This window comes from Streptomyces luteogriseus (genome assembly GCF_014205055.1).
GTDB classification, from domain to species: Bacteria; Actinomycetota; Actinomycetes; order Streptomycetales; family Streptomycetaceae; genus Streptomyces; species Streptomyces luteogriseus.
Genome location: NZ_JACHMS010000001.1, coordinates 7,679,647 through 7,735,829, shown reverse-complemented (window position 1 = coordinate 7,735,829; position 56,183 = coordinate 7,679,647). Strand labels below are relative to the sequence as shown.

The window sequence follows — 56,183 nt, the reverse complement described above, 5'->3', positions numbered from 1 at the left end:
TCGGTGTAGGTGCGCAGTTCCTTGACCGCGACCTCACGGCCGAGAACCTCGTCGACGGCCTTCCAGACGACGCCCATGCCGCCGCGTCCCAGCGCCGCCGTGACGCGGTAGCGGCCCGCCACCAGCCGCCCGGCCCCGTCCGTCTGCCCGTTCTCCCCCGTCGACACCGCTGCCCCGTTCCTGTGAGCCCGCCGGATGCGCCGACGGACGACTCCGCCGGTCGTGGCGTACAGACTAAGGGGCGGCGGTGACCGCGAGAGCCGCCGGCGACGGCTGTGACAGGGCCGGTACGTGCCGGCGGATCCGGCGCACGGAAGCCGTCAGGCGGAAACCGTCAGGTCCCCGCGCCGGGGTGCGGCGAAGCTCTCCAGGTCCGCCCGGGTCAGGCCGGACAGGCGGGCGACCTCCCCGATGTCCAGGGCACCGCAGTCCAGGCCGCGCAGCAGGTAGCCGCTGAGGGCCTTGGCGGTGGCGGGCTCGTCCATGACGTCGCCGCCGGTGCGGTGGGCGTAGCGGGACAGACGGGCGGCGGCCTGCTCGAAGCCCTCGCGGTAGAAGGCGAAGACGGCCGCGTAGCGGGTGGGGATGTGGCCGGGGTGCATGTCCCAGCCCTGGTAGTAGGCGCGGGCCAGGGCGCGGCGGGTGAGGCCGTAGTGCAGGCGCCAGGCGTCGTGGACCCTCGCGGTCGGGCCGACCGGCAGGACGTTCGTCGAGCCGTCCGAGACGCGTACGCCCGTACCGGCCGCAGCGACCTGCATGACGGCCTTGGCGTGGTCCGCCGCGGGGTGGTCACTGGCCTGGTGGGCGGCGGAGACGCCGAGGCAGGCGCTGTAGTCGAAGGTGCCGTAGTGCAGTCCGGTGGCGCGGCCCTCGGCGGCCTGGATCATACGGGCGACGGTGGCGGTGCCGTCGGCGGCGAGAATGGACTGGCTGGTCTCGATCTGGATCTCGAAGCCGATCCGGCCGGGCTCGAGCCCGTGCGCCTTCTCAAAGGCGTCCAGCAACCGTGCCGTGGCGGTGACCTGTTCGGCGTAGGTCACCTTCGGCAGGGTGAGGACCAGCCCGTCGGGCAGGCCGCCGGCCTCCATCAGGCCGGTGAGGAAGATGTCGAGGGTGCGGATGCCCCGGGCACGTACGGGCGCTTCCATGCACTTCATGCGGATGCCCATGTAGGGGGCGGCGGTGCGCTCCTCGTAGGCCTCGGCGATGATCCGGGCGGCGCGGGCGGCTGCCTCGTCCTCCTCGGTGTCGGGACGGTTGCCGTAGCCGTCCTCGAAGTCGACGCGCAGGTCCTCGATCGGCTCGCGCTCCAGCTTGGCGCGCACGCGCGCGTGGACGGGCTCGGCGAGTTCCTCGGAGAGGCCGAGGACGGCGGCGAAGGACGCGGCGTCCGGGGCGTGCTCGTCAAGGGCGGCGAGGGCCCGGTCGCCCCAGGAGCGGACGGTGTCGGCGGCGAAGACGTCGCCGGGGACGTAGACGGTGTGGACGGGCTGGCGGGTGCCGGGGTCCCCGGGGTAGCGGCGCTCCAGCTCCGCGTCGACCGGCGCGAGGGAGGCGCTGATCTCCTCGCTGACGGCGCCCGCGAGGCTCGTCGCCACCTTCTCCTGCTGGCCCTGACCCATTCCGAGACCCTCCTATTTTCCGCTGTACGGAATCAACAATCCGTAGAGCGAAGTTATCGGCCGACCTTCGGCCTGGTCAACACCGTCGTGAAGTGGGGTTCCCCATCCTTCACCCTCGGTCACCGCCAACCCGCCCTCATCTTCCGTATTGAGAAGGCAAGCTTCATCCTGACGTGCAAGGGGAGGGAGACCACGTGCCGAACGAGGTCGGAGTGACGCGCCGCCACGGGCTCAAGGCAGCGGCGGCCGTCGCCGTCGCAGGGCCACTGCTCACCACCGCGGGCCCCACACAGCCCGCTTCCGCCGGCGAGCATCCTGGCGCCCTGGACGTCATGACGTTCAACGTCCGCTTCGGGACCGTCGTCGACAGCACACCGCGCTGGGAGGTGCGCCGACCGGTGATGCGAGAACTGCTGCGCCGCGAGCGACCGCACCTCATCGGCACCCAGGAAGGGCTCTACCGGCAGGTGCGCGCGATCGAGAAGGATCTCGGCGCGCACTACGACTGGATCGGCACGGGCCGCGCGGGCGGCAGCAAGGACGAGTTCATGGCGGTCTTCTACGACACGCGCAGACTCGAGGCGATCGAGTTCGATCACTTCTGGCTGTCAGACACCCCGTACACGATCGCCTCGAACACCTGGGGCGCGGACTGGCTGCGCATGGTGACGTGGGTCCGTTTCGCCGATCTCGCCGCCGGGGGGCGGGAGTTCTACGTCCTCAACACTCACCTGGACAGCGTCAGCCAGTACGCCCGGGAACGCTCGGCGGGACTCATCGGCGAGACGATCGCCGGGTGGGACCGGTCGTCACCGGTCATCGTCACCGGCGACTTCAACGCGGCCGCCCACGACAACCGGGTCCACGACCTGATGCTGGACATCGGACTGGTGGACGCCTGGGACGCGGCGGCCTCGCGGGGTCCGGCGTACGGGACGCACCACGGCTACCGGGCGCCCAGGCCCGACGGGCGGCGCATCGACTGGATCCTCACCACTCCCGGGGTGACCACGCACTGGGCCGGGATGAACACCTTCAGCAAGGACGGGACGTATCCGAGCGACCATCTGCCGGTGCAGGCCTCGATGACCCTGGGATGAGAAGGGCCCCCGTGACCGTTCGCACGGTCACGGGGGCCCTCCACGGCCGGGGCCGATCAGCCCTTGCGGGTCTTGATCTCCTCGGTGAGGGCCGGGACGACGTCGAAGAGGTCGCCGACGACGCCGTAGTCGACGAGGTCGAAGATCGGGGCCTCGGCGTCCTTGTTGACCGCCACGATCGTCTTCGAGGTCTGCATGCCCGCGCGGTGCTGGATCGCGCCGGAGATGCCGTTGGCGATGTACAGCTGCGGCGAGACGGACTTGCCGGTCTGGCCGACCTGGTTGGTGTGCGGGTACCAGCCGGCGTCCACCGCGGCACGCGAGGCACCGACGGCCGCACCGAGCGAGTCGGCGAGGGCCTCGATGATCGCGAAGTTCTCCGCGCCGTTGACGCCACGGCCACCGGAGACCACGATCGCGGCCTCGGTCAGCTCCGGACGGCCCGTCGACTCACGCGGCGTACGGCCGGTGACCTTGGTGCCGGTGGCCTGCGCGGAGAAGGTGACGCTCAGAGCCTCGACCGCGCCGGCGGCCGGGGCGGCCTCGACGGCGGCGCTGTTGGGCTTGACCGTGATGACCGGGGTGCCCTTGGAGACACGGGACTTGGTGGTGAAGGACGCGGCGAACACGGACTGCGTGGCCACCGGGCCCTCGTCGCCGGCCTCGAGGTCGACGGCGTCGGTGATGATGCCGGAGCCCAGACGCAGCGCCAGACGGGCGGCGATCTCCTTGCCCTCGGCGGAGGACGGGACCAGCACGGCGGCCGGGGACACCTCGGCGACCGCGGCCTGGAGGGCGTCGACCTTCGGTACGACCAGGTAGTCGGCGTACTCGGCGGCCTCGTGCGTGAGGACCTTGACCGCGCCGTGCTCGGCGAGGGCGGCGGCGGTGTCGCCGGCGCCGTTGCCCAGCGCGACGGCGACCGGCTCGCCGATGCGGCGGGCGAGGGTCAGCAGCTCCAGGGTGGGCTTGCGGACGGCGCCGTCCACGTGGTCGACGTAGACGAGAACTTCAGCCATGGGACTTCTTCTCTCCTGCTTGCGAAAGATGAGGGGCGGTCAGCGAAGGGGCTCAGATGAACTTCTGGCCCGCGAGGAACTCAGCGAGCTGCTTGCCGCCCTCGCCCTCGTCCTTGACGATCGTGCCCGCGGTGCGGGCGGGGCGCTCGGCCGCGCCGTCGACCGTGGTGTAGGCGCCCTCCAGGCCGACCTCCTCGGCGTCGATGTCGAGGTCGGACAGGTCCCAGGACTCCACCGGCTTCTTCTTGGCCGCCATGATGCCCTTGAAGGACGGGTAACGGGCCTCGCCCGACTGGTCGGTCACGGACACGACCGCCGGGAGGGAGGCCTCCAGGTTCTCGGAGGCGGCGTCGCCGTCGCGGCGGCCCTTGACGGTGCCGTCCTCGACGGAGACCTCGGAGAGCAGGGTGACCTGCGGGACGCCCAGACGCTCGGCGAGCAGCGCGGGCACGACGCCCATGGTGCCGTCGGTGGAGGCCATGCCGGAGATGACCAGGTCGTAACCGGCCTTCTCGACGGCCTTGGCCAGGACCAGGGAGGTGCCGATGGCGTCGGTGCCGTGGATGTCGTCGTCCTCGACGTGGATCGCCTTGTCGGCACCCATGGACAGCGCCTTGCGCAGGGCGTCCTTGGCGTCCTCGGGGCCCACCGTCAGGACGGTGATCTCCACGTCGTCGTCGGAGTTCTCGGAGATCTGCAGCGCCTGCTCGACCGCGTACTCGTCGAGCTCGGAGAGCAGACCGTCCACGTCGTCCCGGTCGACGGTCAGGTCATCGGCGAAGTGCCGGTCGCCAGTGGCGTCGGGCACGTACTTCACAGTGACAACGATCCTCAAGCTCACGCCGGCTCTCCTACTGCATCGTCATTTCCATACTGCCTACTTGCAGGCAGCATAGGCGCCTCTAGCGTCCGATCCCGGTCGGGGCGAACCCACGCCCCGAGCGAAATATTACTCGTCAGTACACCCAGTTCGTTCCCGCTAAGCAAGCGCTTTGAACTGTGACCTTCGCAACGCAGCGTAACCGGAACTCGACGGTCACGCAGCCGGGGGGAGCCCGGTTCAGTCGCGCAGACGCTGGAATCGTCCCTGGTGGTAGAGGAGGGGGCGGCCGGTGCCCGAGGGGTCGCCGTGCACGACCTCGGCGAGCACGATCCGGTGGTCCCCGGCGGGCACGCGGGCGACGACCCGGCCCACCAGCCAGGCCACCACGCCGTCGAGGACCGGAACGCCCTCGGGGCCCTCCCGCCAGAGAGTGGGCGGGCCGAAGCGGTCGGCGCCGCTGCGGGCGAACGTGGCGGCGAGCTCCTGCTGGTGCTCGCCGAGGATGTGGACACCGACGTGGTCCGCCGCCGCGATCGCGGGCCAGCTGGAGGAGCCGGTACCGACGCCGAAGGACAGCAGGGGCGGCTCGGCGGAGACGGACGACAGGGAGGTGGCGGTGAAGCCCACCGGTCCGGCCTCGCCACGAGCGGTGATGACGGCGACTCCCGCCGCGTGCCGCCGGAAGACCGAGCGCAGGAGGTCGGGCGTGGCGAGAAGGTCCGCAGGCATGGGGTCAGGCTGACGATAAATGGTATGCGCAGTCAAGTTCGTTCCGTGATGTGGGAGATGACTCACTGGCGGCGTCACATCCGTCACACCGCCTCCCCCAGTGCGGCGATCACGTCAGCCTTGCGCGGCTGCCCCGCGGCCCGCCGCACCACGCGTCCGTCGGCGTCGAGGACCAGCACGGTCGGTGTCTTGAGGATGTCCAGCCGCCGTACGAGGTCCAGGTGTGCCTCGGCGTCGATCTCGACGTGGATCACGCCCGGCACCACCGCGGCGACCTCGCCGAGGACCCGCCGGGTCGCCCGGCAGGGCGCGCAGAACGCGCTGGAGAACTGCACGAGCGTGGCCCGCTCGCCGAGTTCCGCACCCAAGTCCGCCGCATCGAGCCGCTTGCCGTCGTCGCGCCCGCGCACCCGCACTCTCCCGCTCCGCCGCCGTTGCAGCACTCCGTAGGCGCTCGCCGTCGCGAGCACCACCACGCACACCACCAGTCCGGTCATCACCTGCTGCAAGCGTTCACGAGACCGCAAAGATTCCCGCCCCCTTCTCACGGCCGTGCTGCGGAATGCTTGGTTCCCATGGACATCGATGTGAGGGGGCCGCGTTTCGGCGCGGCCGTCACGGCCACCGTGCTGGCAGTCGTACTGGTCACCGGGAATGCCTGGCTGCTGGCCTGGCAGACGCTGGCGTTCCTGCTCGGCACGGCAGGCGGGGTCGGGCGCTCCCCCTACGGCCTGCTGTTCGCCAGGGCCGTACGGCCGCGGCTCGGACCGCCGACGGAGTTCGAGGCGCCCGAACCGCCGCGTTTCGCCCAGGCGGTGGGGCTGCTCTTCGCCGGGCTCGGGCTCGTCGGCCTCACCCTGGGACCCGGCTGGCTGGGACTCGCGGCGACCGGCGCCGCGCTCGCCGCTGCCTTCCTCAATGCTGCGTTCGGGTACTGCCTGGGCTGCGAGTTGTACCTGCTCGTGCGGCGGATGACGGTGCGTGCGGGGTAATGGGGGCGCAAAAGACCGAGGTGGGAACCGGGTGGGCGACGTGACGAGAATCTCGCCGCCGACGGGCACGAGGACTGGCTACCCGGCCGTTCTTCGGGCACCATCTGCGACAAGCCGTAAACCTACGGCTGCGTAACTTTCCACTGGGAATCCCTTCCCAGGCAGAGCAGGAAGGGTCCGACCCGCCCATGGCAGAGCTCGTCTACCGTCCCGTCGTCGGTTTCGCCCGCACGCTGTTCAAGGTGTGGGACCTCAAGATCGACCTCCAGGGTTCGGAGAACATCCCGCGCTCGGGCGGCGCCGTGCTGGTGAGCAATCACATCAGCTACCTGGACTTCGTCTTCGACGGCCTGGCGGCGCTGCCGCAGAAACGTCTCGTGCGTTTCATGGCGAAGGAGTCCGTCTTCCGGCACCGGATCTCCGGCCCGCTGATGCGCGGCATGAAGCACATCCCGGTGGACCGCAAGCAGGGCGAGGCGGCCTACGCGCACGCCCTGGACTCGCTGCGGTCGGGCGAGATCGTCGGGGTCTTCCCGGAGGCGACGATCTCGCAGTCGTTCACGCTGAAGAGCTTCAAGTCGGGCGCGGCGCGCCTGGCCCAGGAGGCCGGCGTCCCGCTGATCCCGATGGCGGTGTGGGGCACGCAGCGGCTGTGGACCAAGGGTCACCCGCGCAACTTCAAGCGCAGCCACATCCCCATCACGATCCGGGTGGGCGAGGCGATCGAGGCCTCCCGCGACAAGTACGCGGGTGCCATCACGCGCCAGCTGCGGGAGCGCGTCCAGGAGCTCCTGGAGGCCGCCCAGCGCGCCTACCCCGTCCGCCCCAAGGGTCCGGACGACACCTGGTGGATGCCCGCCCATCTTGGCGGCACGGCCCCGACGCCGGAGCAGGTGCGGGCGGCCGAGGCGCACTGACGCCCGCCCGGCCGAGGGCTCAGGCCGAGGACTCCGGAGCGCGGACGGCGATGTCCGCTCCCGGGCTGAACTCCGCCAGCAATCCGGCGAGTTCCGCCGCGGCCGCCGTCACCTCGGCGACCGGCATCGGCGCCAGGCTCTCCAGCAGGAACACGCCCGACGTCGTCTTTTCGGTGAGCCGGGTGCGCGGGCCCTGGCGCCAGTTCCAGCGGCGGCACGTCACGCCCGCGTCGTCGCACCACACCACTTCGCCCGCGTCGGGGTGCTCGACGGTCTCCGCGCCGCCGGCGACGGTCACGAAGTCCTCCCGCCCCGTGGCACGGATCAGGCGCATGCCGCCCTCGATGCGGTCGATGTCCTCACCGCCGACGGGGATCAGATGGGCGACGGAGACGGCGTTGTAGAGGTCGACGAGCAGGTTGATGCGGGGCAGTCCGGCGTCCGAGAGGGCCCTCTTGGCCAGCGCCTCCGCCGAGTTGCGGGTCCGGGACGGCTTCGAGCCGAAGGCCGTGTAGGCCTGGCGCCAGGCGGCCATGTGCGGGTCCTCGTGCGGGGCACGGCCGTCCAGTCGCGCGGCGAGCCGTCGCGCCGCGTCGTCCAGCAGGGCGGAACCGGCCTCGGTGCTCGGCCCGTTGACCAGGCCGTGCGCCTCGATCGCGACGTGGGTGAAGCCGGGTGCGAGGGCGCGTACGTCGTCGGACACGGTCAGCGTGAGCGTCATGGTCGTTGCCTCAGAGTGCGGTGGGGAGCGTCTGCCACAGGTGCGGCCGGTCGCGGGCTGCCGTGAGGGCGTCCAGCACGACCGGATGCGGTGCAGCATACAAGACTGGGTAGTCCAGTTCATTGGACGCCGGGTCGGGCGTGAAGGCGAGCCACTCACCGTTGAGGGAGAACCGGGCATCGACACCCGGCTTGTTGCCCCGGGGGTCCTGCCGGTGCCATGCGCCGTTGAACCGCACGGCGACCAGCCCGTGCACCTCGTCGAACCTCTGGTAGCACAGCGCGGCGGGGATGTCCTCGACCCGCAGCAGCGCGGCCAGCGCGTGGGCCTTGGCGTAGCAGATGCCGGTGCGCTGCTCCAGGACGTCGGAGGCGCGCCAGGTGACGCGGAGATCACCGGAGTCCTGCGAGTGCGGAATGGTGTCGCGAACGAACTCGAAGGCCGCCCGCGCATACTCATACGAGTCGGTCACCCCGTCGGCGAGCCTCGCCGCCGTTTCCCGCACGAGCGGATGGTGATGGTCGATCGCCTCGTCAGCGGCCAAGTAGGCGGAGAGGTCGGGGGTCTGCTGGATCAGCTGCATGACGGCAGAGCGTAAGGAGGGATCACTCCCTCGTCAATTCATTTACGCTCTGCCGCATACTTATGCGTCTAGCGGGCCATCTCTTCCTTCAGGGCCGCCACGAACGCGTCCACGTCCTCCTCGGTCGTGTCGAACGCGCACATCCAGCGGACGTCGCCCGCGGTCTCGTCCCAGAAGTAGAAGCGGAACCGCTTCTGGAGGCGCTCGCTCACATCGTGGGGCAGCCGGGCGAAGACCGCGTTGGCCTGCACGGGGTAGAGGATCTCCACCCCGTGCACGGCCCGCACGCCCTCGGCGAGGCGCTGGGCCATCTCGTTGGCATGGCCGGCGTTGCGCAGCCACAGGTCCCGGGCGAGCAGGGCCTCCAACTGCACCGACACGAAGCGCATCTTGGAGGCGAGCTGCATGGACAGCTTGCGCAGGTGCTTCATGTGGCTGACGGCGTCCTGGTTGAGGACCACGACGGCCTCGCCGAACAGGGCACCGTTCTTCGTGCCGCCCAGGGAGAGGATGTCGACCCCGGCGGCGTTGGTGAGCGTCCGCATCGGGACGTTCAGGGCGGCTGCGGCGTTGGCCAGCCTCGAGCCGTCCAGGTGCACCTTCATACCGTGCGCGTGGGCGTGCTCGCACAGGGCGCGTATCTCGTCCGGCGTGTAGACCGTGCCCAGTTCGGTGGCCTGGGCGATGGAGACGACCTGCGGCATCGCGCGGTGCTCGTCGTCCCAGCCGTACGCCTGCCGGTCGATGAGCTCGGGCGTGAGCTTGCCGTCGGGCGCCGGAACGGTCAGCAGCTTCAGGCCGCCGACGCGTTCCGGGGCGCCGCACTCGTCGACGTTGATGTGCGCGCTCTCCGCGCAGATCACCGCGCCCCAGCGGTCGGTGACCGCCTGGAGCGCGACGACGTTCGCGCCGGTGCCGTTGAAGACCGGGAAGGCCTCGGCCGTGGGCCCGAAATGGCTGCGGATGACCTGCTGGAGGTTCTCCGTGTACGCGTCCTCGCCGTACGCGACCTGGTGCCCGCCGTTGGCCAGGGCCAGGGCGGCGAGGACCTCCGGGTGGGCCCCGGCGTAGTTGTCGCTGGCGAAACCGCGGACCTCGGGGTCGTGATGGCGACGGGCATCGGTCTTCGGCGGATTCACGGCTTCTCGGTGAGCCACAGACGGTTTCCGTTCACTTCTGCGGCGGGCTTCTCCCAGACCTCGGTGATGGCCTCGGCCAGGTCCTTGACGTCGGTGAAGCCCGCGAACTTCGCGTTGGGCCGGTCGGCGCGCATCGCGTCGTGGACCAGCGCCTTCACCACCAGGATCGCAGCAGCCGACGTCGGCCCCTCGGCGCCCCCGGCCTTGCGGAAGTAGTCGGCCATGGCCAGCGTCCACGCCTCGGCCGCCGCCTTGCCGGCCGCGTAGGCGGCGTTGCCCGCGGTGGGCTTGCTGGCGCCCGCGGCGCTGATCAGCACGTACCGGCCACGGTCGCTGCGCTGGAGCCCTTCGTGGAAGGCGAGGGAGGTGTGCTGCACCGTACGGACCAGCAGCATCTCCAGGAAGTCCCAGTCGTCGAGGCTGGTCCGGGTGAAGGTCTCACTGCCGCGCCAGCCGCCGACGAGGTGGACCAGGCCGTCGACGCGGCCGAAGTCCTTCTCGATGCGGGTGGCCCAGTCGCGCGTGGCCTCCAGGTTCAGCAGATCGACCGTGTCACCGGTGACGGTGGCGCCGCCGGTCGCATAGCGCGCCGCGTCCACCGCCTCCACCAGCCGTTCCGGATCGTTGTCCGAGCCGATGACGGTGGCTCCCGCCTCGGCCAGCCTGAGCAGCGCGGCCCGGCCCGCGGGCCCGCCCGCTCCGGCCACCGCGATCACCGCACCGCTGAGCGCCCCGTTCCCCATGATCTTCGCCTCCTGAGCAGTGTTCTCGGTACGCCGATCGCTCACGCCGCGATCCGCTCGGCGCTGTCCGCCGTGATGCCCTTGGTGGAGGCGATCACGTTCTTCAGCTTCTTGGACAGTGCCTCATAGAACATGCTCAGCGGAAACTCGTCCGGAAGCACGTCATCGACGAGTTTGCGCGGCGGCTGCGTCGTGTCCAGGGCGTCCGGGCCCTTGGCCCACTTCGAACCCGGGTGCGGGGAGAGGTAGGTGGAGACCAGCTCGTACCCGGCGAACCAGTGGACGAGCTTCGGGCGGTCGATGCCGTCGCGGTACAGGTCCTCGATCTCGGCGCACAGCTGGTTGGTGACCTGCGGGGCGCGTTCCCAGTCGATGGTGAGCCTGTTGTCGGTCCAGCGGACGACGTCGTGCTTGTGCAGGTAGGCGAAGAGGAGCTGGCCGCCGAGGCCGTCGTAGTTGCGGACGCGCTCGCCGGTAACGGGGAAGCGGAACATGCGGTCGAAGAGGACCGCGACCTGCACGTCACGGGCCTGCGGGACGCCGTCCGCCGCCAGCTTCACGGCCTCCTTGAAGGCGGTGAGGTCGCAGCGCAGCTCCTCCAGGCCGTACATCCAGAACGGCTGGCGCTGCTTGATCATGAACGGGTCGAAGGGCAGGTCGCCGTGGCTGTGGGTGCGGTCGTGGACCATGTCCCACAGGACGAACGCCTCCTCGCAGCGCTTCTGGTCGTGGACCATCGCGGCGACGTCCTCGGGCAGCTCCAGGCTGAGGATGTCGACGGCGGCGTCGGTCACCCGGCGGAAGCGGGCGGCCTCGCGGTCGCAGAAGATGCCGCCCCAGGTGAATCGTTCCGGCGCCTCGCGCACGGCGATGGTCTCGGGGAACAGGACGGCCGAGTTGGTGTCGTAGCCGGCCGTGAAGTCCTCGAACGTGATGCCGCAGAACAGCGGGTTGTCGTAGCGGGTGCGCTCCAGCTCGGCCAGCCAGTCCGGCCAGACCATGCGGAGCACGACCGCCTCGAGGTTGCGGTCCGGGTTGCCGTTCTGCGTGTACATGGGGAAGACGACGAGGTGCTGGAGGCCGTCCGCGCGGTTCGCGGCGGGCTGGAAGGCCAGCAGCGAGTCGAGGAAGTCGGGCACCTGGAAGCCACTGTCGGCCCACCGGGTCAGGTCCTTGACCAGGGCCTCGTGGTAGGCACCGTCGTGCGGGAGCAGCGGGGAGAGCTCCAGGACGGCGTCGGCGACCTGGCGGACCGCGAGCTCGGCGTCGGCGGGGTCGGGCGCGCCCTCGGCGTCGAAGTCGATCGACCCGTCCTTGGACTGCCATGGCCGGATCCGCTCCACGGCATCCTTGAGCACGGGCCATGCCGGGTGCTCCACCACCCTGGCCACGGGAGGAAGACCTTCCTCCGAACCCACCTGCACAAGAATTTCCGTCATGTCCCACCTTCCACGGGAGAATCTCACGTATGCAGACCGTATACACACGAGGTTCCTCCCAGCAAGGGTGAACCCGGGAAATTATCCTGCCCGACCCGCTCCTTCACCGCACTTTTTCCTGCCGGTCACGCTTCTGCCCGGATGCACGGCGACCATGCCCTCACTCTCTGCACAGGGCGGGTCCAGGCGATACGGTCAGGGGGGCCGGTCAGGCCCCCAGTGCCGCCTGTCGACGGAAGAGAGTCGCGTCTTGAACTTCCTCACCATCGGTCACCGCGGAATCATGGGTGTGGAACCCGAGAACACCCTCCGGTCCTTCGTCGCCGCCCAGGAGGCGGGGCTCGACGCCATCGAACTCGATCTGCATCTGAGCAAGGACGGCGCGCTCGTCGTCATGCACGACACGGATGTGGACCGCACGACCGACGGCACCGGGCCGATCGCCGAGAAGACCCTCGCCGAGCTGCGGGCCCTGGACGCGGGCCGGGGCGAGCGGGTCCCGGTTTTCGAGGAGGTCCTGGAGGCCGTGCAGTCGCCGCTCCAGGCGGAGATCAAGGACGCCCAGGCGGCGCGCGCCCTGGCCGAGGTCATGAACGAGCGCGGACTGGCCGGCCGGGTGGAGGTGTCCTCGTTCCACGACGAGGCGATCGCCGAGATCAAGCCACTGGTGCCGGGAGTGCGCACCGCGCTGATCGCCAGCCGCTACGGCACCGACATCGTGGACCGCGCCGTCCAGGCCGGCGCCGAGACCGTCTGCCTGAACATCCGCAGGCTCACCCTGGAGATCGTGGAGCGGGCCCGCAAGGCCGACCTCAAGATCATCGGCTGGGTGGTGAACACACAGGACCAGCTGCGCCTCGTCCGGGCGTTCGGTCTGGACGGCGCGACCACCGACCACCCGGACATCAAGCGCACGGGCCGTTTCACGGCGTAGCGGCTAGCCGAGCTCCTTGACCAGCAGCTCGAACTGGAGGTCGTCGCGCTGCGGGACGCCGAAGCGCTCGTCGCCGTACGGGAACGGGGTCATCCGTCCCGTACGGCGGTAGCCACGCCGCTCGTACCAGGCGATGAGGTCGTCACGCACGGAGATCACGGTCATCTGCATCTCCCGCACCCCCCAGGTCGCGCGGGCCTGCCGCTCCGCCTCCGCGATGATCACCTTGCCGAGGCCCGCGCCCTGGAGCAGGGGGCTGACGGCGAACATCCCGAAGTAGGCGTGGTCGCCCTGGTGCTCCAGCTGACAGCAGGCGACGACCCTGCCGTCCCGCTCCACGGTCATGAGCCGGCTGTCGGGCGACTTGATGACCTCCAGCACCCCCTCCGGGTCGGTGCGCTGCCCTTCGAGGATGTCCGCCTCGGTGGTCCACCCGGCCCGGCTGTCGTCGCCCCGGTACGCCGACTCGATCAGCGCGACCAGCTCGTCGACGTCGGCGTCGGTGGCATCGCGGAAGGTCAGTGCGGCGGCGGTCTCCATGGGCGTACGTCTCCGTATGTGGCGCGGCTCGGGCAGGGATGAGCGTAACGCCGCCACTAAGCTCCGCTGCATGGTGCATGTACTCAGCAGCCGGATCCTGCTCCGCCCCACCGACCCCGAGCGGTCCCGGGCCTTCTACGGCGAGCAGCTCGGCCTCGCCGTCTACCGCGAGTTCGGCACGGGAGCGGAGCGCGGCACGGTCTTCTTCATGGGCGGCGGCTTCCTGGAGGTCTCCGGCCGGTCCGAGACGCCCCCGGCGCCCGCCGTACGGCTGTGGCTGCAGGTCGATGACGCGGCCGCGGCACAGGAGGAACTGCGGGCGAAGGGCGTGGACATCGTGCGGCCGCCCGTGCAGGAACCCTGGGGGCTGGTCGAGATGTGGATCGCGGATCCGGACGGGACGCCGATCGTGCTGGTCGAGGTACCGGCGGACCACCCGATGCGCTACCGGCCGGGTATCTGAGCTCGCTCCGGGCGCTCTCCCACCCCCGGTCCGTCCGGGTGAGTTCGCGAAAGCCCGGTCCGGCCAGGAGGGCGAACGAAGCACGGTCGGTCACCCGGCCGCCGACCGGCTGCGGCTGTACGGCGTCGACCGGCTCGTCGCCTGCGAACCGGCCGGAGCGGCCGTGCCCCAGGCCGGCGCCGAGCTGCGCGGGGCCTTCGGAGCGGAGTTCGCGGACGCCGCGGCCGGCTCGGGGTCGATGGACAGGTTGCCGATGCCGGCGGGACCGCCCGCGCGAGCGTGGCTCCGGGCCGGCCGGTGCCTTGTCGATCTCGATGTGACCGAGTGTCCTTCCCTCCGCCCGGACCACGAAGCGGGTCCGCACCCCCCCAGCGTGCGCTCGGCCGTGCCGCCCTGCCGGGGCTCGCGGTCCGGCAGGCCGGCCACCCGGGCGATCAGGATGGCCTCGGTGTCGCCGGCGGTGTGCCGGAACCCCGCGCCTTCGTAGAGGGCCCGGACGTGGGGCCAGTTGCGGGGAAGGCCGTGGACGAGCGGGGCGGGCAGGGATCCGTCGGCGTACCGTACGCGGGCGCTCCAGCGGGCGAACCGTGCGAGGCATGCCTCACCAGCAGGTCCGCGGCGAGGTCGGCGTCCGGCCGGAGGGGCGCCGCCGGGCGGTGGACGCACCAGTTGATCTCGCGGTCTCCCGGTGGGCCGCGCCGGCCTCGGCATCCGCCCGGTGGCGCAGCAGACGGAGCCGGAGGCCGCCACGCGGTGCCGGGCGGGTCCCGGGCCGCGGCGACACACCGGTGGGTTGTCCCGGATGGCAGGGAGCCCAGGGGGCGGCTTAGCGTGCTGGAGGGGCCCCGGGGGGCCTGCCCCCGCCGCTCGTGGAAGGAACGCCATGAAGCTCGACGCACCGGTGACCGGCGGCCCCTGCTGGACCGAGCTGGGGACCAGCGACCTGGACGCGGCCCGGCGGTTCTACACGCGGCTGTTCGGCTGGCGGCCCGAGACGGACGCGCGGCAGGAGGTCGGCGGCTACACCGTCGCGCACCTCGGGGAAGCGGCCGTGGCAGCGCTCGCCCCGCTGTACCAGCCCTCGCAGCCGGTCGCGTGGAACGTGTCGTTCGCGGTGACCGACGCGGACGACACCGTCCGTGCGGTGACGGAGGCGGGCGGGACGCTGTTGTTCGGCCCGGCGGACGTGTTCGACATGGGCCGTTTCGCGGTGGCCGCCGATCCGGGCGGTGCCGTGTTCCAGCTGTGGCAGGCGGGGACCTTCCCCGGCGCCGGTCTGTTCAACGCTCCCGGATCGCTGGGCTGGGTGGAGCTGATGACGCGGGACCCGGAGGGGGCCGTGTCCTTCTACACGCGGGTGTTCGGCTGGACGGTGGCTCCGTCGGACCGCTACACCCAGTGGGGCGTCGGCGGCGCGGACTTCGGCGGCATGGTGACGATGGACGAGAAGTTCCCGCCCGAGGTGCCGGCGCACTGGCTGCCGTACTTCGCCGTCGCCGACGTGGACGACACCACCGCCGTCGTCCAGCGGCACGGCACGGTCCTGATGGTGCCCACCTCCGTGCCCGACGGTCCGCGCATCGCGGTGCTCCGGGATCCGCAGGGGGCGATGTTCGGCGTGTACCGGGCGGGCGACGAGGGCTGAGACGGCGGTGTGCGACGGCGGGAGCGCGCCGTGACGTGCGCCGAAAGTGTCATCCGGCTCCCCCGGCGTTCTGCCTGCGACCTGCCCGGAGGGGACGAGGGCGTCCTTCACGACTGTGCGGTTCAGGCCCGCAGCACGCCGAGCCGCCCTTCGAGCTGGCTGAGCAACTCCCCGAGCAGTGCGGCGAGTTCGCCCTGCTCCGGGCCGTCCAGGCCGGACAGCACGGCGGTCTCGTAGGCGAGCTGGACGGGGAGGATGCCGTCGACCAGGTCGCGTCCGGCGTCGGTGAGGCGGAGGTGGACGACCCGGCGGTCCCGGGTGTCCCCGCGCCGCTCGACCAGACCGCGCTCGGTCAGCTGCTTGAGGCGTTTGGTGACCGCGGCGCCCGAGGAGAAGGTCTCCCGGGCGAGCTCTCCAGGCGTCAGCTCGTGCCCGGTGCGGCGCAGCGCGCCCAGCAGATCGAACTCGGGCCGGCTGAGGCCCGCCCGGCGCAGCGGAGCGTCCTCGGCCTGCTGCAGCAGCGCGGCACAGCGGTTGATCCGACCGATGATCTCCATCGGACCGGTGTCGAGCCCGGGCCGCACGGTCTGCCACTGCTTGACGACGGCGGCCACCGTGTCGCCCCGCCGGCCGCCGCCGGGATCGGCTTCGCCGTGGAACCCGGCGTCCGGGCCGGCTTCGTCGGCCAGGTCGTGAACCGGATCGCCGGCGGCGGTTGCCCGCCCCTCGGCCGAACGCCCTTCGGGACCCTCGCCCCCGGCGGCCCGAGCGCCCTCGACGGGCGCCCCTCCGGCCGCTGCCCCCACGTCGGCCACCCGTCCCTCCGCCACCGGCTCTGCCTCGTCCCCCGGCTGCGGGGCCCGTCCCCCGTCGCGTCCCGTGGGCGATGGTCCTTCGGTCGGCGTCATGGCCGTGCGTCCTCCGTTTCGGTGGCCGGGTCCCGCTCCGGGAGCAGGCCCTGGCGTCGGGCCGTCGCGGCGAGCGTACGGTGTCCGGACTGTTCGGCGAGCACGACCCGCTCCTGGGGCAGGGCCCGCTGCCACCATTCACCGGCGGCGGCGTCGGCCGTGGCGCGCAGTTCGGACAGGGCGACGGCGAGGCCGCGGCGGGCGGATTCCAGTGCCGTGGGGCCGGGGCCGGGATCGGGCTCGGCCAGGAGGCGGGCGGTGTGCTCGCGGGCCCGGTCGGCGGCGGCCAGCGCGCGTTCGACGCGGTCGCCCGCGCGCCGGTTGGTGACCGCGACGGCGGCGACGAACCCGACCAGCGCGCCGACGACGGTGTCCACGACCCGCTCCCTCATCAGCGTCCCGGCCTCCTGGTATCCGGCGAACTCCGTGATGAGCAGGGCCATGGGCGTCACACAGACGCTGCCGAGCCAGTAGTTCCGGCTGATCAGCACCTCCGCACCGAAGCTGAACGCGAGGCAGCACAGCACGAGCGCCGCCGGGCCCAGGTGCGCGAGCGGCACGACGGCCAGGAAGACGAGCACGCCGACGACGTTGCCCACGACCCGCTGGACGGCCCGGCTCCAGGTCAGCGCGATGTTCGCCTGGTACAGCGAGGCCGCGGTGACCAGCGCCCAGTAGGGGCGGCCGATCCCGAGGGCGAGGGAGGCGTAGCCGGCCAGCGCGCAGCCGAGCGCGGTGCGTGCCGCGAGCGGGGTCAGCGGGCCCAGCCGCGACCAGAGGGGCCGGGCCGCGGCCACGCCGAGCAGTTCGTCGGCGGCCGCGTGCGGCAGTCCGGCCTCCGGGACGGGGCCGGTGCCGCGCAGCGAGCCCGCCCACGCGCGCAGCCGGCCCGCCTCCGCCTGCGCCGGCGCCGCGAGGGCGACCTCGGCGCGGACGACGAGGCGTTCGAGGGCCCGCCGGGTCCGGGAGGGGGCGCTGGTGGACAGCAGCGACTGCCAGGCGGCCTGCACGGCGGCATAGCCCGCGGCGCGGGCCCGGGCGTGGCCCTCCCCGGTTCCGCCGGTGTCGGCGTACCCGGCGGCGGCCCTGAGTGCGGCGGCGGTGGCGCGGCGCTCCGGTCCGTGCGGCCGCACCAGCGCGGGCGCCATGCAGACCAGCCAGGCCCACGCGCCCGTCGCGGCGGCCAGCGCCAGGTGGCCGGGCACCTGGGCGAGGGTCTGCGGCGCGAACAGGGAGGCGGAGCTGACGAAGGTGAGGACGACGTTGCCCGGCGGGCCGACCCGGGTGGCGTCGCACAGCACCTTCTGGGCGGCGGCCAGCAACGCGCCGACGGTGACCAGGACGACGGCGCTGCCGGTGAGCGAGGCCGCGACCAGGGCCACGCCGAGCCCGCCGAGCATGCCCAGCACGACCCACACCAGGGCCCGCGCCCGTGCGGCGTACGGCCGGCTGTGGGCGTACAGCGCGCACAGGGACCCGGCCATCGCGTACATCACGAGGTCGAGCCGGCCGAGCGCCAGGAGGGTGAAGGCGGGCGGGGCGATCGCCGCGACCACGCTCAGCGCGGGCTTGAACCAGATCTCCGAGGGCTTGGCGAGGCGCAGCACACCCGCCAGGGGGAGACGCCGGGCGGGTGGGGCGAAAGGGGTGGGGGGAGCACTGCTCATGACGGCAAGATTAACAGGTGTTTTACCCGTAAAGCACCTCCCTTCACCTGACGTGCTCCGTCGAATGCTCCCCGTGTACACCCTTGCGCTTGCGTGCGCGCCGCATGGTCCGGGCATCGAATGACCGACCGTCGAACGGGGAGGTGCGCGTGCACGGACCGGCTTCGTCAGGCTGGCTGCTGGTGGCGCTCTGCGCGGTGACCGGTGCCTACTGTCTGGCGCGGATGCGCAGCGGCGCCGAGGAGCAGCGCAGTGCGGCGGGCGGCGAGGCGCTGATGGGTTTCGGGATGGCCGCGATGGCCATCCCGGCGGCGGTGTTCACTCCGCCTTCGTGGGCCTGGCCCGTCTACGCGCTGGTGTTCGGGGCGGCGGGGGTCCACGCGCTGTGGGCGGCGCGGACGGGCACGCACCATCTCCACCACCTGGTGGGGGCCGCGGCGATGGTCTACATGTCCCTCGTCATGGCCGGCTCCCCCGGACACGCGCACGGCCGGGGCGGATCGGGAGTCCCGCTCCTGACGGGGGCGCTGTTGCTCTACTTCGCCGCCTACGTGCTGCTGGCCGGGGTCCGCCTGGTACCGGTGACCGCCGTGGCCGGGGGCGGCGTTCGAGCCGGGTGGGGCGACCGGCCGGAACTGGCCCGGGCCTGCCGGCTGTCCATGGGGATCGCGATGGTGGCGATGCTGCTCACGCTGTGAACCGGACCGGAACCGCCGTGCCCAACGGATCCGTTGCCTGCGTCACTTTGACGGCACAAGGCGTACCCGTGAGCGGGGCCGCACTCATAGGCTGCCCTCATGATGCTCACCGCCGCGCTGCTGCTGCTCGGCGCCGTGACCGCCGTGACCGCCCCCCGGCTGCTCGCCCGGGCGGACTGGCCGGACCGTGAGCCGGTGGTGGCGCTGTGGGTGTGGCAGTGCGTGGTGGCGGCCGTCCTCGTGTGCTGCGCGCTGTCCATGACGCTCAGTGCCGCGGCGGCCTGGCACGCGGTCGGCGGGCACCTCTTCGCCACGGCCCCGCGCGCGGTCGTGGAGGCCTACGTCCTCGGCACGGCGGGACCCTGGGCCGCGACGACGGCGGTAGCGCTGGCCGGCGCCGGCCTGTGGAGCGCGGCGATGCTGGTCCACGAGGTCGGCAGGGCCCGCGCGCGACGCCGCCGCCGGCGCGCCGATCTGCTGGTCCGGGCTCCGCTGCTGCCGGGCGAGGTGGCCGTCTCCGGCCGGCTCGTCGTCCTGGAGAGCGAGCAGCCCGACGCCTGGTGGCAGCCCGGCACTCCCCCGCAACTGGTCGTCACCACGGCCGCGTTGCGCCGGCTGAAGGGCCGGCAGCTGGACGCGGTGCTCGCCCATGAGCAGGGCCACGCCCGGGCCCGGCACGACTGGCTGCTGAACTGCTCCTCGGCTCTCGCCGGAGGCTTTCCGCAGGTACCGGTGTTCGCCGCGTTCCGCGACGAGATGCACCGCCTGGTCGAACTCGCCGCCGACGACACGGCATCGCGCCGCTTCGGCCGCCTCACGACAGCCCTGGCGCTGGTCGAACTGAACGAGCACCGCGGCGTGTTCGGGCCCTGCCCGACTCCACAGGCCCATGTCCCGGCCCGGGTACACCGGTTGCTCACTCCCCCGGACCGGCTGACCGCGGCCCGGCGTCTGCGGCTGACGGCGGTGGCCGCGCTGGTCCCCGTGGTGCCGGTGCTGGTGGCGTTCGTGCCGGGGCTGCGGGCCCTGGGGTAGCCGGAGCGCCCGGGCGTACCGACGCCCCCGCCCCGGAACGCCCGGGTGGGCCGACTCCCCTGGCGCGGGGCGCCAGGGGGTCTCCGTCGGCGGCCGATGCATGCCGCTGCGGTGACGGAAGATCGCCCCCGTACTGGATCCGGACCCCCCGGTTCGGCGAGGATCGCTGTATGCACACTTCGTCCGTCGACTCCCCGCCCCGTCCGGAGCACCGCACCACCGCCGGTCTCGCCGGCGTCCTGGCCCTGTGCTCGGCGCTGCTGCTGACCCTCGTCGCGGCGAGATGGAGCCCGTTGATCAGCGCGGACGGGGACATCGCCGACACCACCCACCGCTGGGCGGTCGACGAACCGGGCCTCACCCAGGCGTGCCGCATCCTCACGGACTGGGTGTGGGATCCGTGGACGATGCGTCTGCTGTGCGCGGCCGTCGTCGTGTGGCTGGTGGTGCGGTGGGCGGCGCGCTGGACGGCGCTGTGGCTGGCACTGGCCGTCGCGCTGGGCACGCTGCTGCAGCAGGGCGTCAAGGCCGCGGTGGACCGTCCCCGCCCGGTCTGGCCCGATCCCGTCGACTCGGCCCACTACTCGGCGTTCCCGTCGGGCCACGCCATGACGGCCACGGTGGTGTGCGGCCTGCTGCTGTGGCTCCTGCACCGGCACGGCGTGGGCCGGGCCATGTGGCGTACGGCCGTGGCCGTGGCCGTCGTCTCCGTGGTCGGGGTGGGGCTGACCCGGATCTGGCTCGGTGTCCACTGGCCGTCGGACGTGGTGGGCGGCTGGCTGCTGGGCATGACGGTGGTGGCCCTGGCGGTGTGGGTGCACCGGCGCCGGCAGCCGTGAACCCGTCGCCGCCTGACCGTCGTTCGGCCGCGGCGGCCCGCGGCTCGTAGGATCGCCCCATGACGGCCGTGCTCTTCGACTTCTCCGGAACCCTCTTCCGAGTCGAGTCCACCGACTCCTGGCTGCGTGGCGCCCTCGCCGGGGCCGATGTCCGGCTCACGGAGCCCGAGTTGACCGCAGCGGTCTCGGCTCTGGAGGCGGTGGGGGCGTTGCCCGGCGGTGGTGATCCCGCGCGGGTGCCGGAGGAACTGGCGGACGCCTGGCTGATCCGGGATCGCAGCGCCGCCCTGCACCGGGCGGCCTACACCGGTCTCGCCCGGCAGGTCCCGCTCCCCGACCCGGCGCTGCACGACGCCCTGTACGACCGCCACATGACCCCGGCCGCGTGGGCCCCGTACCCGGACGCCGCCGAGGTGCTGCGCGCGTTGCGGGAGCGGGGCGTTCCCGTCGGCGTGGTCAGCAACATCGGCTGGGACCTGCGGCCGGTCTTCCGCGCGCACGGCCTGGACCCCTACGTCGACACATACGTCCTGTCGTTCGAGCACGGCATCCAGAAGCCCGACCCGCGGCTGTTCGGCATCGCCTGCGAGGCGCTCGGAGCCGATCCGCGCACCACCCTCATGGTCGGCGACGACCGCCGGGCGGACGGCGGCGCCGCCGCACTGGGGTGCGGGGTGCACTTCGTGGACCACCTGCCGGCGGCAGACCGGCCGGACGGGCTGCGGCCGGTCCTGGATCTGGTGAGCTGAGACGACGGGCATACCGTCCATGTGGGCGGCGGGTCGATATCGAAAGTAGCCCAAGGACACTACCGGGGCCGATGGAACGCCCGCCTCGGACGATCCCCCGCGTCGCCCGAGGCAGACGCCATCGCCGGCCCAGACCTGACAGGTGTTGGCCGGACTCTCCGAGTATAGTTGGCTGGCAGCCAGTCAACACAGGAGTTGCAGCATGTCTCCGCGTAGCGCCTCGGTGAACGAAGAGTTGCGGCGGCGTTCCCGGGAGCGGCTCCTGCAGGCGGCGGTCGAGCTGGTGGGTGAACACGGCTACGACGCGACCACGCTCGGCGACATCGCGGACCGGGCGGGATCGGCCCGGGGTCTGGTGTCGTACTACTTCCCCGGCAAGCGCCAGCTGGTGCAGTCCGCCGTGCACCGGTTGATGCACCGCACGCTGGAGGAGGCCCTGGAGCGCGAGCCGCGCACGGAGGACGGCCGGGAGCGGATGGCCCGGGCCATCGACGCGATCCTGGGTCTGGCCCGGGACCGGCCCGTGCTGATGCGCCAGCACATGGCGGGGATACTGCAGGCCGAGGGCTTCATGCAGTGCCCGGAGCAGCGGCGGCTGGCCGAGCTGCTGCGGGACACCATGGCCCGGCACGGGTCTCGGGACGTCGACAGCGACTACCCGATGATGCGCGCCCTGCTGATGGGCGCGGTGTACGCGGCCCTGGTGCCGGGGGCGCCGATGCCGGTGCGGGTGCTGCGGGCCGAACTGTTCAAGCGCTACCGGCTCGGCTGGGAGCTGGGCCTCCCGCCGGAGACCGGAGCCTGCGGCGGGAGGGGCGACAAGGATCTGTCGCGGTTCTTCGCGACCGGGGCCGCACCGGAGCGCGACCCGCGGGGTCAGTCGAAGTAGTCCGGCTGCGTCTGGACGTTGAGCTCACGCTGGTGGACCCGGCGGGCCGGGTCCGTGCGGCGGTCGTCGATCTTCAGGACGTCGAAGCCCCGGGCGTACTCGTTCGAGTAGATGTAGCCGTTGTAGTAGTACGCGGACCAGGAGCCACCGGACTTGATCGTGTCGGTGGTCAGCGGGCCGCGGTCGAAGTAGGCGATCTCCTTCGGCGCGGCCGAGTCGGTGAAGTCCCAGACCGAGACGCCACCCTGGTACCAGGCCTGGACCATGATGTCCTTGCCCTTGACCGGGATCAGCGAGCCGTTGTGGGCGACGCAGTTCTCGGTGTCCGCCTGGTGGCGGGGGATCTTGAAGTAGCTGCGGAAGACGAGCTTGCGCTTGTCGCCCTTGCCGACGATGTCGTAGATGCCGTCGGCGCCCCGGTCGGGGCCGATCTCCGCGTTGCAGGTGGCCGCGCCGCCACCGCCCAGCTCGTCGGTGAAGACGACCTTGTTCGCCTTCTGGTTGAAGGTCGCCGAGTGCCAGAACGCGAAGTTCACGTTGTCCTGCACGCGGTCGATGACCTCCGGGTGTTCCGGGTCCTTGATGGAGAGCAGGATCCCGTCGCCCATACAGGCGCCCGCGGCCAGGTCCTTCGACGGCAGCACGGTGATGTCGTGGCAGCCGGTGGTCTTGGACACGCCCGGGTTGGTGGGTCCGCCCGGGTTGCCGCCGCCGTCCGGCCCCTCACCGGGGAACAGCACGGGGAAGCCCACGACCTCGGCCTTCTCGGGGGCCCTGCGCGGCACCTTGATGACGGAGATGCCGTCGTGCGGCGGCCGGCAGTCGGGATAGGCCGCGTTCGGCGAGTACGAGGAGACGTACACGTAGACGTTGCGGCGCTCGGGCACCAGCGTGTGGGTGTGTGAGCCGCAGGCGGTCTCGACGGCGGCGACGTACCTCGGGTTGCGCTTGTCGCTGATGTCGAAGACCTTCATGCCCTCCCACGAGGACTTCTCGGTCGCCGGCTGGGTGGTGCTGGAGCAACTGCTGTCGCTGCGCGAGGAGTCCGTGGACAGGAACAGCAGGTCACCGGAGACGGAGATGTCGTTCTGCGAGCCGGGGCACAGCACCTGGGCGATCGTCTTCGGCGCCTTGGGGTTGCCGATGTCGAAGATGCGGAAGCCGTCGTAGTTGCCCGCGAACGCGTACCTGCCCTGGAAGGCGAGGTCCGAGTTCGTGCCCCGGAGCACATCCTTGGGGACGTGGGCCAGGTGCTGGATGTTGTCGGAGTGGACGATCTCGTCCTGGCCGGGTATGTCGCCGTTCCGGATGGCCTCCCGGACCTCCTCCTGGTCGCTCTTGGAGACCTTCTTCGGCGCGGGCAGCGCGTCCCCGGGGTCGGGGGTGGCCCCGGCCGGCGCCGCGGTGAGGAGCGCGGCCAGCAGCCCGGCGGCCACAACGGTAACTCCCAGGCGTCTGCGGCGTGTTCTGCGGTCGTTCAACAGGATCACTGTTTTCCTCCCTGGTTCCGTTCACTGCGGAACGGTTCACGCACCACGCAGTATCGTCTTCGTCATGGACATACCAATAGAGAGAAACAGCCGCAATGAAGCTGTCCGGCCGATGCCCCGCGGAAGCGTGCGTGTACGTCGTCCACAACCCGAGGCGCGTTTCGACTCGTCGGCCACAGGAGGTCGTTGTGCTCTTCCGCCGTGCGTCCCGGGCGTCCGCCGTCACGACGGGGCTGGTCGCCCTGGGCGTGCTCACGGCCGGAGGCTGTGACTCCGGTCCGGACCGCGAACCGGCCACCGCGGACGGGCCCGCCGTGATCGCGCCGGGTGAGCCCGGCGAGGCGAACCGCACCCTGTCCGCCGAGGAGGCCGCCGGCCGGCGCTCGGAGAACGACTCCCCCAACTCGGCCGATGTCTCCTACGTCCGGATGATGATCGAGCACCACGCACAGGCCCTGGTGTTGACCGAACTCGCCCCGGGGCGCGCCGAGTCGAAGGACGTGAAGCGGATCGCCGGGCGCATCGCGGCCGGTCAGAAGCCGGAGATCGAGGCCATGAAGGGCTGGCTGAAGGCATACGGCAAGCCACTGAGGGCCGAGCGGCACGAGCACGCCACGATGCCCGGCATGGCGACGCGGGCCCAGCTGAAGAAGCTCCGCGCCGCCGACGGAAAGACCTTCGACCACCTCTTCCTGACCCTGATGACGACCCATCACCAGGGTGCGATCGCCATGGCCACGGACGTGAAGGGGCAGGGCAACAACGTCCGCGTCGAGGAGATGGCAGACGAGGTGATCGCGCAGCAGACGAGCGAGATCACACGGATGCGGAGCATGCTCTGACCGCGCCCCGGGGCGGGACCTCGTCCCGGTTCAGCGCCGGGCGCGGCGCGGCGACAGCAGGCCCGCGTCCCGGGCCTGGCCGATCAGCCTGAGCGACGTGCGACGACTGTGCCCCGTCGCACCCATCACGGCGAGGACCGGGTCGGCGCCGTCCCGCTGGGCCGTGCGGTACTCCCGCGCCACCAGCAGCCTCCCCTCCGCCCCGCGTGGCCGGGCGGGGCGGGCTCGGCGCCCCTCACTCCCCCAGCCGTCGGGCCCTGGCCCGGCACCGCACGCCTCGGCCACCGACTCCTCGATCCAGTCGGCGAGCACCGCCAGGTCGTCGAGGGACAGTGCGGGCTGGGCGCGCACCTCCTCGACACAGACGCATCCGCCGCCCACGACGGCCAGCGCGTCGACCCGGGCGCCGTCCGCGAAGGCCAGCCGGAACTCAAACCACCGGGTGGCGCCCTCGTTCTCCCGCACTTCCCAGGCGGGGCGCACGGCCACCGCACCGTCCGCCGGAGAGCGATCAGAAAGATTCAGAAAGGATGCTTCCAGCACACACTCAACGTAACCGCATGATCACATTCCCTATAGATCGGACACGCGCCTCGGGCGGCGCACTGCACCCTGTCAGCGGAGCCCGCACAGTGCGATGCTGGTGGCGTCAGCACTCTCCTGAGATCCGTCGGATCCCTCCGGTAAGGAGTTCCGCCGTGCTGCGAGTCGCCGTCGTAGGCTCCGGGCCCAGCGGGTGCTACACCGCCCAGAGCCTGGTCCAGCTGAACTCCGAGGTGCGCGTCGACGTCCTGGACCGGCTGCCGTGCCCCTACGGCCTCGTCCGCTACGGCGTGGCACCCGACCACGAGAAGATCAAGTCGCTGCAGAACAACCTGCGCGCGGTCCTGGAGCACGAGCGGGTGCGCTTCCTCGGCGGTGTGCGGATCGGCCCCGGCGGCGTGACCGTGGCACGGCTCCGGGAGCTGTACCACGCGGTGGTGTACTGCGTGGGCGCCGCCACCGACCGGCATCTGGGCATCCCCGGGGAGGACCTGCCGGGGAGCTGGTCGGCGACGCAGTTCGTGTCCTGGTACAGCGCCCACCCGGACGCCGTGGACGCCGGTTTCCTGCGGGACGCCCGGTCGGCGGTGGTCATCGGGGTGGGGAACGTCGCCGTGGACGTCACGCGGATGCTGGCCCGGGGACTGGCCGAGCTGACCTCCACCGACATGCCGCAGGCGGCCCTGACCACCCTGGCGGCCAGCCGGGTCACCGAGATCCACATGGTGGGCCGGCGCGGTCCCTCCCAGGCCCGGTTCACCACCAAGGAGCTGCGCGAGCTGGGCACCCTGCCGGAGACGGACGTCGTCGTGGACCCGGCGGAACTGGCCCTGGATCCGGGCTACACGGACCCCTCCGCGCTGCCCGCCCCGCAGCGCCGCAACGTCGAGGTCCTGCGCGGCTGGGCCGGGACAACCCCAAAGGGCGCCCCGCGCCGCATCCACCTCCGGTTCTTCCTCCGCCCGGCCGAACTGCTCGCCCAGCAGGGCCATGTGGACGCCGTGCGGTTCGAGCGGACGATCCCGGACGGCCATGGCGGAGTGAGGGGCACCGGCCGCCATGAGGTCATCGAGGGACAGCTGGTACTGCGCTCGGTGGGCTACCGCGGAGTCCCCCTGGAGGGCCTCCCCTTCGACCCGGCCACCGGCACCGTCCCGAATCTGTCCGGCCGCATCCTGCGCGAGGGTGCCGTCGCCCCGGGCGAGTACGTGGCGGGCTGGATCAAGCGTGGCCCCACGGGCGTCATCGGCACGAACCGCCCGTGCGCGAAGGAGACGGCGACCGCGCTCCTGGAGGACGCGCCGGCCCTCGCGCGGCGGACCGCGCCCGACGACCCCCTCACGGCGCTGCGCGCAGCGGGAACCGACCCGGTGGAATGGCCGGGCTGGCAGGCGATCGAGCGGGCGGAGGCGGAACTGGGTGCCTCACTGGGCCGCGGCGTGGTCAAACTCCCGGACTGGCCGTCCCTGTTGAAGGCCGCGGCCGGCAAGGCGCCCTGAGGGCCCTCAGCCGGCGAGCCGGACGGCCTGCCGGGCGGCGGCGTCGAGGAGGGCGGCCAGCAACCCCGGGAAGAGCTCGTCGAGGTCGTCCCGCCGCAGCCCGTTCATCTTGGCCGTCCCCCGGTACACCTGCCGGATCACCCCGCTCTCCCGCAGCACCCGGAAGTGGTGCGTGGTGGTCGACTTGGTGACGGGCAGATCGAAGTGCGAGCACGACAACTCGCCACGCGCGCCGGAGAGCTCCCGCACGATCCGCAGCCGCATCGGATCCGAGAGCGCGTGCAGAACGTCCTCCAGCCTGATCTCGTCGGACGCGGGGTGCGGCAGGTCACGACTGCTGACGGCGGGGGACGTCACGGCGGGCTCCAGTTCCTCGGGGACTCCATAGTACGAGAACCCTCGTAGTTTGACATCCATCGTACTACGGTGCCTATCGTACGAGTCGACATCGGCCCCGTGACGAATGGAGTCCGCCGTGACCGCGCTCTTCGAGCCCTACACCCTGCGCGAGCTGACGATCCCGAACCGCGTGTGGATGCCCCCGATGTGCCAGTACTCGGCGGCGCCGGAGGGCCCGGAGACCGGGGTCCCCACCGACTGGCACTTCGCGCACTACGCCGCCCGCGCCACCGGCGGCACGGGCCTGATCATCGTCGAGGCGACCGCGGTGTCGGCGCAGGGCCGCATCTCGCCCTACGACCTGGGCATCTGGAACGACGCGCAGGTCGAGGCGTTCCGCCGCCTCACCCGCTTCCTCGCAGCACAGGGCACGGTGCCGGCGATCCAGCTGGCCCACGCCGGCCGCAAGGCCTCGACGGACCGCCCCTGGAAGGGCGGCGCCCCGGTCGGCCCGGACGCCCACGGCTGGGACTCCGTCGCCCCGAGCCCGCTCGCGTTCGACGACAGGCACCCGGTCCCGTCCGAGCTGACCGTCGACCAGATCGAGGACGTGGTCGCGCAGTTCGCGGCCGCGGCCCGTCGCGCGCTCGCCGCCGGCTTCGAGGTCGCCGAGATCCACGGTGCCCACGGTTACCTGATCAACGAGTTCCTCTCCCCGCACTCCAACCACCGCACCGACGCCTACGGCGGCTCGTACGCGAACCGCACCCGGTTCGCCCTCGAAGTCGTCGACGCCGTACGGGAGGTGTGGCCGGACGACAAGCCGCTGTTCTTCCGCGTCTCGGCGACCGAGTGGCTCGAGGACGGCGGCTGGACCGCGGACGACACGGTCCGTTTCGCCGCCGATCTGCGGGCCCACGGCATCGACCTGCTGGACGTCTCCACCGGTGGCAACGCCTCCGGCGTCCGCATCCCCACCGGCCCCGGCTACCAGGTGCCCTTCGCCGCCCGGGTGAAGAACGAGACGGCCCTGCCGGTCGCCTCGGTCGGGCTCATCACCGAGGTCGAGCAGGCCGAGAAGATCCTGGCCAACGGTGAGGCGGACGCGGTCCTGCTGGGCCGGGAGCTGCTGCGCAACCCCTCGTGGGCGCGGCACGCGGCGCGGGAGCTCGGCGGTGAGGTGCGGGTGCCGGACCAGTACCACCGGTCGGTCTGATCCGGCATCCGCTCGGGCCCGTCAACCGGTCCGTCCGCTCCGGCACCCGCTCGGGCTCGTCAACCGGCCGCACACGTCGTTCCGTTGAGCGTGAACGCGGCCGGGGCGGCGCTGTTGCCGCCATGACTCGCCTGATAGCCGATGCTCACGCTCGCGCCGGGCGCGATGGTGCCGTTGTAGGCGACGTTGGTGGCGGTGACCGACCCGGACGACGGCGTGTACGTGGCACCCCAGCCGCCCGTGACCGTCTGCCCCGCGGGCAGCGTGAATCCGAGCTTCCAGCCGTCGACGGCTGTCGTGCCGGTGTTGGTGAGGGTCACCGACGCGGTCAGGCCGGTGCTCCAGGCGTTCACCGAGGCCGTCACCCTGCAGGCGCCGGGCTGGGGCTGGGGAGCCGGGCCGGAGCTGTCCAGGCCGAAGAAGGTGAGCACGCGGGACGCCATGCCCTGGGCGTACAGGTTGTGGCCCACGCCCTGAAGACTGACGGCCTCCACGGGGGCCCGGTCACCCGTGCCGCCGTAGCGGGTGCGGGTCCAGCCGGACTGGGGCGTGTCGGTGGTGGTGGGTGTCTGGCTCACGCCCTGCACATGGGTCCACTGCTTGATCTGCTCCCCGAAGTTGGGGTAGCGCAGGACGTCGTCCTGGGTGCCGTGCCAGATCTGCATCCGGGGCCGGGAACCGGTGTAGCCGGGGTACGCGCCCCGGGCCAGGTCACCCCACTCCTTCGGGGTGCGGATGATCGTTCCGCCCGAGCAGGCGCTGTTCCACTCGGAGCCGTCGGTGGTGGCGAAGCAGCCGAACGGGACGCCCGAGAAGGCGGCACCCGCCGCGAACACGTCGGGGTAGTCCCCGAGCAGGACGTTCGTCATCATCGCGCCGGAGGAGATGCCGGTGGCGAAGATGCGGCCGGTGTCGGCGTCGTAGGTGCGGGTGGTCCAGTCGATCATCGACTTGATGCCGACGGGGTCACTGCCGCCGCCGCGGCGCAGGGCCTGGGGCGAGGAGACGTCGAAGCACTTGCCGCTGCGGGTGACGGACGGGTAGAGCACGATGAATCCGTACCGGTCGGCGAGGGTGTCGTACTCGGTGCCGTTGTACATGTCCGGGCCCGAGCCGGTGCACCAGTGCACGGCCACCACGACCGCCGGCTTCGGCGTGACGTTCTCCGGAACGTACAGGTACATGCGCAGGTTGCTGGGGTTCGTGCCGAAGTCGGTGACCTCGGTGAGGGCGGCGGCGGGGACGGCCCCCGCGCGGGCGGCATCGCGGGCGGGCTCGCCCGCGACGGCCGCGGGTGCGCCGAGCACGGTGGCGGTGAGCAACGGCAGCAGCGCGGCGACGAGCGTGAGGAGCATCGACCACGGGGGTCTGGGCGCCGCGGGGTGGGGGGTGGCTGACACGTCCGGCGTTCCTTCCGTCATGAGGTGCGGTTCAGGAAGCGTCCATGCGGCATGGTGACATGGACATGGTTTCCATGGAAGCGCTCCCACGCCCGCATCGCCCTGACCAGGAGCGGCTGAATGTGTTCTGCGCGAGGCGTTGACTAGAAAGCGCTTGCCCCCTACGTTCCGTTCAGCAGTGTGACCCGTCGATGCGGGCAGCCATCCGTAATGGCCCGCATTGGACGGGATATTGAATGGCGTTCATCTACATGAATCGCCAGCTCAACGAAGGCACGCCCCCGACGGAATGCCCGGACTCCGGAGGAGCCCGGCACGCCTCCACCCCCACGACAGAAGGAATCGGGACATGACTTCTGCGACACGCCCGCGCCCCCGCAGGCGCGCACTGACCGGCGCAGTGGCCACACTCGGCCTCTCGGTTGGCATGATCATGACTACCAACGCGCCCACCGCGAGCGCCGCGACATGGCCGGCCCCCAACGGCAGCCAGGGCACCTCCTCCACCATCTCCGTGTCCGGCACCAAGGACTACGGGATGAAGCGGTACTACGGCACCGGGGAACTGGCCGGCGACGGCCAGGAGGAGGGGCAGGACCCGATCTTCAAGCTCGCGAACGGCGCGGTGCTGAAGAACGTGATCCTCGGCGCCCCCGCGGCCGACGGCATCCACTGCGAGGGCAGCTGCACGCTGCAGAACGTCTGGTGGGAGGACGTCGGCGAGGACGCCGCCACCTTCCGCGGCGGAAACGGCGCGACCTACCAGGTGATCGGCGGCGGAGCGAAGAAGGCCGCCGACAAGGTCTTCCAGCACAACGGCGGCGGCACGCTGACCATCTCCAACTTCGCGGTGCAGGAGTTCAAGACGCTGTACCGCTCGTGCGGCGACTGCTCCACGCAGTACACGCGCAAGGTCAACCTCAACACCGTCGACGTGACCGGCACCGGCTCCACCGCGCGGCTCGTCGGCATCAACGTCAACCGCAACGACGTGGCGACGCTGCGGAACATCACGATCCGCAACGACTCGGGCCGCAAGGTCGTCCCCTGCCAGAAGTACAACAACAACACCGCTGTCGGCTCCGGACCCGACAGCAAGAACTGCCTCTACTCCACCTCGGACGTCACCTACAGGTAGCCCCGGCCAGTCCCCCCACGGTGAAGGCGGCCGTGCGGAGCGCCCCGGCGGGCGCTGCGCACGGCCGTCCGCGTCAGGCGCCGCGCACCCGCGCGCGCACCTCTCCGACCAGCTCTCGCTGATAGTGGGTGTAGGCGGTGCGCAGTCCGGTGCCGGGCCAGTCGGCGGGCAGGAGTCCGGACGGCAGGACGGGGTCGGCGAGCAGGTGCCGTACGACGGCGGCGAAGGCGGTCAGGCGGTCGGCCGGGCGGGGAGCGCCGGCGATGTGGTCGAGCAGAGCCCGGGCCGTGGCGGCCCAGGCGTCCAGCGGCCACAGCGTTTCGGCCAATTCACCCGAGGGCCGGTCGGGGCGGGCCGTGTAGCGCTGGGCCACCCGGTCCAGGTCGCCGGGCAGGGCGCGGGTCAGGTTGGCGGGGCGTAGCCAGACCCCCTCGCGGAGTTCGGCGAGCCGGAGGGCGCTCAGCCGGGCGCGCAGGTCGGCCCGTTCGGCGGGGCCGCGTCCCGTCGCGGTGACCACGACCATCTCCCAGTCGCCGTCCCACGCGCGCGTGCGCGGGTGCACGGCGTCGTCCTGGCGGCGCTGGCGTTCCAGGAGCCGGTCGCTGAGGCGGTAGCCACCGTCCGTGCGCCGCAGGTCGCCGGCGGCCACCATCCGGCTGAGCGCCGCCCGCAAGGTGGAGCCTGCGACGTCGAAGCCCTCCACGAGCCCCACCAGTTCCCTGACCGGCAGCTCGGGTGGATGCGTCCCGAGGAGCAGGCTCAGCACGACCGACCGGGCGGACAGGGGACGCAGATCGAGCGCGCCGGACCGCGCCGGGACGTTCATCGGCATGGCCACGTACTGTACGCGGCGGGATTCCGTGTTGCATGATTGCTGCGGCCGCAGCCAGAGTGCAACACTCGCCGCATGGTCTCGACACCGGACGAACAGCAGGGGCACGGCGGATCCGCCACGCACGACGTCATCAACCAGGCCCCGCCCCTCGCCCCCTACGACGCCTCCGACGACACGGCCCTGCTGGAGGGGCTGCGGCGGGAGGGCGCCGGGTGGGCCGAGGAGGACCTGCGGCGGCTCGGCCGGCGGGCCGGCAGCGCCCGGGCGCAGGAGTGGGCCGACCTGGCCAACCGGCACGAGCCGGAGCTCCGGACGCACGACCGGTACGGCAACCGCGTCGACGAGGTCGAGTTCCACCCCAGCTGGCACCACCTGATGCGCGCGGCGATCGCGGAGGGTCTGGCCGCCTCGCCCTGGGCGGACGACCGGTCCGGCGCCCATGTCGTGCGGAGCGCCGGCGGACTGGTGTGGGGGCACACCGAGGCCGGGCACGGCTGTCCCACGTCGATGACCTACGCGGCCGTCCCGGCGCTGCGCCGGCAACCGGAGCTGGCGAAGCTCTACGAGCCGCTGCTGACGAGCCGCGAGTACGACCCCGTCCTCCGAGAGCCCACCGAGAAGCGCGGGCTGCTGGCGGGCATGGGGATGACCGAGAAGCAGGGCGGCTCCGACGTCCGCACGAACACCACGGCGGCCACGCCCACGGCGGAGCCCGGGGTGTACACGCTGCGCGGGCACAAGTGGTTCACCTCGGCGCCGATGTGCGACGTGTTCCTGGTGCTGGCGCAGGCCCCGGGCGGGCTGTCGTGCTTCCTGGTGCCGCGCGTCCTGCCCGACGGGACCCGCAACACCTTCCGCATCCAGCGGCTGAAGGACAAGCTGGGCAACCGGTCCAACGCCTCCTCCGAGCCCGAGTTCGACGGGACGGTGGCCTGGCTGGTCGGCCCCGAGGGCCAGGGTGTGAAGACCATCATCGAGATGGTCAACTGCACCCGGCTGGACTGCGTGATGATGTCGGCCGCGCTGATGCGCAAGTCCCTCGTCGAGGCGGGGCACCATGCGCGCCACCGCAGCGCGTTCGGCGCACGGCTCGTGGACCAGCCGCTGATGCGCAACGTCCTCGCCGATCTGGCGCTGGAGTCGGAGGCCGCCACGACACTCACCCTGCGGCTGGCGGGGGCGGCCGACCGGGCGATCCGCGGGGACGAGGGCGAGGCGGCGTTCCGCCGGATCGCCACCGCCGTCGGCAAGTACTGGGTGACCAAGCGGGGCCCGGCCTTCACCGCGGAAGCCCTGGAGTGCCTCGGCGGCAACGGATACGTCGAGGACTCGGGCATGCCCCGGCACTACCGGGAGGCGCCCCTGCTGTCGATCTGGGAGGGCTCGGGGAACGTCAACGCCCTCGACGTGCTGCGGGCGCTGAGCCGTGAACCGGGCACCGCCGAGGCCCTGTTCGGGGAGCTCGCCCTCGCCCGGGGCGCGGACGCCCGGCTGGACGCGGCCGTGACACGGCTCAGGACGGGACTGTCCGAGGCGTCGCCGACGACGGCACGGCGTCTCGTGGAGCAGATGGCACTCACCCTCCAGGCCTCCCTCCTCGTGCGGCACGCCCCGCCGGCGGTCGCCGACGCGTTCTGCGCGACACGGCTCGGGGGTGACTGGGGGCACGCGTTCGGGACACTGCCGGAGTCTGCGGGCCTGGACGCGATCGTGGAGCGGGCGCTGCCCGGGGGCGGGCGCTGAGGCGCCGGCGGGCGCACGCCGGACGGGTTCGCGGGCCTCGGGTTGGCCGGCGCCCTCGGGGGGCGCACCCGGGGGCGGCCCACCTGGGGGGGGCGGCGCACCTGGGGGGTCGACTCGAACTCAAGCCATCGTGCGCACAGTTCGCGCACAGTCATCGCCCGATTCCGCTTCGTTGTCAGTGCCGTGGTGCAGACTCCCCGTCAGTTGGCAGTTCGCCTGGGGGAGGACACCGTGTTCAGGGGGATCGACGAGGTCGACTGGGCCTCGCTGCGCCATGCGTCCGGCAGCGCGGAGGACGTGCCCGGATTGCTGCGGGGGCTGGCCTCCGCCGACCCGGCCGAGCGGCAGACCGCGCTCGACGGGATGTACGGCACGGTGCACCACGAGGGCGGGGTGTACGACGCGACACTCGCCTGTGTTCCGTTTCTCCTCGCGCTCGCCGGCCGAGCGGAGGTGCGGGGCCGGGCCGAGGTGGTGGAGCTCCTCGTCAGCATCGGCGACATCGACGGTGCCCCCGGTGATCTCGCGTCGAGCACCCGGGATGCCCTGCGCGCGGGTGCCGGCGTCTTCGAACGGCTCGCGGGGGACGCTGACCCCGGCGTGCGCCGGGCAGCCCCCGGGGCGCTGGTGCGGTTCCTCGGTCGACCGGCCCGCGTCCTCGCCCTGTTGCGGGAGCGGATCACCGTGGAGCGGGACGACGGGGTCCTGCTCGCCCTGACGGAGAGCCTCGGCCTGTTCGCGCGGCGGTACCGCCCGGCCGATGACGCCCACGCCGCCGAGGCGGTGTGGCTGCTGACCGAGCTGAGCGGGCCCCCGCACGGCCCCGGTCTGCGGCTCGCCGCACTCGGGCAGCTCGCGGGATGTGCCCAGGACCGGCTCCCCGCCGATCTCGTACCGACCGTCGTCCGCCTGCTCAGGGACAGATCGGGGCAGCGGGCCGGGGCGGGGCACCCGTACGACTGTCCCGGTCCGGACACCCTCGCCGGCCGGCTGCGGCGGCTGCGCCCCTCGGACGAGGAAGGATCCCGGTTGCTGCGGACCCTGCACTCGGCACTCGGCGGCCGGGTGTCCGACCGGGTCGCCCTGCTGTGCGGGCAGTTGACCAGCCCGGACCCCCTCGACCGGTGCAACGGCGTGTGGATGTCGGCCGGACTGTTCCGTGAGTGGCGTACCGGTCACGCGGAGCCGGTCACCCTGATCGGTAACCAACTGGGTGCGGAAGAGAGCCGGCTGCACGACGCGGCGGTCGCCGTCCTGGTGGAGCTCTTCACGCTGGCCGCGCCCGCCGCCGACCGTCTTCACGCGCTGGTGACGTACCGTCCCGAGCTTCGGATACGGCACGGTGAGCGGGGCGCGCCGGCCCTGGGCGGTCCGCTCAAGGCACTGGCCCAGGCCGGGGACACACGGGCCGTACCGACGCTGGCGGAGATGCTGACGGGCCCGGTCGTACCGAACGATCTGGGGCTGGTGGTGCCCCACTTGGGCGGCGCGGCCGTTCCGCTCGCCCCGGCGCTGCGGCGACGGCTCGCCCGCGTGCCGCTCGACGCGCCCGACACCGCCGAGCGGGCCGTCCCCCTGCTGTCGGCCCTCGCCGCACTGGGCGACGTCGAGGCCACCCCCGCCGTATTGCGTCTGCTGCGCGGCATGCCGGACGGTCTGCGGCGGCGCGACGCCGTCACCGCGGCCGCGCTCCGCGCCCTCGGTGTGCTCGGCGGCGCGGCGCGCGAGGCGATACCGGATCTGCACGGGCTGCTGAGGACCGACAGCGCGGTCGCCACGGCGGACGCGCTGTGGTCGGTCACGGGCGACGCGGACGCCGTACTGCCCGTCCTGATACGGGAGTTGTCGGGCACCGGAGGTGGTCACCGGCGCCATGCCGCGGCCGTGCTGGGGCGGTTGGGCCCGGCGGCGCGTCCGGCCCTGCCCGGGCTGCGCGAGCTGGCCGCCTCCGGTGACGCGTTGGCGCGGACCACGGCCGCGTGCGCGGTGTGGCGGACAGCCGGCGAACCGGAGCGGTTCCTCCCTGTGCTGCGCTCCGCCTGGGTGGAACACCCGCGCACCCGCAGAACGATCGCGGAGTGCGTCTTGGCACTGGGACCCGCGGGAGCACCCCTGCACGAGGCGCTCCGTGCGGAACTCGCCGCCCCCCGGCGGCACCGCAGCGACGCGGGCGTCCACGGCATACGCGAGGACCTGGCGTTGCTGCGGGTGTGCCGGGAGGCGCTCGCCGGCCCGGGACGCCCGTAGGGCCTCACCCCGCCGTACGCCCCCACATCGGGCCGAAGCGGGCCCACTCCGCGTCCCACTGGTCGATGCGGCGGCGCTCCAGGCGGCCGCGGAGGGCACGACCGGCGACCACGGGTACGACCGCGGCGCACAGGCCCGCCACACCACCGATCAGAGAGGCCCGTACGCGGGCCTGGGGCTCGGTGACGGGCCGGGTGACCTGGCGCCCCTCGGCGTCCGTCCATACGGTGACCGGGGCGCCGGCGGCGCTGCCCGCCGGGACCCGCAGCTGGCCGGAGTGTTCGGAGCCGTCCGCGGAGGTCCACCGCGCCGTCGCCCACACGTGCTCGGCCCGGGACTCAGGGGCGTCCTCGGAGGCCGTCCCGGGAGCGCGCTCGGCGAGCCGTGCCACGAGCGGGCGCCACTCGTCCCGTTCCCGGGCCAGCCCGTCCTCCACGGAGCGGCTCACCGCCGTCCCGGCCAGCACCCCGACGAGGACCGTGAGCAGCCACACGCCCAGGACGACCCAGGCCTCCACTCTGTCGGCGCGGCGCCTGAGCGGATTGCGCCGCCAGCGCCACAGCCACACCTTCGGACCACGTAACGCCATCGAAGGCCTCCTCCTCACGAGCCCACGACCATCCCGCCGCTCTCCCCATACGGACGGCGGCGCCTGGATGCTCAGTGCACCTACCCGACGTGACGGTCCCCACGGGCCGGCGCCCCGGCCGGCGCCCTGCGTGGGCGGCTCGCGGGATGCTTCGTCTATGGCCTCGACACCCCGCTGACCTGCGCCGGAGCCCTTTCCGGAGGTGACTGTCAGTGGTCGGGTGCAGACTGGCCGGTGTTCGGGACGAGGGCGTCAAGGACGACGCCGCGGAGGTGATCGGCATGACCGAGGTACTGCTCGCCGTGGGCACGCGCAAAGGCCTGTTCATCGGGCGCCGGCGAGGTGGTGGCGCCTGGGAGTTCGACGAGAGCCCCTACTTCAACGCGCAGGCCGTGTACTCGGTCGCCATCGACACCAGGGCCGGCACGCCGCGACTGCTGGCGGGCGGCGACAGCTCGCACTGGGGCCCGTCGGTGTTCCACTCCGACGATCTCGGCCGGACCTGGACCGAACCGGCCCGCCCGGCCGTCAAGTTCCCCAAGGACACCGGGGCCTCCCTGGAGCGGGTGTGGCAGCTGCACCCGGCCGCCGCCGAGCCGGACGTGGTGTACGCGGGCACCGAACCGGCCGCGCTGTACCGCTCGGAGGACCGCGGGGAGACGTTCGAGCTGGTCCGGCCACTGTGGGAGCATCCCACGCGGTCGAAGTGGGTGCCGGGCGGTGGTGGTGAGGGCCTGCACACCGTGCTCACCGACGCGCGCGACCCGAAGGCGGTGACCGTCGCCGTCTCGACCGCCGGCGTCTTCCGGAGCCTGGACGGCGGCGCGAGCTGGGCGCCGTCCAACTCGGGTGTCTCGGCGGTGTTCCTGCCCGACCCGAACCCGGAGTTCGGCCAGTGCGTGCACAAGGTCACGCGGGACGGCGCCAGCCCTGACCGGCTGTACCTGCAGAACCACTGGGGGGTGTACCGCAGCGACGACGCGGGCGCGCACTGGACGGACATCGGCGAGGGCCTGCCGTCCACGTTCGGCTTCGCGGTGGCGGCGCATCCGCACCGGGGCGACACGGCGTACGTGTTCCCGATCAACGCCGACGCCGACCGGGTCCCGGCCGACCACCGGTGCCGCGTCTACCGGACGGCGGACGCCGGCAAGAGCTGGGAGCCGCTCAGCAGGGGCCTGCCCCAGGAGGACCACTACGGCACGGTGTTGCGCGACGCCTTGTGCACGGACGACGCCGACCCGGCGGGCGTCTACTTCGGCAACCGCAACGGCGAAGTGTTCGCGTCGGCGGACGACGGCGACAGCTGGCAGCAGCTCGCCTCGCATCTGCCGGACGTGCTGTGCGTGCGGGCCGCACTCGTCGGCTGAGACACGGACGGACGGGGGGACGAGGATGCGCACAGGCGTTGGCCACCGGTTGATCGCCGCTGCCCGTGCGGCAGTAGGGTGACGCCCGTGGCACCACGACCCTTGCATGAGATCGTCGAAGCGGGCTGGGCGAAGGCCCTGGAACCGGTGGCCGAACGCGTCGCCGCGATGGGGGACTTCCTCCGCGCGGAGATCGCCGCCGGGCGCACCTACCTGCCGGCCGGGGCGAACGTCCTGCGGGCCTTCCAGCAGCCCTTCGACGACGTACGCGTCCTGATCGTCGGTCAGGACCCGTACCCGACTCCGGGGCACGCGGTGGGGCTGTCGTTCTCGGTCGCGCCCGAGGTGCGGCCGCTGCCCGGCAGTCTCATCAACATCTACCGCGAGCTCACCGCCGACCTGGGGCTCCCCCAGCCGTCCAACGGCGACCTGACGCCGTGGACCCAGCAGGGTGTCCTGCTGCTCAACAGGGCCCTGACCACCGCCCCGCGCAAGCCCGCTGCCCACCGCGGCAAGGGCTGGGAGGAGGTCACGGAGCAGGCGATCCGGGCCCTGGCGGGGCGCGGCAAGCCGCTGGTGTCCATCCTGTGGGGTCGTGACGCCCGCAATCTGCGCCCGCTCCTCGGCGACCTGCCCTCCGTGGAATCCGCCCACCCCTCCCCCATGTCGGCCGACCGGGGCTTCTTCGGCTCCCGCCCGTTCAGCCGGGCCAACGACCTGCTGATCCGCCAGGGCGGCCAACCGGTGGACTGGCGCCTGCCGTGACCGGGGCGTCGGAGGGTTCCGGGTTCCTCGCCGTGGACTCCGGCGGCTCCGGACTCCGGGCTGTGGTGGGGACCGCCGGGCGTGGTCCGCTGGCCCGGCGGGAATCCCGTGAGCCGGTTCGCACCGGCGAGCGGGGCATCGATCCCGAAGACTTCCTGGCGCGACTCGTGCCGTTGGTGCGCGCGTTGACCGCCGAAGCGGGTGCGGTGCCGCTGACCACCGTCGTCGTCGGCGCGACCGGTCTGGCCTCCCTCGGGGACGGGCTGCGTGCCGAACTGCCGGGCGCTCTGGCCCGGGAGTGGGGCGTGCGCAGGGTCGCGCTGGCCGCCGATGCCGTGACCGCGTACGTGGGTGCGCTCGGTACACGCCCCGGTGCCGTGATCGCCGGCGGGACGGGGCTGATCGCGATCGGCACCGACCTCACCGGCTGGCGGCGGGCGGACGGCTGGGGGCATCTGCTCGGCGACTGCGGGGGCGGTGCCTGGATCGGGCGGGCCGGCCTCGAGGCCGCGCTGCGCGCCCACGACGGGCGCGAGGACGGCTCGGCCCGGCTGCTGGCCAGCGCCGAAGAGGTGTTCGGGCCCGTGACGGGGCTCCCCGGCGCCCTGTATCCCCGGCCCGACCGGCCGGCCGTGCTCGCATCCTTCGCGCCCCGCGTGGCCGACTGCGCGGACGAGGACCCCGTCGCGGCGGGCATCCTGAGGGCGGCCGCACGGCACGTGGCCGACTCCGCGGCGGCCGTGTGCCCTTCCGGCGGCGAGCCGTGCATCGCCGTCACCGGCGGCCTGTTCAAGCTGGGCGCCCCGTTGCTGGGCCCCTTGGACGAGGAACTGGAGCGGCGGCTTCCACAGGGGCGGCGGGTGCCGGCCGAAGGTGATCCGCTGCACGGCTCGGTGCGCATCGCGGCCGAACTGAGCACCGGTTCACTCACGCTGCCGAGTGACGCGACGATGCTCTCCGTGACCACCCGTTCGGGTGATTGATCCGATCACGTCCCATCCGTACGTAACTCATCAGACAAAACAGGACGGATACCGCTCACCTGCACCCTCCCCGAACAGGGGAACCCAAGAAGCCAGTAACATGCGGCGCCATGAGTTCCCCCACTGGGCCCGCGGATGGCCTGCCTGTACGAATGCCGCGCCCCCGCCAGCCCGGACGGCACCGCCGTCCCGAGCCGCTGGTTGCTCCCGAGGGCGCGCCCGCGCTCGTCCTCGCCGTGCCGGGGACGCCCAGTAGCGCCACGCGCAGCCTCGCCGAGGAGGTCGTGAGCATCGCCCGCTCCGAGCTGCCCGGCCTCGACGCCCGCATCGGTTATCTCGACGGGGACGACGCGGAGTTCCCCTCGCTGCAGGCCGTGCTCGTGCACACCGCCGAGGAGCGCACGGCCCGTTTCGAGCAGGCCCGCGCCGCCGGCATGGACGTCAAGATGCCCGACGGCCCCGTCGCCGTCGTCGTGCCGCTGCTCGCCGGGCCGGACAGCGCGCTGCTGCGCCAGGTCCGTCAGGCCCTCATGGAGAGCCGTGTCGCCGCCGAGCTGACCGACGTCCTCGGCCCTCACCCGCTGCTCGCCGAGGCGCTGCACGTGCGGCTGTCCGAGGCCGGTCTGGCCCGTGCCGACCGCGCCCGGCTGTTCACCGTGGCGACCGCCGCGGACGGCATCATCCTGGCGTCGGTGGGCGGCGACGAGGCCGTGCAGGCGGCGGGGATCACCGGCATGCTGCTCGCCGCGCGCCTCGCCGTGCCGGTGATGGCCGCGGCCCTGGACGAGGAGGGCTCCATCGCCTCCGTCGCCGAGCAGCTGCGCTCCTCGGGTTCGCAGCAGCTGGCGCTCGCGCCGTATCTGATCGGTCCGGAGATCGAGCAGGGCCTGGTCGAGGAGGCCGCGAAGGAGGCGGGCTGCTCGGCCGCCGAGTCGCTCGGCCCGTACCCGGCGATCGGCAAGCTCGCCCTGGCCAAGTACACGACGGCGCTGGGCATCGCCCCGCAGCAGGCGCAGGGCACGCCGGTGCGCTGACGCGAGGCGCCGCCGCCCGAGAACGCCGAGAAGGCCCACTCCGGTTCGGAGTGGGCCTTCTCGGCGTTCTCGGGGTGCCCGGCCGGGCGACGGCGCGTGGTGAGTCCTCCTCAGCCGAGGGCCACGCACGAGGCCGCCGTCACCCGGATCGAGCCGCCTCGTCGCGGGACGCCCGTGAGCGCGTCGACCGCGAACCACGTCACGTCGCCGGAGCGCTCGTTGGCGACGTACAGGAACCCGCCGGAGGCGGCGAGGGCGCGCGGCCAGTGGCCGCCGCAGTGCACCGTGGCGGCGAGCCGCAGCTCCTCGCCCTCGACGGCGAGCACGGACAGGACGTCCTCGCCGCGGGTGGCGGTCCAGACGAAGCGGCCGTCGGGCGAGGTCACGATGCCCGAGGGGTAGGCGTCGCGCCCCGGTGCGCCCGGCAGCACCGGGGTCTCGGACAGCGAGGTCAGGACGCCTGTCGCCGCGTCCCAGCGGCAGACGGTGACGGACGGGGTCAGTTCGTTGATGACGTACGCGTGCGAGCCGTCCGGATGGAAAGCCAGGTGGCGCGGCCCCGAGCCGGGGCGCAGAGCGGTCTCCCGGTGCAGGGCCAGGGCGCCGTCCGTCAGCGTGCACACCCGCACCGAGTCCGTGCCCAGGTCGACGCTGACGGCCCAGCGACCGCTCGGGTCGGACTGCACCTGGTGGGGGTGCGGCCCCTGCTGGCGGGGGGTGTGCGGCCCCGCGCCGCTGTGCCGGAGCACGCTGGAAGCGGAACGCGCGAGGGCGCCGTCGGGGCGGACGGGGACCGCGGTGACACTGCCGGAGCCGTAGTTGGCGGTCAGGATGTGCCCGTCGAACAGGCCGAGGTGGGTCGGGCCGCTGCCGTCGACCGGCACGGGCCGCCCGGCAGGCTCGGGCTTGTCCCCGTCCACTCGGTACGCGGCCACCGCGCCGTCGGCCGTCTCACTGACCGCGTAGAGCGTCTTCCCGTCGGGCGCGAGGGTCAGACAGGAAGGGTCCTGGACGGCGTTGACGCTGCTCAGCACGGTCAGCGCACCGCTGCCGGGGTCGACCTCAGCAGTCAGGATGCCGGGCCCGCCGGCCGCCGTGAACGACCCGATGTACGCCCGTCGCCTGCCGTCCGCCACCGCAGTCCCCTCTCGCCGGCGCCGCCCCGAATGACCGCGCAGCCGATCATGCAAGGTCTAGACCAGACGGTCAAGGGTGGTTCGCCCGGCCGGGCGTGCGCCGGACGCGGTGGACACCGGCGGGACAGGGTGGTTCCGCCCAGCCGGGGCGGGCCTGGCCACGCAGGGACCGGCCCGCCTGCCGCCCCTCGCCCACCAGCCGGCGGCGGGCGACAGGCGGGCCGGCGGTCCGGCCGTCGCATGACGGTCCGGCGGACTCGGTCGGCCGGACCGGCTGCGCCGGCGCCCGCTCCGGGGCCGCGCGGAGCGTTTCGGTCAGGCGCCCACCAGGGGCGATCCCGAGGGGGCGCGCAGCGGGCGGGCCAGTTCGGACAGGGCTCGTTCCAGGCCGTGCAGATGGGCCAGGGCCGGTTCCGCGTGGGGCGGCCCATCCGCGTGGACCGTGATGTCCCTGCCCTCGGTGAGGGCCTCGACGGCGGCCTCCACCCGTCCGCAGGCCACGGCCAGACGGGCGTCGTGGGAGGCCTCCGGGTCGGCTGCGACGGCGACCAGGCCGCGGACCTCCCGGGCACAGTCGTCGAGGAGGGCGAGCACGTGCCGGGCCCGCCGCTTGCGGCCGAGCATCGGGTTCAGCGGGTGCACGAGCGGGGCGACCGAGAGCCGCACCCGGGCAAGGAGCTGCTCCAGCTCCGCCACCCGCGGGGCCGGGTCGGCGTCCGCCGCGCCCGCCAGGCGCTGTGCGGTCTCGACGGCGCAGGCGTGCACACAGCCCAGGGCCCGCCGGATCCAGGCGTCGGTGACGCTGTGGGTGGTGACCGGCAGGACGAGGATCACGGCCAGGGCGGCGCCGAGCGCCCCGACGCCGGTCTCGGCGAGCCGCAGGGCGAGCAGGCCGGGGCCCAGCACGCCGAGGAGGCCGTAGAGCAGGCCGGCGAGGAGGGTGACCCAGAGCATCATCCAGGTGTAGGACACGGCGGCCGTGTAGAAGATGCCGAAGACGCAGACGGCGGCGAGGGCGGCCGTGACGGCCGGATCGCCGTGCACGGGCACCGCCACGAGCAGACCGAGCGCGATGCCGATCACCGTGCCGAGCAGCCGCCGGAAGCCGCGGACCAGGGTCTCGCCGCGCGAGGTGGTGTTGACGAAGATCCACCAGGTGGCGCCGACGGCCCAGTACCAGCGCTGCCCGGACACCAGCTGCCCCACGACGAGGGCGAAACCGGCCCCGGCGGTGGCCTGGATCGCCTGCCGGGTGGTCACCCGGGCCAGGCCGGTGCCGCCCGGCGGTGCGGGCACGGCGGGCGGCGGCAGGCGGCGCTCATAGCACCACAGGCCGAAGCGCACGCCAGCGGCGGCGAGGACGGACAGCAGGACCGCGACGTACAGCTGCGGCAGCTGGTCGGTGGTGGCGTGCAGGAACTGCGCCACGAAGAAGGTCATGAACGCGAACACGCCGAGGCTGTGCCCGCGCGGCCCCCAGCGGCGCGCGTACACGCCCGCGCCCACCACGGCGAGGAAGGTGAGGTCGCGGGCCACCGGGTGGTCGTGCAGTTCGGCCGCGGCGGTGAGCACGGGCAGGCCGACGGCGGGCAGTAGCGCGGTCGTGACCGCCTGGCCGCGGACCGTGGCGTCGGTGACGGTGAACAGGGCGAGCAGGGCGGCGAGACCACCGGTGACGGCACCCGCGAGGGAGTGCCCGGCGAAGCCGCACAGGGCGACCGCGAGCGCGATGCCGAGTACGGCCCGCGCACCGAACCGCAACCTCGTCCGCCCCGGATCCGGAGCCATGAACACCCTCTTCAGCACCGCTTACCGCCCCTCTCGCAACACCGGCCATGAGTACGCATGAAAAAGGCGCCGCGGGGACCCGCAGCGCCATCGACGCACCCATATGAGCATCCCGGGGGCCACTGGCTCAACCGGCTCCTTCTAGACTGGGCCATTGGTACAGCCGGAGCGGCCGAGGAAGGGCCGCGGCAGAGCCAACGGACGAGGAGGACGCGTCATGCCCGTGGACGAGCTCGACACCCGCATCCTGCGCTTGCTGCTGGAGCAGCCGCGCACGAGTGTGCGTGAGTACGCCCGGATCCTCGGTGTCGCCCGGGGCACCCTTCAGGCCCGGCTCGACCGGCTCGAACGCGACGGCGTGATCACCGGCACGGCCCCGGCCCTCTCCCCCGCCGCGCTCGGGCATCCGGTCCTGGCGTTCGTGCACATCGAGGTCACCCAGGGGCATCTCGACGAGGTGGGTGACGCGCTGGCGGCGGTGCCGGAGATCGTGGAGGCGTTCTCGATCACGGGGGGCGGGGATCTGCTGGCCCGGGTGGTGGCGCGGGACAACGCCCACCTGGAGGACGTCGTCCAGAAGCTGATCAGCATGCCCGGGGTGGTGCGCACCCGTACGGAGGTCGCCTTGCGCGAGCGCGTCTCCCACCGGATGCTGCCGCTGGTGGAGTCGGTGGGACGGTCGGCCCGCGGATGATCTTTGAGAGCATGGCGCCATGAGGACGCTCCAAGGAATATCGGTCATCTTCGATCTCGACGGAACACTCGTGGACAGCGAGCCGCATTACTACGAGGCGGGCCGGCAGACGCTGGCCGAGTACGGCGTCCTGGACTTCTCCTGGGCGGACCACGAGCGGTACGTCGGCATCAGCACGCAGGAGACGGTCACGGACTGGAAGGACCGCTACGGCCTGCCCGCCTCGGTGGACGAGCTGCTCGCCGCCAAGAACCGCCGTTACCTGGAGCTGGCCCGGGGTGCCACGCGTGCCTACCCGGAGATGCGCGTGTTCGTCGAACTGCTGGCGGCCGAGGGCGTCCCCATGGCCGTGGCCTCGGGCTCCTCCCCGAAGGCCATCGCCGCGGTCCTGGCCGGAACCGGACTGGACGCACACCTGCACACCGCGGTGTCCGCCGACGAGGTCGCGCACGGCAAGCCGGCTCCGGACGTCTTCCTGGAGGCGGCGCGCAGGCTCGGCGCGAACCCCTCCGACTGCGTCGTACTGGAGGACGCCGCACCGGGCGCCGCCGCCGCGCACGCGGCCGGCATGCGGTGCATCGCGATCCCGTACGTCCCGGCACAGGCGGACGCACCGGAGTTCGCCACCGCGGAGCTGCTCCTCCCGGGCGGCCAGAAGGAGTTCACGGCACGGGCCGCGTACGACTGGCTCGTGAACTCGGCCATCTCGTGAACTCGGCCGGCCTTTCCTGAACTCGCCGCTCCCGACCCGTTGACGCTCCCCAGCCCCCTCCCTAGGGTCTGGTCGATCACTCGTACGGCGTTCGATATATCGACCACTCGATGCCCCCTGAGCACCGTGGACCCGTGGAGGAGCACACATGGCACGGCCCCTCTCCAGAAGATCCCTTCTTCAGGCCGCAACCGCCGCCGCAGCCGTACCCGCGCTGTCGCACGTGGCGACGGGGCGGGCCGCGGCGACTCCGGCCGCTGCCGCCGCCGCTGACGTCCCGTCGGCCTGGACCGTCCGGCCCTTCGGACTGGAGGACGTGAGCCTCGGGCAGGGCGTCTTCGCGGACAAGCGGAAGCTGATGCTGGATCACGCCCGCGGCTACGACGTGAACCGGCTGCTCCAGGTGTTCCGCGCCAACGCGGGCCTCTCCACGCACGGGGCGGTCGCGCCGGGCGGCTGGGAGGGGCTGGACGGCGAGGCCAACGGCAATCTGCGGGGGCACTACACCGGACACTTCCTGACCATGCTGGCGCAGGCCTACCGCGGGTCGAAGGAGCAGGTGTTCGCCGACCGGATCGCCACCATGGTCGGGGCGCTGACCGAGGTGCGCGCGGCACTGCGGCGGGACCCGGCGGTGCTGAGCGTCACCGGGAAGTTCGGGGCCGCCGCGGACCAGGTCCGGGGGTCGTACCAGTACATGGACCTGCCGGGCGGCGTGCTCGGCGGGACCTCGGCCATCACCCTCGCCGTCTGGGTCCGGCCCACGCACGACGCCGCCTGGGCACGGATCTTCGACTTCGGCAACGGCAACGACCGCTACCTGTACCTGGCCGCCCGTGACCAGGCCGGGGTGCCGCGCTTCGCCGTCACCACGTCGGGCGCCGGCGGCGAGCAGGGTCTCGACGGCACGGCCGCGCTGCCGCTGAACCAGTGGAGCCACCTGGCGGTCACGATCGCGGGCGGCACCGGCACCCTCTACGTCAACGGCACCGCCGTGGCGCGCAACACCGCGATGAGCCTCACCCCCGCGGCCCTCGGCACGCTCAGGAACAACTGGCTGGGCCGCTCGAACTACTCCGGTGACCCGGTCTTCGCGGGCGCCTTCGAGGAGTTCAACGTCTTCTCGCGGGCGCTGACCGCCGCCGAGGTCACGGAGTTGCAGAGCCGCCGGGCCGCCGACGCGTCGACGGGCCGGGGCGATCTGGCGTCGTACGCCTTCGACGAGACGGCCGGGGGGACCTTCGCGGACGCCTCCGGCCGGGGCCTGGCCGCCACCCTGCGCCGCACCTGGGGCGGGCCCAGCCACCCCGGGTTCCTCGCGGCGTACCCGGAGACGCAGTTCATCGACCTGGAGTCGAGGACCACCTCCGACTACACCAAGGTGTGGGCGCCGTACTACACCGCGCACAAGATCCTCAGGGGACTGCTCGACGCGTACACCGCCACGGACGACGACCGGGCGCTCGACCTCGCGTCGGGCATGTGCGACTGGATGCACTCCCGGCTGTCGAAGCTGCCGGAGGCCACGCTCCAGCGCATGTGGGGGATCTTCTCCAGCGGCGAGTTCGGCGGCATCGTCGAGGCCATCTGTGATCTGCACTCGATCACCGGCAAGCCCGAACACCTCGCACTGGCCAAGCTGTTCGACCTGGACCGCCTGATCGACGCGTGCGCCGCGAGCACCGACATCCTCGACGGGCTGCACGCCAACCAGCACATCCCGATCTTCACCGGCTATGTGCGGCTGTACGACGAGACCGGCGAGCAGCGCTACCTCACCTCGGCGAGGAACTTCTGGGACATGGTCGTCCCGCACCGCATGTACGGCATCGGCGGCACCAGCACCGGGGAGTTCTGGAAGGCGCGGGACGTGATCGCGGGCACCCTGAGCGCGACCACCGCCGAGACGTGCTGCGCGTACAACATGCTCAAGCTGAGCCGGACCCTGTTCTTCCACGAGCAGGACCCGAAGTACATGGACTACTACGAGCGGGCCCTGTACAACCAGGTGCTCGGCTCCAAGCAGGACAAGGGGGATGCGGAGAAGCCGCTCGTCACATACTTCATCGGGCTGACGCCCGGTCATGTCCGGGACTACACGCCCAAGCAGGGCACGACCTGCTGTGAGGGCACGGGCATGGAGAGCGCCACGAAATACCAGGACTCGGTGTACTTCGCGAAGGCCGACGGCAGTGCGCTGTACGTCAACCTGTACAGCGCGTCCACATTGACCTGGGCGGAGAAGGGCGTGACGGTCACGCAGACGACCCGCTTCCCGCAGGAGCAGGGCAGCACGCTGACCTTCGGGGGGAGGAGCGCCTCCTTCACGCTGCGGCTGCGGGTGCCGGCCTGGGCGACCGCCGGGTTCCGGGTGACCGTCAACGGGCGTGCGGTGTCGGGGAGCCCTGAGCCCGGGAGCTACTTCGACGTGTCCCGGGCCTGGCGGGCCGGTGACACCGTCCGCATCGCCATGCCGTTCCGGACGCGGGTGGAGAAGGCGCTGGACGACGCGTCCCTGCAGACCCTCTTCCACGGGCCGGTCAACCTGGTCGCCCGCAACGCGGCCACGGAGTACCTGAAGGTGGGGCTGTACCGCGACGCCGGGCTGTCCGGCGATCTGTCGCACTCCCTCTCACCGGTGCCGGGCAAGCCGCTGCGCTTCACGCTGGACGGGACCGAGTGGGCGCCCTTCGCCGAGGGGACGGAGGATCGGATGCACGCCTACTTCCGGCGCGTGGAGCCGAAGGTCGTGTTCGGCGGCCGGGACTCGGGCGTCGCCAACCCGGCGAAGTCCGGCGGTGCCACGCTGCTGGACGAGATCTGGGCCGGGGCGCCGTTCCGGGACAAGGGGGCGCTGGTGGCGCGGGTGCGGGCCACGGTGGACGCGTGGGTGAGCGCGGGGCTGCTGAGCAGGGCGGACGGGGACACCGTGGTGGCGACGGCGCGAGCGGCTTCGTACAAGCCCTGAGCGCCTGCCCGGTCGGGCGGGTGCGACGTCCGCGGCGGGCGCCGCACCCGCCCGAACTTTTTTACGGCGGCGGTGATTGTTTCGCCTCTGGCATCCGTACCTCTTGGTGTTGGGCCGTTGATATTCCAGGAGGCACGATGCGCATCTCGCGCAGCACGGCAGGAACCGCGTTCGTGGGCGGTGCGTTGATCCTTACGCTGACCGCGCTCGCCTACCCCGGCATGCTGGGCATGCAGAACGCCGCTTCCGGCCAGGACCGCATCATCGCCAACACCCAGTGGGGTCCGCTGACCGAGGCGGACCGCGACTTCGTGGTGCGCGTGCGTGCGGCCGGACTGTGGGAGTACCCGCTGGGGCAGCTGATCAAGGAGCGGAGCACGTCGCCGGAGATGCAGGAAGTCTCCAAGCACCTGCTCGTGGGTCACGGCCGGCTCGACGCGGGCTGCCGCAAGGTCTCCACGGACCTGGGCATCACCCTGCCCAACGAGGCGTCGCCGCAGCAGCAGCAGTTCGTGGCGACGGCCGAGGGCAGTACGGGCAAGGAGTTCGAGTCCACGGCCGTGACGATCATGCGCGTCGCGCACGGGGGCATCTTCCCGACGATCGCCAAGATCCGGGCGACCACCCGGAACAGCCTCGTGCGGGAGCTCGCCGACACGACCAACGACACCGTGCTCGACCACATCACGGTCCTGGAGAAGACCGGCCTGATCAACCAGGAGCAGGTCAGCTTCCAGATCACCGCCCCGCCCAAGCTGCCCCAGGAGCAGACGACACCGCCGCCGCCGCAGCAGGGTGCGCCGGTGCGCGTGCTGCCGGTCCCGGAAGACCTCAAGGATTTCCAGACGGTGGCCCCCAATCCGTCCTACGGGGCGCCGTCTCCGTCGGCCGGCTGAGCCGGGTACGGAGCTTCAGGGCCGCGGTCTCACCGCGGCTCCCATCCTACGAACGGCGGCGGGGCTTGCCCCGCTTGCCGCTCTTCGGTGTCCCGCCCTTCGCCGCACCGCCCTTCGCCGAACCGCCGGAGGCTCCGCGTCGGTTCGCACCCGCCGACCTCGACGGCTGCGGCTTGCGGCGGTCGTCGCGCTTGGGCTTCTCCTGGGCGGGAGGCTGCTGACGGCCCCGGGTGCTGTTGACCGTGCGGCCGCGGACGATGCCGATGAAGTCCTCGATCCGGTCCGTCTTCGCGTCCTCGGGCCAGGCCAGGGCCACGCTCGACTCGGGGGCGTCCTTGAGGGGCCGGTGGGTGAGGTCCTTGCGGTGGTGGAGGCGGGCGAGCGACAGCGGGACGGCGAGCACACCGATGCCGGCAGCGACCAGTTCGATGGCGTCGGCGGTGGTGGCGGGCCGTTCGAGGGCAGGCCGTCCGGGCAGACCATGCCAGTCGAGGACGTCGTCGAGGGGGTGCAGCACGATGTCGTCGGCCAGGTCTTCCGGCGCTACCTCGTCGACGGCGGTGACCAGGTGGTCTTTGGGCACGACGACGACCGTCTGCTCGGTGTAGAGGGGGATCGCGCTGAAGACCTCGCGGTCCACGGGGGTGCGGACGAGGCCGGCGTCGGCGTCCCCGCCCAGCAGCCGCTCGGCCGCCGCTGCGGCGGGCACCTGCGTGAGGGTCAGTGGGACGTCGGGCTGCCGCTCGTTCCAGATGCGCACCCATTTGTCGGGCATCACGCCGGGGACGTAGGCGAGCCGGAACGAGGGGGTTGCATCCGAGCCTGTCACCTCGCCAGGTTACCGGCCGTGGTCAGGGGCCGTGCACATGCTCGATACGCTTGACGGCATGACGTCGCACCAGAGCACCCAGACGATGAAGCCCGCGACCGCGGCGAAGAAGCTGGGTGTGTACCTCGAGGCCACACCCGCAGAGTTCCGGGAGGGTGTCGTCTCGCGCGCCGAACTGAACGAGCTCCAGGCCAACCCGCCGCAGTGGCTGCAGGACCTGCGGCTCAACGGCCCGCACCCCCGGCCGGTGGTCGCCGCGAAGCTCGGCGTCTCCATCGCGGGCCTCGCCCGCGGGGGTGTCACCGAGCCCCTCACCACCGAGCAGATCGAGGCACTGAAGCAGGAGGGGCCCGAGTGGCTGGTGCGGGAGCGCGCCACCCAGGCGGAGGTCCGCAAGGAATCGGCCCGGATCAAGAAGAAGAACGCCGACCGCCAGGCCTGACCCGCACCCTTCAATTTCGGACGGCCCCCACCGGATCCCCGGTGGGGGCCGTCGCTGTTTCCTGGGCGCCTTTGGCCCCGTGTGGCCTCGGTGAAATCTTTCGGCCATGTATTGACATGGCGAGGAAGCGATCCGTAGCTTGGCCGATCATTTAGATTCGTGAAGGACGTTCACGAATATGAACGGAGAACCATCCATGCGGGATCGCCGACGCTGCATCGCCATGCGGCTCCGCCGCGTGCGCCGCCTGACCGCCAGCCTCGCCGTCTCGGGACTCCTCTTCGGAACGGCCGCCTGCGGCTCCGGTTCCGGCAGTGCCCGGGCGGACGACCCGAACACCCTGGAGGTGTGGACCCGGAGCGATCCGGAGTCCGCCAAGACCTACGACCGCGTGTTCGCCGCCTTCACCGAGAAGACCGGCATCAAGGTCGACTTTCAGCCGGTCATGAACTTCGACCAGCAGCTGCAGAGCCGCGCCTCCGTCAAGGACCTGCCGGACGTCATGATCAACGACACGGCCCTGATGGGCAGCTACCAGGCCCAGGGCCTGCTCAAGGCGGTCACCCCGGCCTCCATATCGGGACATGCCGAGATCACCGCCAAGTCCTGGTCGTCCACGGTCGGCCTCGACGGCAAGCACTACGGCATCCCGTACTCCCGGCAGGCCATGACGCTGTTCGTCCGCAAGGACTGGCGCGAGAAGCTCGGCCTGCCGCAGCCGAGGACCTGGCAGGACACCCTCGCCCTCGCCAAAGCCTTCGCCACCCGCGACCCCGACGGGGACGGCAAGAAGGACACCTACGGCATGGTCGTCCCGGGCAGCGCCCAGAACGGCTACGTCGCCTGGTGGGGCGCCAGCTATCTGTGGCAGGGCGGTGTGCAGATCCTCCGGAAGCAGGGGTCGGGCTACCGGCCCGCCATGGACTCGGCGGCGGCCGTGCGCACCGTCACCTGGATGAAGAAGAACCTCTTCTGCGGCGACAACGGTGTCATCCAGCCCAGCGCCCTGACCTCCGTCACCGCGAACACCACCAACTTCCAGGACGGCAACGCCGGGATGTACCTCACCGGCCCGTACAACATCTCCACGTTCGACAAGGCACTCGGCAAGGACAAGTACGAGGTGCTGCCGGCACCCTCGGGCCCGGCCGGCAACAACGACGTGCTGGCCGACGGCGAGAACATCTACTTCGGCGCCAGGACCGGCAAAGCGAAGCAGGAGCAGGCGCTCGCCGCGTTCCTCGTCTCCCCCGAGGGCCAGGAACTCGCCATGACCGGCGACCACCAGCCCGTCGTACGCATCCCGGTCAACTCCACGCTCGACGCGGCGAAGGTGCGCCACGACTCCCGCTGGAGCGTGGTGCAGAAGGCGTACGAGACCGCCTCCGTGCAGTTCCCCAACGCGCCGGACTTCGCCCCGGTCAAGCAGGACACCGCCGACGCGCTCAACGCGATCTTCACCTACTGCGGCAGCGACGTCCGCGCCGGCCTGAAGGAGCTCAACGACACCCTCGCCGGTGACCTCAAGGACCAGGAGCTGCTGAAATGACCGCGACCGCGACCACGCCCGGGCCGCGCAGAGCCCGGATCATCGGCAAGAAGGCCGTACTGCCCTGGCTGTTCCTCGCCCCGGGGCTGCTGCTGGCACTCGTCTTCAAGTTCCTGCCCATGGGCAAGGGCGTCTGGCTCAGCTTCTTCGAGGTGCGGCCCTTCCTCGGTGACAAGTGGGTCGGCCTCGACAACTACACGCGGGTCCTGACCGACCACCGCTTCCAGGACGCCATCGGCCACACCCTGCTCCTCGGCGTCGGCATGTCCCTCGGCGGGATCGTCGTCGGCTCCGCGCTGGCGCTGCTGCTGGAGGGCCAGGCCCGCTCGCTGAAGATCATCCGTACCGCCGTGTTCCTGCCCGTCGTCACCGCCACCGCGGTGGTCGGCGAGATGTGGCGGCTGATGTACTACCCGACCTCCGACGGCCTGATCAACAGCGGTCTGGGGCTCCTGGGACTCGGGCCCGTGCCCTACCTGGACAACCCCGACACCGCGCTGTGGGCGACGATGGCCATGGGCATCTGGATGCTCGCCCCGTACAACATGGTGATCATCCTCGCCGGGCTGGCGGGCGTGGACCGGTCGCTGTACGAGGCCGCCGCGATGGACGGCGTCTCGCTCCGGCAGCGGCTGCGGCACATCACGCTGCCGGCCATCCGGCCCGCCCTCGGCATCGTCCTGACCCTCGCCGCCATCCGCGGACTGCGCGTCTTCACCGAGGTGTACGTCCTCACCGGCGGCGGTCCGGCGGGCTCCACCGACGTGTGGATGACCCGCGCCTACACCCTCGGCTTCACCCGTAACGACATCGGCGGCGCCTCGGCCGCCTCCGTGGTTCTGCTCTGCGTGACGCTGCTGCTCACCGTCACGGTCAACTACCTCCGCAAGAGGGGAGACGTGAGATGAGCGCCCCCGCCATCGACCCCGTCCGGACCCCGGTGACCGCCTCTCCCACGCGGTCGTCCGCCGGGAAGGGGCGCACCACCCCCGCCCGCTTCGACACCGCCCTCGGCTGGAGCGACCGGCCGGGCCCCGCCTGGGCGCTGCGCATCCTGCTCTGTCTGCTCGCCCTGGGTGTCTTCGCGGCACCGTTCCTGACCATCTTCTCCGGCTCCTTCAGCGAGAAGGCCAGCGGTTCGACCCTGTCGTTCCTCCCCCACCACCCGACCCTGCTGAACTTCCGGGTCGCGGGTGACCGGGGCATCTGGGACTACTTCGGCAACTCCCTGGTCATCGCGGGCGGCGGGCTGCTGCTCCAGCTCGCCGTGTGCACCCTGGCCGCGTACGCGCTGGCCCGGCACAGGTTCCGCGGCCAGGCGCTGATCCTGACCCTGTTCATGCTGACGATGATGCTCCCGGAGGAGGTCATCGCCATCCCGCTGTCCCTGGTCCTCGGGCACGTTCCCGTGGTCGGCGTCGACCTCAAGGGCACCGTCTGGGGCGTGATCCTGCCGCTCGGCGCCTGGGGCTTCTCCGTGATGCTGCTGACGGAGTTCATGAAGGACATCCCCACCGAGATCGAGGAGGCGGCTCGCATCGACGGCGTGGGCGAGCTGCGCATGCTGTGGCAGGTCGTCCTGCCGCTGTGCAAGCCCGCGCTCGGTGTCGCCGGGGTGCTCGGTTTCATCATGATCTGGGACCAGTACCTGCTGCCCCTGATCGCCGCCAAGGACCCCACCGACTACACCGTCACCGTCGCCCTGTCCATCCTGCGCACCGACCCCGAGGTCGGCTCCGGGGTGGTGCTGGCCGGTGCGGTCATCGCCCTGGTCCCCAGCCTGATCGTCTATCTGCTCCTCCAGCGCTCGCTGGTCACCGGCATCGCCGCCGGGGCCACCAAGGGCTGACAACCCCCCACTTATGAGGGAGACATGAAGTTCCACGGAGTGCTGTTCTTCCCGGTCACGCCGTTCGCGGCGGACGGTTCACTGGACGAGGAACGGCTGGCCCGGCACATCGAGTCGGGTGTCGCCGCGGGCGCGGGAGGTGTGTTCGTCGCCTGCGGCACCGGTGAGTTCCACGCACTGTCCGCCGAGGAGATCGAGCGGGCCACCCGGGTCGCCGTCACGACCACGGCCGGACGGGTGCCGGTGCTCGCGGCGGCCGGCGGCCCCACCCCGGTCGCCCGCGACCAGGCCGCCCGGGTCGAACGCGCGGGCGCCGACGGCATCCTGCTGCTGCCGCCTTACCTCGTCAGCGCCCCGCAGCAGGGCCTCGTGCGGTACGTCGAAGAAGTCATCGCGGCCACGGACCTGCCCGTCGTCTTCTACCAGCGCGGCACCGCCCGGCTCACCGCCGAGACGGCCGCCGAGATCGCCGCCCTGCCGGGGGTCGTCGGCCTCAAGGACGGTATCGGGGACATCGAGCGGATGCACCGCATCGTCCGCGCGGTGCGTGCCGTGCCGGGCACCGAGGACTTCCAGTTCTTCAACGGTCTGCCCACCGCCGAGATGACCGCGCCCGCCTACAAGGGCGTCGGCGTGGACCTGTACTCCTCGGCGGTGTTCGCGTTCGCCCCGGAGATCGCCCTGGCCTTCCACCGGGCGCTCGCCGAGGACGACGACGCCCTGGTCTCCCGGCTCCTCGACGAGTTCTACGGTCCGCTCGTCGCCCTGCGCGACGAGGTCCCCGGGTACGCCGTGTCGCTCGTCAAGGCGGGAGTGACCCTGCGCGGCCTGGACGTCGGCGGCGTACGGGCTCCGCTGCTCGATCCCACGCCGGAGCATGTCGCCCGGCTCTCGAAACTCCTCGACCAGGGACTGGAGGTGGTCGGCGCATGAGCTCCACGCGTATCCGTGAGCTGATCGTCACCCCGATCGCGTTCGGCGACCCGCCGCTGCTCAACTCCAACGGCGTGCACGAACCGCTCGCCCTGCGGGTGATCCTCCAACTGGTGCTGGAGGACGGGACGGTGGGGCTCGGCGAGTCCACGGGCGGCATCGTCCGCCTGGAGCGGCTGCACGCCGCCGCGAAGGCCGTCGTCGGCATGGACGTGTTCGACAGCACCGCCGTCACCGCCGCGATCGACGCGGTCCTGCTGCCGACCGTGCCGAGCTCCCACGAGCGCGGCTGGACCACCTCGGCGGTCGAGGTGGCCTGCCTGGACGCACAGGGCAAGCTGCTCGGCCGCCCTGTCAGCGACCTGCTGGGCGGCAGGGTCAGGGACGCGGTGCCGTTCGCCGCGTACCTCTTCTACAAGTGGGCCGAGCACCCGGCGCTCGACGGCCGTGCCGCGATCGGCGACGACTGGGGCGAGGCCCTCGACCCGGCCGGGATCGTCGAGCAGGCCCGGCTGATGCAGGAGCGGTACGGCTTCCGGTCGTTCAAGCTCAAGGGCGGTGTCTTCCCGCCCGACGAGGAGATCGCCGCGATGCGGGCGCTGGCTCAGGCCTTCCCCGGGCAGCCGCTGCGGCTGGACCCGAACGTGGCCTGGACGGTGGAGACGTCGACGTACGTCGCGCGTGAACTCGAGGGTGTCCTGGAGTACTTGGAGGACCCCACCAAGACCATCGAGGGCATGGCGGAGGTCGCGAAGGACTCCCCCATGCCGCTCGCGACCAACATGTGCGTCGTCGCCTGGGAGCATCTGAAGCCGGCTGTCGAGCGACACGCCGTCCAGGTACTGCTCACCGATCACCACTACTGGGGCGGACTGCGCCGCACCCGTGAACTGGCCGCCGTGTGCGAGGCGTTCGAGCTCGCCCTGTCGATGCACTCCAACTCGCACCTGGGCATCAGTCTCGCCGCGATGACCCATGTCGCCGCGGCCATCCCCAACCTCGACCACTCGTGCGACACGCACTATCCGTGGAACTCCGCGGACGACGTGATCGTCCCCGGCGTACTGGAGCTGCGCGACGGCGAGGTGAAGGTGCCCACCGGCCCGGGGCTGGGTGTCGAGCTCGACCACGCCCAACTGGAGCGCCTGCACCGGCGGTACGTCGACTCCGGGATGCGCGGCCGGGACGACACCGGCTACATGCGGCGGTTCCAGCCGGAGTACGAGCTGAAGCTCCCCCGCTGGTGACAACCGTGCGCCCCGCCCCGGTGAGCGCGTGCGCTCCGCCCCCGGTGGGCGGGGCGCACGCGCTCCCTACGACTTGGGCCGGTCCCAGGTGACCTTGCCGGGGATGCCGTCGGCGTCCTTGCCGGAGAAGCCCTGCTTCTGCTGCCAGAGCGCGTAGGACCGGCGGTCGGCCTCGCTCCGGTCGGGGCTGGGCCCCTCCTCGTAGCGGCTGCACCCCTCGGCGACCAGGCGGCGGCCCATCGCCGTGATGAGCGGGGCGCGCTGCCCGACGTGGAAGAACCCGGAGCCCGGGAACGGCAGGTGGGACGGCTTGGGCGACGGCTTCGGGCCGGGGACCGGCTTGGTGCCGCCCCGGCGCCCTTGAGCCGGTCGCGTATGCGCTCGCGCATCCCGTCCAGGTGAAGCCGCGCGGGTCGAGCTTGCCCGGCTGCCATTCCTTGTGCCCGACGACGGACCGCTCGGACCAGCCGTGGTGACGGCAGATCGCCGCGGACACCCTCTCGATGGCCTCCTTCTGCGCCTCGGGCCACGGGTCCCTGCCGTTGCCGAGGTTGCCGGCACTCGAAGCCGCAGAAGTGCCGGTTGCCGTCGGTGCCGGCATCGTTGTCGGCGGGCAGGTTCGACTCGTTGATCACGGCGCGCAGGACGTCGCTGTCGCCGAGGCCCGCGTGGTCGGGCCGGCCGTTGCCGACCAGGTGGACATGGCCCTTCTTGTCGATGACTCCGTGGCAGAGCGGGCCGGGTAGGCCGGCGTGGCCGTCGTAGCAGAGGTCGCCGGAGGAGGCCGTGCCGGAGGTGACGGTGTGGTGGATCAAACTTCTCCCCGAGTCGCACACACCTTTCGGTGGCCGATTCCCTCGGGGCGGCATGGACGCGCTCGAAGTTGATCGCGGCCTTACGGGACGCACCGCCG

54 protein-coding genes and 1 pseudogene (1 of these 55 running past the window's edge) are annotated in these 56,183 nt (G+C 72.1%); 31 read left to right on the top strand and 24 right to left on the bottom strand.

Translation table 11 applies throughout. The annotated features are described in order from the left end of the window. Positions 1–167, bottom strand: the 5' portion of a protein-coding gene (locus tag BJ965_RS34355; RefSeq protein ID WP_184914340.1) for a serine/threonine-protein kinase. It extends 1,627 nt beyond the left edge of the window; only the first 167 of its 1,794 coding nucleotides appear in the window; it begins with the start codon at positions 165–167; its stop codon lies off the left edge, out of view. Positions 168–320: 153 nt separating this feature from the next. After that, complete coding sequence (locus BJ965_RS34350) at positions 321–1,622, bottom strand: DUF6986 family protein (RefSeq protein ID WP_184914338.1); 1,302 nt, start codon at positions 1,620–1,622, stop codon at positions 321–323. 194 nt (positions 1,623–1,816) lie between these two features. Here BJ965_RS34350 and BJ965_RS34345 point away from each other — a divergent pair, with 194 nt between their 5' ends. Beyond that, a complete protein-coding gene (locus BJ965_RS34345) occupies positions 1,817–2,722 on the top strand; it encodes an endonuclease/exonuclease/phosphatase family protein (protein ID WP_184914336.1) in 906 nt (301 codons plus the stop codon). 56 nt (positions 2,723–2,778) lie between these two features. Here BJ965_RS34345 and BJ965_RS34340 read toward each other — a convergent pair whose 3' ends face one another. The 4 genes from BJ965_RS34340 to BJ965_RS34325 form a co-directional block, all read right to left on the bottom strand. Beyond that, the gene (locus BJ965_RS34340; RefSeq protein ID WP_184914335.1) at positions 2,779–3,741 is read right to left on the bottom strand and encodes an electron transfer flavoprotein subunit alpha/FixB family protein; all 963 of its coding nucleotides are present in this window, start codon (positions 3,739–3,741) and stop codon (positions 2,779–2,781) included. Positions 3,742–3,793: 52 nt separating this feature from the next. Next, positions 3,794–4,582 carry an electron transfer flavoprotein subunit beta/FixA family protein gene (locus BJ965_RS34335; RefSeq protein ID WP_030834884.1) on the bottom strand — a complete coding sequence of 263 codons (789 nt, stop codon included), beginning with the start codon at positions 4,580–4,582 and terminating at the stop codon, positions 3,794–3,796. Between the two features lie 219 nt (positions 4,583–4,801). Then, positions 4,802–5,293: a flavin reductase family protein gene (locus tag BJ965_RS34330; protein WP_184914333.1), complete on the bottom strand. Its 492-nt coding sequence runs from the start codon at positions 5,291–5,293 to the stop codon at positions 4,802–4,804. A gap of 83 nt (positions 5,294–5,376) precedes the next feature. After that, positions 5,377–5,790, bottom strand: a complete 414-nt coding sequence (locus BJ965_RS34325) for a thioredoxin family protein (RefSeq protein ID WP_184917837.1) — start codon at positions 5,788–5,790, stop codon at positions 5,377–5,379. 78 nt (positions 5,791–5,868) lie between these two features. Between BJ965_RS34325 and BJ965_RS34320 the strand changes: the two genes are divergently transcribed. After that, positions 5,869–6,285, top strand: a complete 417-nt coding sequence (locus BJ965_RS34320; protein ID WP_184914331.1) for a DUF4395 domain-containing protein — start codon at positions 5,869–5,871, stop codon at positions 6,283–6,285. Positions 6,286–6,473: 188 nt separating this feature from the next. Next, positions 6,474–7,202, top strand: a complete 729-nt coding sequence (locus tag BJ965_RS34315) for a lysophospholipid acyltransferase family protein (RefSeq protein WP_031106604.1) — start codon at positions 6,474–6,476, stop codon at positions 7,200–7,202. Positions 7,203–7,221: 19 nt separating this feature from the next. On the opposite strand, the gene BJ965_RS34310 is transcribed toward BJ965_RS34315, so the two are convergent. From BJ965_RS34310 to BJ965_RS34290, 5 genes are all read right to left on the bottom strand, one after another. Beyond that, entirely contained in the window at positions 7,222–7,923 is a 702-nt protein-coding gene (locus tag BJ965_RS34310; RefSeq protein ID WP_184914328.1) for a B3/B4 domain-containing protein, read from the bottom strand. 10 nt (positions 7,924–7,933) lie between these two features. Then, positions 7,934–8,506 (bottom strand): transglutaminase-like domain-containing protein, encoded by a 573-nt coding sequence (locus tag BJ965_RS34305; protein ID WP_184914326.1) that lies wholly within the window; start codon positions 8,504–8,506, stop codon positions 7,934–7,936. A gap of 68 nt (positions 8,507–8,574) precedes the next feature. Beyond that, positions 8,575–9,645, bottom strand: a complete 1,071-nt coding sequence (locus BJ965_RS34300) for a threonine aldolase family protein (RefSeq protein WP_184914324.1) — start codon at positions 9,643–9,645, stop codon at positions 8,575–8,577. Beyond that, positions 9,642–10,388: an SDR family oxidoreductase gene (locus tag BJ965_RS34295; RefSeq protein ID WP_184917834.1), complete on the bottom strand. Its 747-nt coding sequence runs from the start codon at positions 10,386–10,388 to the stop codon at positions 9,642–9,644. The genes BJ965_RS34300 and BJ965_RS34295 overlap by 4 nt, the downstream gene beginning before the upstream one ends. Before the next feature lie 41 nt (positions 10,389–10,429). Further along, positions 10,430–11,827, bottom strand: coding sequence for a DUF6421 family protein (locus tag BJ965_RS34290; protein WP_184914322.1), 1,398 nt, complete (start codon positions 11,825–11,827; stop codon positions 10,430–10,432). 250 nt (positions 11,828–12,077) lie between these two features. Here BJ965_RS34290 and BJ965_RS34285 point away from each other — a divergent pair, with 250 nt between their 5' ends. Continuing rightward, entirely contained in the window at positions 12,078–12,761 is a 684-nt protein-coding gene (locus BJ965_RS34285) for a glycerophosphodiester phosphodiesterase (RefSeq protein WP_184914320.1), read from the top strand. Between the two features lie 3 nt (positions 12,762–12,764). On the opposite strand, the gene BJ965_RS34280 is transcribed toward BJ965_RS34285, so the two are convergent. Beyond that, a complete protein-coding gene (locus BJ965_RS34280) occupies positions 12,765–13,301 on the bottom strand; it encodes a GNAT family N-acetyltransferase (RefSeq protein WP_184914318.1) in 537 nt (178 codons plus the stop codon). Positions 13,302–13,371: 70 nt separating this feature from the next. Here BJ965_RS34280 and BJ965_RS34275 point away from each other — a divergent pair, with 70 nt between their 5' ends. Further along, entirely contained in the window at positions 13,372–13,764 is a 393-nt protein-coding gene (locus BJ965_RS34275) for a VOC family protein (protein WP_184914316.1), read from the top strand. An 883-nt stretch (positions 13,765–14,647) separates the two neighbouring features. After that, complete coding sequence (locus BJ965_RS34270; protein ID WP_184914313.1) at positions 14,648–15,409, top strand: VOC family protein; 762 nt, start codon at positions 14,648–14,650, stop codon at positions 15,407–15,409. 122 nt (positions 15,410–15,531) lie between these two features. Here BJ965_RS34270 and BJ965_RS34265 read toward each other — a convergent pair whose 3' ends face one another. Then, positions 15,532–16,098: a MarR family winged helix-turn-helix transcriptional regulator gene (locus BJ965_RS34265; protein WP_184917831.1), complete on the bottom strand. Its 567-nt coding sequence runs from the start codon at positions 16,096–16,098 to the stop codon at positions 15,532–15,534. A 215-nt stretch (positions 16,099–16,313) separates the two neighbouring features. Next, positions 16,314–17,984, bottom strand: coding sequence for an FUSC family protein (locus BJ965_RS34260; protein WP_184914311.1), 1,671 nt, complete (start codon positions 17,982–17,984; stop codon positions 16,314–16,316). A 149-nt stretch (positions 17,985–18,133) separates the two neighbouring features. On the opposite strand from BJ965_RS34260, the gene BJ965_RS34255 reads away from it, so the two are divergent. The 5 genes from BJ965_RS34255 (at position 18,134) to BJ965_RS34235 (ending at position 22,194) form a co-directional block, all read left to right on the top strand. Beyond that, positions 18,134–18,682: a DUF5134 domain-containing protein gene (locus tag BJ965_RS34255; protein WP_184914308.1), complete on the top strand. Its 549-nt coding sequence runs from the start codon at positions 18,134–18,136 to the stop codon at positions 18,680–18,682. 99 nt (positions 18,683–18,781) lie between these two features. Further along, positions 18,782–19,717: a M56 family metallopeptidase gene (locus tag BJ965_RS34250; RefSeq protein WP_184914306.1), complete on the top strand. Its 936-nt coding sequence runs from the start codon at positions 18,782–18,784 to the stop codon at positions 19,715–19,717. Between the two features lie 170 nt (positions 19,718–19,887). Beyond that, positions 19,888–20,556 carry a phosphatase PAP2 family protein gene (locus tag BJ965_RS34245; protein WP_184914304.1) on the top strand — a complete coding sequence of 223 codons (669 nt, stop codon included), beginning with the start codon at positions 19,888–19,890 and terminating at the stop codon, positions 20,554–20,556. A 59-nt stretch (positions 20,557–20,615) separates the two neighbouring features. Beyond that, on the top strand, positions 20,616–21,305 hold the full coding sequence (locus tag BJ965_RS34240; RefSeq protein WP_184914302.1) for an HAD family hydrolase: 690 nt from the start codon (positions 20,616–20,618) through the stop codon (positions 21,303–21,305). A gap of 202 nt (positions 21,306–21,507) precedes the next feature. After that, on the top strand, positions 21,508–22,194 hold the full coding sequence (locus tag BJ965_RS34235) for a TetR/AcrR family transcriptional regulator (RefSeq protein WP_184914300.1): 687 nt from the start codon (positions 21,508–21,510) through the stop codon (positions 22,192–22,194). Here the strand turns inward: BJ965_RS34235 and BJ965_RS34230 are convergent. Next, positions 22,182–23,684 (bottom strand): LVIVD repeat-containing protein, encoded by a 1,503-nt coding sequence (locus BJ965_RS34230; protein WP_184914298.1) that lies wholly within the window; start codon positions 23,682–23,684, stop codon positions 22,182–22,184. The two genes, BJ965_RS34235 and BJ965_RS34230, sit on opposite strands and share 13 nt — an antisense overlap. A 188-nt stretch (positions 23,685–23,872) precedes the next feature. On the opposite strand from BJ965_RS34230, the gene BJ965_RS34225 reads away from it, so the two are divergent. Further along, positions 23,873–24,526, top strand: coding sequence for a DUF305 domain-containing protein (locus tag BJ965_RS34225; RefSeq protein WP_184914296.1), 654 nt, complete (start codon positions 23,873–23,875; stop codon positions 24,524–24,526). Between the two features lie 30 nt (positions 24,527–24,556). Here BJ965_RS34225 and BJ965_RS34220 read toward each other — a convergent pair whose 3' ends face one another. Beyond that, the gene (locus BJ965_RS34220) at positions 24,557–25,015 is read right to left on the bottom strand and encodes a DUF6214 family protein (protein ID WP_184914294.1); all 459 of its coding nucleotides are present in this window, start codon (positions 25,013–25,015) and stop codon (positions 24,557–24,559) included. Positions 25,016–25,224: 209 nt separating this feature from the next. Here BJ965_RS34220 and BJ965_RS34215 point away from each other — a divergent pair, with 209 nt between their 5' ends. Further along, entirely contained in the window at positions 25,225–26,568 is a 1,344-nt protein-coding gene (locus BJ965_RS34215) for an FAD-dependent oxidoreductase (RefSeq protein WP_184914292.1), read from the top strand. Between the two features lie 6 nt (positions 26,569–26,574). Here BJ965_RS34215 and BJ965_RS34210 read toward each other — a convergent pair whose 3' ends face one another. Continuing rightward, positions 26,575–26,925: an ArsR/SmtB family transcription factor gene (locus BJ965_RS34210; protein ID WP_184917829.1), complete on the bottom strand. Its 351-nt coding sequence runs from the start codon at positions 26,923–26,925 to the stop codon at positions 26,575–26,577. A gap of 118 nt (positions 26,926–27,043) precedes the next feature. Here BJ965_RS34210 and BJ965_RS34205 point away from each other — a divergent pair, with 118 nt between their 5' ends. After that, on the top strand, positions 27,044–28,123 hold the full coding sequence (locus BJ965_RS34205) for an NADH:flavin oxidoreductase/NADH oxidase (protein ID WP_184914290.1): 1,080 nt from the start codon (positions 27,044–27,046) through the stop codon (positions 28,121–28,123). Between the two features lie 59 nt (positions 28,124–28,182). On the opposite strand, the gene BJ965_RS34200 is transcribed toward BJ965_RS34205, so the two are convergent. Continuing rightward, the gene (locus BJ965_RS34200; RefSeq protein ID WP_184917826.1) at positions 28,183–29,478 is read right to left on the bottom strand and encodes an extracellular catalytic domain type 1 short-chain-length polyhydroxyalkanoate depolymerase; all 1,296 of its coding nucleotides are present in this window, start codon (positions 29,476–29,478) and stop codon (positions 28,183–28,185) included. Positions 29,479–29,872: 394 nt separating this feature from the next. Here BJ965_RS34200 and BJ965_RS34195 point away from each other — a divergent pair, with 394 nt between their 5' ends. After that, complete coding sequence (locus BJ965_RS34195) at positions 29,873–30,661, top strand: pectate lyase (protein ID WP_184914288.1); 789 nt, start codon at positions 29,873–29,875, stop codon at positions 30,659–30,661. A 73-nt stretch (positions 30,662–30,734) separates the two neighbouring features. Here the strand turns inward: BJ965_RS34195 and BJ965_RS34190 are convergent, their stop codons facing one another. Beyond that, positions 30,735–31,493: a PaaX family transcriptional regulator C-terminal domain-containing protein gene (locus BJ965_RS34190; protein WP_184914287.1), complete on the bottom strand. Its 759-nt coding sequence runs from the start codon at positions 31,491–31,493 to the stop codon at positions 30,735–30,737. Positions 31,494–31,568: 75 nt separating this feature from the next. Between BJ965_RS34190 and BJ965_RS34185 the strand changes: the two genes are divergently transcribed. Together BJ965_RS34185 and BJ965_RS34180 are read left to right on the top strand one after the other, a co-directional pair. Beyond that, a complete protein-coding gene (locus BJ965_RS34185; protein WP_184914285.1) occupies positions 31,569–33,239 on the top strand; it encodes a DNA alkylation response protein in 1,671 nt (556 codons plus the stop codon). 231 nt (positions 33,240–33,470) lie between these two features. After that, complete coding sequence (locus BJ965_RS34180) at positions 33,471–35,486, top strand: HEAT repeat domain-containing protein (protein ID WP_184914283.1); 2,016 nt, start codon at positions 33,471–33,473, stop codon at positions 35,484–35,486. Between the two features lie 4 nt (positions 35,487–35,490). Here the strand turns inward: BJ965_RS34180 and BJ965_RS34175 are convergent, their stop codons facing one another. Next, positions 35,491–36,075 carry an Rv1733c family protein gene (locus tag BJ965_RS34175; protein ID WP_184914281.1) on the bottom strand — a complete coding sequence of 195 codons (585 nt, stop codon included), beginning with the start codon at positions 36,073–36,075 and terminating at the stop codon, positions 35,491–35,493. 212 nt (positions 36,076–36,287) lie between these two features. On the opposite strand from BJ965_RS34175, the gene BJ965_RS34170 reads away from it, so the two are divergent. The 4 genes from BJ965_RS34170 (at position 36,288) to BJ965_RS34155 (ending at position 40,227) form a co-directional block, all read left to right on the top strand. Further along, positions 36,288–37,445: a WD40/YVTN/BNR-like repeat-containing protein gene (locus BJ965_RS34170; protein WP_184914279.1), complete on the top strand. Its 1,158-nt coding sequence runs from the start codon at positions 36,288–36,290 to the stop codon at positions 37,443–37,445. 87 nt (positions 37,446–37,532) lie between these two features. Further along, positions 37,533–38,210, top strand: coding sequence for a uracil-DNA glycosylase (locus BJ965_RS34165; protein WP_030834978.1), 678 nt, complete (start codon positions 37,533–37,535; stop codon positions 38,208–38,210). Continuing rightward, positions 38,207–39,193 (top strand): N-acetylglucosamine kinase, encoded by a 987-nt coding sequence (locus BJ965_RS34160; protein WP_184914277.1) that lies wholly within the window; start codon positions 38,207–38,209, stop codon positions 39,191–39,193. The genes BJ965_RS34165 and BJ965_RS34160 overlap by 4 nt, the downstream gene beginning before the upstream one ends. A 110-nt stretch (positions 39,194–39,303) precedes the next feature. After that, positions 39,304–40,227 (top strand): sirohydrochlorin chelatase, encoded by a 924-nt coding sequence (locus BJ965_RS34155; protein WP_184914275.1) that lies wholly within the window; start codon positions 39,304–39,306, stop codon positions 40,225–40,227. 110 nt (positions 40,228–40,337) lie between these two features. Here BJ965_RS34155 and BJ965_RS34150 read toward each other — a convergent pair whose 3' ends face one another. Beyond that, entirely contained in the window at positions 40,338–41,363 is a 1,026-nt protein-coding gene (locus BJ965_RS34150; protein WP_184914273.1) for a lactonase family protein, read from the bottom strand. Between the two features lie 315 nt (positions 41,364–41,678). Beyond that, positions 41,679–43,169 carry an FUSC family protein gene (locus tag BJ965_RS34145; protein WP_184914271.1) on the bottom strand — a complete coding sequence of 497 codons (1,491 nt, stop codon included), beginning with the start codon at positions 43,167–43,169 and terminating at the stop codon, positions 41,679–41,681. Positions 43,170–43,368: 199 nt separating this feature from the next. Between BJ965_RS34145 and BJ965_RS34140 the strand changes: the two genes are divergently transcribed. The 4 genes from BJ965_RS34140 (at position 43,369) to BJ965_RS34125 (ending at position 48,421) form a co-directional block, all read left to right on the top strand. Then, entirely contained in the window at positions 43,369–43,845 is a 477-nt protein-coding gene (locus BJ965_RS34140) for an Lrp/AsnC family transcriptional regulator (protein ID WP_184914268.1), read from the top strand. A gap of 19 nt (positions 43,846–43,864) precedes the next feature. Further along, positions 43,865–44,557: an HAD family hydrolase gene (locus tag BJ965_RS34135; RefSeq protein WP_184914266.1), complete on the top strand. Its 693-nt coding sequence runs from the start codon at positions 43,865–43,867 to the stop codon at positions 44,555–44,557. Positions 44,558–44,705: 148 nt separating this feature from the next. Further along, entirely contained in the window at positions 44,706–47,525 is a 2,820-nt protein-coding gene (locus BJ965_RS34130; RefSeq protein ID WP_184914264.1) for a beta-L-arabinofuranosidase domain-containing protein, read from the top strand. 137 nt (positions 47,526–47,662) lie between these two features. Then, entirely contained in the window at positions 47,663–48,421 is a 759-nt protein-coding gene (locus BJ965_RS34125) for a DUF4142 domain-containing protein (RefSeq protein WP_184914262.1), read from the top strand. 46 nt (positions 48,422–48,467) lie between these two features. Here the strand turns inward: BJ965_RS34125 and BJ965_RS34120 are convergent, their stop codons facing one another. Next, entirely contained in the window at positions 48,468–49,250 is a 783-nt protein-coding gene (locus tag BJ965_RS34120) for a LysR family transcriptional regulator substrate-binding protein (protein WP_184914260.1), read from the bottom strand. A gap of 37 nt (positions 49,251–49,287) precedes the next feature. Here BJ965_RS34120 and BJ965_RS34115 point away from each other — a divergent pair, with 37 nt between their 5' ends. The 6 genes from BJ965_RS34115 to BJ965_RS34090 all read left to right on the top strand — a co-directional run bounded on the left by BJ965_RS34115 (position 49,288) and on the right by BJ965_RS34090 (position 55,270). Beyond that, complete coding sequence (locus tag BJ965_RS34115) at positions 49,288–49,692, top strand: DUF5997 family protein (protein ID WP_184914258.1); 405 nt, start codon at positions 49,288–49,290, stop codon at positions 49,690–49,692. A gap of 196 nt (positions 49,693–49,888) precedes the next feature. After that, positions 49,889–51,241 carry a sugar ABC transporter substrate-binding protein gene (locus BJ965_RS34110; RefSeq protein WP_246546136.1) on the top strand — a complete coding sequence of 451 codons (1,353 nt, stop codon included), beginning with the start codon at positions 49,889–49,891 and terminating at the stop codon, positions 51,239–51,241. Next, positions 51,238–52,149 carry a carbohydrate ABC transporter permease gene (locus BJ965_RS34105; protein WP_184914256.1) on the top strand — a complete coding sequence of 304 codons (912 nt, stop codon included), beginning with the start codon at positions 51,238–51,240 and terminating at the stop codon, positions 52,147–52,149. Before BJ965_RS34110 ends, BJ965_RS34105 begins: the two co-directional genes overlap by 4 nt. Beyond that, complete coding sequence (locus BJ965_RS34100; RefSeq protein ID WP_184914254.1) at positions 52,146–53,090, top strand: carbohydrate ABC transporter permease; 945 nt, start codon at positions 52,146–52,148, stop codon at positions 53,088–53,090. Before BJ965_RS34105 ends, BJ965_RS34100 begins: the two co-directional genes overlap by 4 nt. 24 nt (positions 53,091–53,114) lie before the next feature. Continuing rightward, entirely contained in the window at positions 53,115–54,023 is a 909-nt protein-coding gene (locus BJ965_RS34095) for a 5-dehydro-4-deoxyglucarate dehydratase (RefSeq protein ID WP_184914252.1), read from the top strand. Then, entirely contained in the window at positions 54,020–55,270 is a 1,251-nt protein-coding gene (locus BJ965_RS34090) for a glucarate dehydratase family protein (protein ID WP_184914250.1), read from the top strand. Before BJ965_RS34095 ends, BJ965_RS34090 begins: the two co-directional genes overlap by 4 nt. A 66-nt stretch (positions 55,271–55,336) precedes the next feature. On the opposite strand, the pseudogene BJ965_RS34085 reads toward BJ965_RS34090, so the two are convergent. Further along, positions 55,337–56,178: pseudogene (locus BJ965_RS34085) on the bottom strand (peptidoglycan-binding protein). Between the last annotated feature and the right edge of the window lie 5 nt (positions 56,179–56,183).

Excerpts from the sequence above, each read along its gene's own strand:
- BJ965_RS34350 (WP_184914338.1), bottom strand. The coding sequence starts at position 1,622 with ATGGGTCAGGGCCAGCAGGAGAAGGTGGCGACGAGCCTCGCGGGCGCC.
- BJ965_RS34340 (WP_184914335.1), bottom strand. The coding sequence starts at position 3,741 with ATGGCTGAAGTTCTCGTCTACGTCGACCACGTGGACGGCGCCGTCCGC.
- BJ965_RS34330 (WP_184914333.1), bottom strand. The coding sequence starts at position 5,293 with ATGCCTGCGGACCTTCTCGCCACGCCCGACCTCCTGCGCTCGGTCTTC.
- BJ965_RS34325 (WP_184917837.1), bottom strand. The coding sequence starts at position 5,790 with ATGACCGGACTGGTGGTGTGCGTGGTGGTGCTCGCGACGGCGAGCGCC.
- BJ965_RS34320 (WP_184914331.1), top strand. The coding sequence starts at position 5,869 with ATGGACATCGATGTGAGGGGGCCGCGTTTCGGCGCGGCCGTCACGGCC.
- BJ965_RS34315 (WP_031106604.1), top strand. The coding sequence starts at position 6,474 with ATGGCAGAGCTCGTCTACCGTCCCGTCGTCGGTTTCGCCCGCACGCTG.
- BJ965_RS34310 (WP_184914328.1), bottom strand. The coding sequence starts at position 7,923 with ATGACGCTCACGCTGACCGTGTCCGACGACGTACGCGCCCTCGCACCC.
- BJ965_RS34305 (WP_184914326.1), bottom strand. The coding sequence starts at position 8,506 with ATGCAGCTGATCCAGCAGACCCCCGACCTCTCCGCCTACTTGGCCGCT.
- BJ965_RS34295 (WP_184917834.1), bottom strand. The coding sequence starts at position 10,388 with ATGGGGAACGGGGCGCTCAGCGGTGCGGTGATCGCGGTGGCCGGAGCG.
- BJ965_RS34290 (WP_184914322.1), bottom strand. The coding sequence starts at position 11,827 with ATGACGGAAATTCTTGTGCAGGTGGGTTCGGAGGAAGGTCTTCCTCCC.
- BJ965_RS34280 (WP_184914318.1), bottom strand. The coding sequence starts at position 13,301 with ATGGAGACCGCCGCCGCACTGACCTTCCGCGATGCCACCGACGCCGAC.
- BJ965_RS34275 (WP_184914316.1), top strand. The coding sequence starts at position 13,372 with ATGGTGCATGTACTCAGCAGCCGGATCCTGCTCCGCCCCACCGACCCC.
- BJ965_RS34270 (WP_184914313.1), top strand. The coding sequence starts at position 14,648 with ATGAAGCTCGACGCACCGGTGACCGGCGGCCCCTGCTGGACCGAGCTG.
- BJ965_RS34260 (WP_184914311.1), bottom strand. The coding sequence starts at position 17,984 with ATGAGCAGTGCTCCCCCCACCCCTTTCGCCCCACCCGCCCGGCGTCTC.
- BJ965_RS34250 (WP_184914306.1), top strand. The coding sequence starts at position 18,782 with ATGATGCTCACCGCCGCGCTGCTGCTGCTCGGCGCCGTGACCGCCGTG.
- BJ965_RS34245 (WP_184914304.1), top strand. The coding sequence starts at position 19,888 with ATGCACACTTCGTCCGTCGACTCCCCGCCCCGTCCGGAGCACCGCACC.
- BJ965_RS34240 (WP_184914302.1), top strand. The coding sequence starts at position 20,616 with ATGACGGCCGTGCTCTTCGACTTCTCCGGAACCCTCTTCCGAGTCGAG.
- BJ965_RS34235 (WP_184914300.1), top strand. The coding sequence starts at position 21,508 with ATGTCTCCGCGTAGCGCCTCGGTGAACGAAGAGTTGCGGCGGCGTTCC.
- BJ965_RS34200 (WP_184917826.1), bottom strand. The coding sequence starts at position 29,478 with ATGCTCCTCACGCTCGTCGCCGCGCTGCTGCCGTTGCTCACCGCCACC.
- BJ965_RS34195 (WP_184914288.1), top strand. The coding sequence starts at position 29,873 with ATGACTTCTGCGACACGCCCGCGCCCCCGCAGGCGCGCACTGACCGGC.
- BJ965_RS34190 (WP_184914287.1), bottom strand. The coding sequence starts at position 31,493 with ATGCCGATGAACGTCCCGGCGCGGTCCGGCGCGCTCGATCTGCGTCCC.
- BJ965_RS34185 (WP_184914285.1), top strand. The coding sequence starts at position 31,569 with ATGGTCTCGACACCGGACGAACAGCAGGGGCACGGCGGATCCGCCACG.
- BJ965_RS34175 (WP_184914281.1), bottom strand. The coding sequence starts at position 36,075 with ATGGCGTTACGTGGTCCGAAGGTGTGGCTGTGGCGCTGGCGGCGCAAT.
- BJ965_RS34155 (WP_184914275.1), top strand. The coding sequence starts at position 39,304 with ATGAGTTCCCCCACTGGGCCCGCGGATGGCCTGCCTGTACGAATGCCG.
- BJ965_RS34140 (WP_184914268.1), top strand. The coding sequence starts at position 43,369 with ATGCCCGTGGACGAGCTCGACACCCGCATCCTGCGCTTGCTGCTGGAG.
- BJ965_RS34135 (WP_184914266.1), top strand. The coding sequence starts at position 43,865 with ATGAGGACGCTCCAAGGAATATCGGTCATCTTCGATCTCGACGGAACA.
- BJ965_RS34130 (WP_184914264.1), top strand. The coding sequence starts at position 44,706 with ATGGCACGGCCCCTCTCCAGAAGATCCCTTCTTCAGGCCGCAACCGCC.
- BJ965_RS34125 (WP_184914262.1), top strand. The coding sequence starts at position 47,663 with ATGCGCATCTCGCGCAGCACGGCAGGAACCGCGTTCGTGGGCGGTGCG.
- BJ965_RS34115 (WP_184914258.1), top strand. The coding sequence starts at position 49,288 with ATGCTCGATACGCTTGACGGCATGACGTCGCACCAGAGCACCCAGACG.
- BJ965_RS34110 (WP_246546136.1), top strand. The coding sequence starts at position 49,889 with ATGCGGGATCGCCGACGCTGCATCGCCATGCGGCTCCGCCGCGTGCGC.
- BJ965_RS34105 (WP_184914256.1), top strand. The coding sequence starts at position 51,238 with ATGACCGCGACCGCGACCACGCCCGGGCCGCGCAGAGCCCGGATCATC.
- BJ965_RS34100 (WP_184914254.1), top strand. The coding sequence starts at position 52,146 with ATGAGCGCCCCCGCCATCGACCCCGTCCGGACCCCGGTGACCGCCTCT.
- BJ965_RS34095 (WP_184914252.1), top strand. The coding sequence starts at position 53,115 with ATGAAGTTCCACGGAGTGCTGTTCTTCCCGGTCACGCCGTTCGCGGCG.
- BJ965_RS34090 (WP_184914250.1), top strand. The coding sequence starts at position 54,020 with ATGAGCTCCACGCGTATCCGTGAGCTGATCGTCACCCCGATCGCGTTC.